This window comes from Micromonospora sp. PLK6-60, assembly GCF_019890675.1.
Lineage (GTDB): Bacteria > Actinomycetota > Actinomycetes > Mycobacteriales > Micromonosporaceae > Micromonospora.
In genome coordinates this window covers 283,325-326,430 of record NZ_JAIOAA010000007.1, presented here as the reverse complement: position 1 = coordinate 326,430, position 43,106 = coordinate 283,325, and the positions used below count along the sequence as shown (strand labels likewise).

Below are 43,106 nucleotides of genomic sequence, written 5' to 3'. Positions count from 1 at the left end.
CGGGGCCCCCGGGCCGCAGCGGGTGGCGGGGGGGCGGGCCCCCGCCCCCGCCGGGCACCTCGACGAGGCGTGGCTGGCGGTGCTCGCCGAGCTGCGCGGGCGGCACCCGGGGCTGCCGCTGGTGGTGGGCGGGCGGTCCAGCGGCGCCCGGGTGGCCTGCCGCACCGCCGTCGCGACGGGCGCGGCCGGGATCGTGGCGCTGGCCTTCCCGCTGCACCCGCCGGGCCGCCCGGAGCGCTCCCGCGCCGACGAGCTGCGCACCGGGCTGCCCACCCTCGTGGTCAACGGCGACCGGGATCCGTTCGGGGTGCCGGCGGCGGGCGGTCCGGTGCGGGTGGTGGTGCGCCCGGGGGAGGCCCACGACCTGCGTAAGGATCCGCCCGGCACGGCCACCGTGGTGCGCGACTGGCTGCGCGCCCAGGGCTGGACGACGAGCTGACCGCGCACGGCCGTGGCCTTCATGATCGTGACCGCTGCGGCCCTCATGATCGTGCTCGAACCGGGAAACAGGGGCCTCGTCGTCGTGGCGAGGCCACTGCTTCGAGGAAACAGTGTGATCTTGCTCCGGGCGTGACCGGGCACGGCGGCGGGTCGTTGCATCGGATGGCGCCGGACGCCCCGCCAGGGGCGGGCCGGGGCCGGTCCTCCCAGGCCCTTCCTGGTCCCGACGTCGGTCGCCACCGGTGCCGGGACCGGGAACGGGGATGGTCGGCGGAATGCCCGGACCACGATCGGGCGTTGCACCCCCCGGACGACACATCTTGCGAGGGGGGTGACCGGTGCCGACCGAGACACGGAGTCGGGAGCGGGACGAACGGGGAGCACGGCAGCTCCGGCAGCTGCTGGGTGGACCGGAGTGGCCCGCCGCCGTGGGCGGCCCGGGGGTGGTGAGCGCCAGCACACCCGGCGGAAGTGAATCTGTGGGCAGGTCCGTGCGCGTATCCTCGGCGGGAAAGCATCCGACGCGAGGGGATGTGCGGTTGACCACCGAGAAGACGGACGAGCGCAGGGCCCGCTTCGAGCGGGACGCGATGCCCTTCGTCGACCAGCTCTACGCCGCCGGGCTGCGGATGACGCGGAACCCGGCGGACGCCGAGGACCTGGTCCAGGAGACGTACCTGAAGGCGTACGCGGCGTTCCACCAGTTCGAAGAGGGCACGAACCTCAAGGCCTGGCTGTACCGCATCCTGACCAACACCTACATCAACTCGTACCGGAAGCGGCAGCGCCAGCCCATCCAGGCGCCCACCGAGGAGATCACCGACTGGCAGCTCGCCGAGGCCGAGTCGCACACCTCCAGCGGGCTGCGGTCGGCGGAGACCGAGGCGCTGGACCGGCTGCCGGACAGCGACATCAAGGAAGCCCTCCAGCAGTTGCCGGAGGAGTTCCGCCTCGCGGTCTACCTGACCGACGTCGAGGGCTTCTCGTACAAGGAGGTCGCCGACATCATGGGCACGCCGATCGGCACCGTGATGTCGCGGTTGCACCGCGGTCGTCGTAATCTGCGCAAGCTGCTGGAGCGCTACGCCGCCGAGCGCGGGTTCAGCGCCGCGCAGTCCGCGAAGGGCTCGACCGCCGCCGCCGGCCGGGAGGTGTGACGTGAGCTGTGGAGAGCCGCACGAGACGGACTGCCGTGAGGTGCTCGCCGAGGTCTACCTCTACCTGGACCTGGAGTGCGCCGAGGAGCGCCGGACGCTGATCCGGCACCACCTCGACGAGTGCGGGCCGTGCCTGCGCGAGTACGGCATCGAGCAGGAGGTGAAGGCGCTGGTCGCCCGCTGCTGCGGCAACGAGACCGCGCCGGAGGAGCTGCGCCAGCGGCTCAAGGTGCGCCTCACCGAGCTGGTGGTCTTCGAGTCCACCGAGTCGCGTGAGCTGACGGACTGACTCTCGGCCGAGTGCCGACGACGACGGCCCGGGTCCGCTGGACCCGGGCCGTCGTCGTGTCCCGACCGTCCGGCCGGGCGAGCGGTCGGCGGGGCGGACCCCGCCGGCCGGCTCAGGAGTTGGGGCGCTTGCCGTGGTTCGCGCCGCTCTTCTTCCGGGCCTTCTTCTTGCGGGCCTTCTTCGCCATTGCCGACCTCCTCGTGCTGGTCATCCCCGGCCGCGCTGCGCGCGGCGGCGATCTCGTACCGGAATCTCCGCCGGGCGTGCCCCGCCGGTCCGACCCGCTGATGCTAGTGCGACAGGCGACCGCCCGTCGGGCCGGGCCGCGACCCGGGGTCCGCCGTCGGCGCGTCGCCACGCCGGGGGCCGGGTGCCGGCACCGGCCGCTCCCCGCCCGGGGCGGGCCCGCGCATGATTGGATACCGACGCAGCAACCGGTGAAGAGGGAGGGCCGTGAGATGGCCGAGGAGATCCGCGCCGAGATGGTGGCGAACGTCTGGAAGGTCGTCGCGACGGCCGGGGACACCGTGTCCGAGGGGGACACCCTGGTGATCCTGGAGTCGATGAAGATGGAGATCCCGGTGGTGGCCGAGTCCGACGGCGTGCTCAAGGAGCTCGCCGTCAACGAGGGCGACGTGGTCCAGGACGGCGACCTGATCGCGGTGATCGATTGAGCGGCCTCACCGTCCGTCCGGCCGGCCCGGCCGACTTCCCGGCGGTGGCCCGGCTGACGGTCGCCGCGTACGAGGCGGATGGCCAGCTCAAGGACGAGAACAGCTACGCCACCGTGCTCGCCGACGTGGCCACCCGGGCGGCCGCCGGCGAGGTGCTGGTCGCGGTGGACGACGCCACCGGGGCGGTGCTCGGCTCGGTGCTGTTCGTGCTGCCCGGTACCCCGTACGCGGAGCTTTCCGGGCCCGGTGAGGCGGAGTTCCGGATGCTGGCGGTCGATCCGGCGGCCCAGGGCCGGGGCGCCGGGGTGGCGCTGGCCCGGGCCTGCCTGGACCGGGCCGCCGAGCTGGGCGCCACGGCGGTGGCGATCTGCGTACGCGAGGGCATGGCCGCCCGGGCGCACCGCCTCTACGAGCGGCTGGGCTTCGTGCGGACCCCGGAGAAGGACTGGGAGCCGGTGCCGGGGATCCGGCTGCTGGGGCTGCGGTGCGAACTCGTCGCCGGGCGGTCTCAGGCCGCGTCCGGCTCCGTCTGACGTCGGCTCAGGCCGCGTCCGGCTCCGTCCTGACCTCGGCTCAGGCCGCGTCCGGCTCCGCCCGACGGCCGGCGTCGGGTCGCTCGCCGGGCGTGGCGGGCGGCCCGCTCGAGGCCGAGCGGCCCGCCGGCTCCTCCGGCTCCTCCGGCTCGGCGGCGGTCTCCGCGGGCAGCTCGTCGGCGGCTTCGGAGGCGATCTTGGCGAGCAGCTCGTCGGCGACCTCCAGCGCGACCGCCCGGCGCTCGACGTCGGTGATGTGCGGCGCGCGGACGGCGAACCAGCTGCTGTGCACGGCGAACAGGGTCAGCGCGGCGCGCAGCTGGGCGGCCGGTGATTCGTCGCCCCGGCACAGCTCGTTGGCCAGGCTCATCATCCGGTCGCGCATCTGCATGCCGGCGGACAGCTTCTTCAGCACCGTCTGGTTCTGCTCGAAGAACCGCATCACCGAGGGCAGCTCGCCGGCGAACATGGCGTCGGCGTAGCGGGAGAGCAGCTCCCGCCGGGTGGCCAGGGTGGCCGGCCGGGCCCGCGCCCACTCGATCAGCTCGTCCATCCGGTGCAACCGGTCCTCGACGAAGCTGTTGACGATCTCGTCCTTGCTCTTGAAGTGGTAGTACAGGGCCGCCTTGGTGACGTTCAGCCGCTCGGCGATCTCCCGGAGCGAGGTGTTCTCGTACCCCTGCTCGGTGAAGAGCTCCAGCGCGACGGCCTGGATGCGCCCCCGCGTGCCGCCTGTGCTCTCCCTCACCTACACCACCCAATTCGCTTGACGGTCCCTGCCGACAAACTTACCGTGCGGCTAGTAAGGTAACTAGCCGGGCGGCAAGTAAGTTGGTCACACCTCGGGGGGAGCTTACCCATGACTCAGCCAGGCCAGGCGACGGCGAGACCCAACGTCCGGGTCGTGCTGTTCGGTCTGATGATCGCGATGATGCTCGCGATGCTCGACAACATGATCGTCAGCACCGCGCTGCCGCGCATCGTGTTCGAGTTCGGCGGTGCCGACCACTTCACCTGGGTGGTCACCGCGTACGTGCTCGGCACCACCGTCTCGACCCCGATCTGGGGCAAGCTCGGTGACCTCTACGGCCGCAAGGCCGTCTTCCTGACCTCCGTGGTCGTCTTCCTGATCGGCTCGGCGCTCTGCGGCATGTCCGGCTCCGGCCTGCTCGGCGGCGTGGACCAGGGCATGATCGAGCTGATCGCCTTCCGGGCCGTGCAGGGCCTCGGCGCGGGCGGCCTGATGGTCGGCGTGATGGCGATCATCGGCGACCTGGTGCCGCCCCGGGAGCGGGGCCGCTACCAGGGCATGATCGCCGGCATCATGGCCATCGCCATGGTCGCCGGCCCGCTGGTCGGCGGCTTCATCACCGACCACCTCTCCTGGCGCTGGGCGTTCTACGTCAACCTGCCGCTCGGTGGGCTCGCGCTGCTGGTGCTGGCCACCACCATGCACCTGCCGAAGTACCGCACCGAGCACCGGATCGACTGGCTGGGCGCCGGCCTGCTCTCCGTCGGCATCACCGCGATCGTGCTGGTCACCACCTGGGGCGGCAACCAGTACGCCTGGCGTTCCCTGCCGATCCTCGGCCTGGCCGCCCTCGCGCTGGTCGCCCTGGTGGCCTTCGCCCTGGTCGAGCGCCGGGTGCCTGAGCCGATCCTGCCGCTGGGGCTGTTCGCCAACCGGAACTTCGCGCTGATCTCGGTGATCGGCTTCCTGCTCGGCTTCGCGATGTTCGGCGCGATGAACTTCCTGCCGCTGTACCAGCAGACCGTGCAGGGCGCCTCGGCGACCAACAGCGGCCTGCTGCTGCTCCCGCTGATGTTCGGCATGCTGGTGGTGTCGCTGGTGGTCGGCCGGACGATCACCAAGACCGGCCGGTACCGGGCGTTCCCCATCGTCGGCGGCGTCGTGATGGCGGTCGGCATGGGGCTGCTGGCCCTGCTCGACGTGGACACCAGCAAGACCCAGTCCTCGCTCTACATGATCGTGCTCGGCGTCGGCATGGGCTTCCTCATGCAGACCTCGATGCTGATCGCGCAGAACAGCGTCGAGCAGCGGGACCTTGGCGCGGCCAGCGGCGCGGCCACCTTCTTCCGCTCCATCGGCGGCTCGTTCGGCATCTCGCTGTTCGGCGCGATCTTCGCCAACCGGCTGGCCGGCTCGCCGGCCGGGGCCGCGTTCAGCGGTGGTGGCGGCGAGGGCGGCCGGATGGACCTGGAGCAGCTCAAGGCCCTGCCGCCGCAGCTGCGCGAGCAGGTCCTCGGTGGCCTCTCCGACGCCATCTCGCACGTTTTCCTGTGGGCGGTGCTCTTCACGGTCGCCGTGCCGGTGCTCGCCTGGTTCATCAAGGAGGTGCCGCTGCGCTCGACCAACGCGGCGCCCCCGCCGGACGCCAGCGGCGAGGAGCAGGCCGAGGCCGCCCTCGGCAAGGCCCCGGTCTGACGCCCCTTCCACTCCACGACCTGCCGCACGCCGGTCCGTCCCCAGTCGGGTGACGGCCCGGCGTGCGGCATGTCGGGCTGTCCCGGCGGGGTGTTGGCCAATGTGCGGCATGTCGGGCCGGCCCGGGCGGCCCGGGGGCCCGGGGGAGTGGTGGCCGTGGGGTGGGGCCGGTCAGTGGCGGCGGAAGAGGGCGGCCAGCCGTCGCCGGAGCCCGCCCAGCCAGCCCGGCCGGCGGGCCGACGTGGCCGCCTCGACGATCAGCCGCCGGGCCAGGGCCGTGGTCGCCGGGTCGAGCGCCGGCGCGGCCAGCGCCAGGTGGGCCAGTGAGACGGCGATCGGCACCGGCCGCTCCCGGGACACCGCGGCCACGTCGGCCAGCCGCTCGGCGACCACCGAGGCCACCTCGGGGCGTACGGCGGGGTCGACCCAGGCGGCGGTGACCAGGGCGAAGAGCGCCGCCTCGGTGGTCCAGTCCTCGACGCCCCAGACCAGTTCCAGCAGCACCCGGCGCCGGGTCGAGTCGGCCCACGGCTCGTCGGTGCGGTGGTGCAGCAGGCCCAGGCAGGCCCAGACCTGCACGCAGCGGACCCAGAGCGACGGGTCCTGGCCGGCGAGCACCCGGCCCAGCGAGGTGCCCGGCGCGTCGGGCGGGTGCACCAGCAGGCCGAGCAGGTCGCCCAGTTCGAGGGTGGCCAACACGACCGCCGAGTCGTACGCCGCCGGGGGATGCGGCCACGCCGGATGCGCGAGCTGGCGGATCCGGTCCGCGGCGGCGGCCGACGGCGCGGGCAGCGCGGGGGCGGCCGTCGCGCCGTCGTAGCGCCAGAGCCGGTAGGTGCTGGCCCGCCGGGGCTCGCGCGGGTCCGGGCCGGCCACGTCGGCCACCTCGACGCGCAGGCCGGGCACGGCCGCGGTGACCGTACGCATCGCGCTGGGCGGTTCCCACCCGTCGAGGCGTACGGCGGCGAAGGCCGTGCCGCCGGTGGCCAGCAGCCCGCGCAGCGCGTCGACCATCGCCCCGCCGGCCGGGGTGACCTGACCCAGCCAGGGCCGGCCCCGGCAGCACTCGGCCAGGTCACCGTGCTCGTGGCTGTCGTCCGGGTGGTCCCGGCTGAAGTCCGCCAGGGCGACCAGGTGCGCGACGTCGCCGTCGCGCTGCCAGCGCAGCCGGTGCGCGGTGTGCACGGCACAGTCGAAGGTCGGGTCCCGGTCCAGCGCCCGGTCGATCCAGTCCAGCGCCTCGTCCAGCCGGCCGTGGTCGGCCAGTGTGCCGGCGATGTCGGCGTACACGGCGAGGTCGTCGGGGTCGTGTTCGACGGCCCGGCCCAGCGCCGCGAGCGCCTCCCGGAGCCGGCCGGCGCTGCGGTACGCGTACCCGAGCCACACCTCGCCGAGTTTCGACGGCTCCGCCCGTACTCCCCGGGCGGCCCAGGTGACGGCCAGCGCGACCTCGCCGAGCCGCCGGGCCAGCGCGGACGCCGCCCCCAGCAGCAGGCCGTGGGCCGGGTGCGCGGCGGTCACGTGCCGGGCCAGGGTGAGGTACGGCCGCAGCGGCCCCCGCCCGGCCCGGGGCACCGGGTCGGCGACGGCGGCGCAGATCTGCATCAGCAGCCGGGCCACCCGGTCCGGGTCCAGCCGGGCGGCCAGCTCGGGCGCGGTCACCCAGGGCACCCCGGCCCAGTCCGCCTGCGGCGCGTGCGCGGTGGCGGCGGCCAGCAGGTCGAGCCCGTCGGCCGGGTGCCCGGCGGCGGCGAGCAGGTGCGCCCGGGCGACCACGGCGCCGACGAAGGCGTGCGGGCCGAGCGGGAAGAGGTCGAGCGCGCCCGGGCCGGCGGCGGCGGCCAACCGGGCCAGCGTCTCGTGCGCCTCGGGCAGCGTGGGCGAGCGCAGCAGCGCCCCGGCGACGTGGTCCGCCGCGTGGGTCAGGTCACCGGAGTCCAGGGCCAGTCGGGCCAGGGCCAGTTCCTCCGCCGCGGACAGCTCGGGTTCGTCCCTTGCCTCGGACACGTCGACCTTCCGCTCGCCGGTGCTTTCTGGGCCGGGCCAGCCTAGGGGATGGCGGCACCGGCTGTGATCCACGCCCCCGGGCCGGCGCGGCGGTCCGCGGCGGCGGCGGCCGTCCCGCCGTGGCAGGCTGTGAGCGTGTCCACGCTGCGCGACCTCGCCGAGGAGCACACCCGGCTCCGCCCCTCCGACATCGACCACCTGCACCGGATCGCGGGGGACTGGCAACTGCTGTCCGACCTCTCCTTCGCGGACCTGCTGCTCTGGGTGCCGGTGGACGGCGAGGGCACCTTCCTCTGCGTGGCCCAGGTGCGCCCCACCACCGCGCCGACCGCGTACCTGGACGACCAGGTGGGGCGGATCGTCGGCGGGCCGGAGGTGGCCCACCTGGAGGTGGCCCACCGGCAGGGCCGGATCTGGCGGGAGGGGGACCCGGTCTGGTACGGCGACGTGCCGGCCCGGCACGAGGCGATCCCGGTCCGGCTGCGCACCGCCGCGGGGGAGGCCGGCGAGGTGATCGCGGTCGTCGGCCGGGACACCAACCTCTCCACCGCCCGCACCCCCAGCCAGCTCGAACTCAACTACCTGACCACCGCCGACGACCTGGCCCAGATGATCGCCGACGGGACCTTCCCGCCGCCCCGGCACCCGGGCGAGACCACCTCGGCGCCCCGGGTCGGCGACGGGCTGGTCCGGCTGGACGCCAACGGCAAGGTCACCTACGCCAGCCCGAACGCGCAGTCCGCGTACCGGCGCCTGGGACACGCCTCCCACCTGGTGGGCGAGGATCTGGCCGGCCTGCACCGGCGGCTGGCCAGCGACCCGCTGGAGGGCACCGACGCGGCGAACAGCGTGCTGGCGGCGCTGCGCGGGGACGCCCCGCCGCGCCGGGAGATCGACGCCCGGGGCGCCACCATGCTGACCCGGTCGCTGCCGCTGATGCCGGCGGGCGTGCCGATCGGCGCGCTGGTGCTGGTCCGCGACGTCACCGAGGTGCGCCGCCGGGACCGCGCGCTGATCACCAAGGACGCCACCATCCGCGAGATCCACCACCGGGTGAAGAACAACCTGCAGACGGTCGCCGCGCTGCTGCGCCTCCAGGCCCGCCGGGTCACCATGCCCGAGGCCCGGGTCGCCCTGGAGGAGTCGGTACGCCGGGTCGCCTCGATCGCCCTGGTGCACGAGACGCTCTCCATGTCCAGCGACGAGGCGGTCGAGTTCGACGGCATCGTCGACCGGGTGGCCAGCGCGGCGACCGAGGTGGCGGCCACCGAGGTGTCGGTCGGCATGCGCCGCCGGGGCAGCTTCGGGGTGCTCCCCGCCGAGATCGCCACCTCGCTGGTGATGGTGCTCAACGAGTTGCTGCTCAACGCCGTCGAGCACGGCTTCCCGCCGCCCGGCGAGGACGGCGCCGCCGCCGTCCGGGACGAGGGGGGCCGGCCCGAGGTGGTGGTCACCGCGCAGCGGCTGCGCAAGCAGTTGCACGTGTCGGTGGCCGACAACGGGCGCGGCCTGCCGGCCGAATTCGACGCGGAACGCGGCGCCAACCTCGGCCTGCAGATCGTCCGGGCCCTGATCACCGGCGAGCTGCGGGGGAGCATCGAGCTGCGCAACAGCGCCGCGGGTGGCACCGAGGCGGTCCTGGTGGTCCCGCTCGGCAAGGGCTAGAAACGTCCACCCGTGGGGCCGCTGACCAGCCGATCGGGTCTTTTGTCAGGCCGACTCGCACCCTATAGCCGCAGATGTCCGGTTGTGGGGACTCCTCACATTGACGCCGGCAGAGGCGACCGAATAGTTTTCCCACGTCAACCAATCGAGCGGCAGCTCCGCCGCGCCGTGCCCGAGGTCGGGCCGGTGCCGGTGGTCCCCTCGCCGCTCCGGCGGGGAAACTGCCGTTCGACGAACACGGGGAGTTCGGGGCAATGACCTCACCGCCTGCGGTGGAACCGGTACCGACGCCGGGCGTGACCGCCGAGTTCCGGGTGCCGCGCCAGCTGTCCAGGTGGACGCCGCAGCGCGCCTCGGAGCGGCCGAACCGTCCGGCGTACGCGCCGGTGCCGCTGCCGCCCACCGACGAGGAGCTGGTCTCCTACCGCAAGCGGCGGCTGGCGTCGCTGATGGTGCCGTCCCTGGTGAGCTTCGCCTGCCTGATCACCAGCCAGCTGCTCTTCGTCCGGCTCACCCCGTGGCTGTGGCTGCTGGCCCCGCTGCTCGCGTTCACCGTCGTCTACTACGTCATCTCGCTGGCGGTGAACCTGTTCACCCCCGGCTTCGACATGGCCCGCCACCAGCAGCTGGTCCGCAGCTGGAAGCCGGCCCGGTATCCGTCGGTCGACGTCTTCCTGCCGGTCTGCGGCGAGCCGCCGCACGTGCTGCGCAACACCTGGGACCACGTGCGCGCGATGGGCCGGCACTACCGGGGCAGCGTGACCGTGTACGTGCTGGACGACTCGCCGAACGAGGAGATGGAGCGGATGGCGCTCGCGTTCGGCTTCGTCTACCAGCGGCGACCGAACCGGGGCTGGTTCAAGAAGGCCGGCAACATGCGGTACGCGTTCGAGCGCACGATGAGCGAGTTCATCCTCGTGCTGGACGCCGACTTCGTGCCCCGCCGGGACATGCTCGACCAGATGCTGCCGTGGTTCGACGCGGAGCCGAGGGCGGGCATCGTGCAGTCGCCGCAATATTTCCGGGTGCACCTGGGGCAGACCTGGGTGGAGCGGGGCGCGGGCGCGGTGCAGGAGTTGTTCTACCGCTCGGTGCAGGTCTCCCGGCAGGCGCACGACTCGGCGATCTGCGTGGGCAGCTGCGCCATCTACCGGCGCGACGCCCTCTTCTCCATCGGCGGCTCCACGCTGATCGAGCACTCGGAGGACGTGCACACCGGGTTCGACCTGCGGATGCAGGGGTGGAACCTGCGGTACATCCCGGTGGTGCTCGCCGCCGGTCTCTGCCCGTCCGACGTGGACTCCTTCTTCACCCAGCAGTACCGCTGGTGCGCCGGCTCGATGAGCCTGCTCGGTTCGAAGAAGTTCTGGCAGACCAAGCTGAAGCTGCGCGCCCGGCTGAGCTACGTCTCCGGCTTCTGCTACTACCTGCACACCGGCCTGTTCACCTTCGTCGCGCCGATCATCCCGGTGCTGATGCTCACCGCGTTCGCGCACGAGATCGCGCTGGCCAACTACCTGCTCATCGTGCCGAGCATCATCTACAACCTGGTCATCTTCCCGGTCTGGCACCGGAACCGGTACCACCTGGAGAGCTGGACGGTCAAGATGATCTATGGCTGGGCGCACGCCTTCGCCATCATCGACATCCTCCGCGGCCGGCGGATGGGCTGGCAGCCGACCGGTGGCACCGCCAAGAAGAGCAAGACCAAGCGGCTCTGGACCGGGATGCGCTACTGGACCGCCGGCAGCGGCCTGGTCTGGGTCGGCGTCGCGGCCTGGCGGATGCTGGTCGACCCCGACCCGATGATCTTCGTGCCGGCCTTCCTCAGCGGGGTCTTCTATCTCGCCGTCGTGGGCCAGGCGCTGCTGGTCAAGCCCGAGAAGGACGTCGAGGTCGTGCGGTGAGGACCAAATACCTGATCACCTTCCTGGCGGTGCTGGCGTTGGCCTTCACCGAGGTCGCCGTGCTGCGCAAGGCGGACATCTCGGTCGACGCCGGGGCGAGCGGCCGGCCGGGCGCCACCGCCGCCCCGGTGGTCGAGGAGGTGCCGCCGTACGACGTCACGCCGTTGAAGTCGCCCGCCGGCAAGTACCTCGGGGTGACCGTGCAGGGTGGCGCCGAGATGGGCCGGATCCGAAACTTCGCCGACGAGATCGGCAAGGACCCGAACCTGGTGGCGGTCTTCGAGAGCTTCGACGACGAGTTCGCCGCCAGCGAGGTCCGCGAGCTGCACCAGTACGGCGCGCTGGCGGTGATCCGGTGGGAGCCGTACGACGTGCCGCTGAAAGACATCGCCGCCGGCAAGCACGACGCGTACGTGAAGGAGTTCGCCGCCGCGGTGCGGACGCTGAACCTGCCGATCGCGCTCACCTTCGCGCACGAGATGAACGGCCACTGGTACTCGTGGGGCACCCGGAAGACCAAGGCCGCCGAGTACGTGGCCGCCTGGCGGCACCTGCACGAGATCTTCGAGCAGCAGGGCGCCACCAACGTGATCTGGACCTGGACCCCGAACGTCATCAACTACCTGCGCAAGGTGAGCATCAAGGCGCTCTACCCGGGTGACGCGTACGTGGACTGGGTCGGCATGGACGGCTACTACACCGTTCGCGGCCAGAAGACGTTCAAGGACCTCTTCGGCCCGACCATCAAGGAGATCCGCACCTTCACCCGCCGACCGCTGCTGATCGTGGAGACCGGGTGCGAGCCGGCCGCCGGCCGGCCGGACCAGATCGCCGACCTGTTCAGCAACGTGGCGCGGCGCAAGGACATGGTCGGGGTGGCCTACTTCAACATCAACGGCTCGGGCAAGTGGAACATCGACCGGGACTCCCAGGCACTGTCGTCGTTCAAGCGCGCCGCCGGCCGGGACGTCTTCGGCTTCGACATCAGGACCGTGAAGTGACCGCGCAGGCCGTCCGGTGGACGGGGCAGCCGACCCCGGCCGAGATCCGGGCGACGGTCGACGCCGGCGCCGGCCCGTCGGCCCGGGGCGGCTGGTGGGCCCTGCTGCCGACCCTGGTCGCGCTCGGCCTCGGCTGGTGGGGGCTGGACGCCCGGGACCTGTGGAACGACGAGCTGGTCACCTGGCACGCCACCTCGCTCTCCGTCGACCAGTTCCGGATGTTGATCGGCAACATCGACCTGGTGCACGCCGCCTACTACCTGCTCATGTCGGCGGTGACCGCGGTCGGCGGCGACTCGCTGATCGCCCTGCGGCTGCCCTCGGTGCTGGCCATCGGGGCCAGCGCCGGGCTGCTCACCCTGATCGGCCGGCGCCTCTTCGACACCCCGGTCGGGGTGCTCGCCGGCCTGTTCTTCGCCCTGCTGCCGGCCGTCTCCCGGTACGCCCAGGAGGCCCGGTCGTACGCGCTGGTAACGCTGGCCGCGGTCGCCGCCACCTGGCTCTTCCTCCGCGCCGTCGACCGGCCCTCCCGGGCCCGCTGGTGGGCGTACGGGGTGGTGCTGGTGCTGGTCGGCTGGCTGCACTTCGTCGCGCTGCTGGTGGGGGTGGCGCACCTGCTCTACCTGTGGCGGGCCGTGCCGGGGGAGGAGCCGCGGTGGCGGTGGTCGGCCACGGTCGGCATCGCCGGCCTCTTCGTCCTGCCGCTGCTGCTGCTCGCCAGCCGGCAGTCCGGCCAGATCTCCTGGGTGAGCAACGACTCGGACGCGGTGCTGCGCTTCCTGGAGAACCTGACCGGCACGCTGCCCAGCCTGGTGGCCGCCGGCCTGCTCGCCCTGCTCGCGGTGGCGGTGGCCGGGGCGCGCTGGCGGCCGGCCGTGCTGATGCTGCTGGCCTGGGCCCTGCTGCCGCCGCTGGCCGGCTACCTGACCTTCGCCTGGCTGCACCTGTTCCTGGCCCGCTACTTCCTGTTCAGCGTGCCCGCCTGGGCGCTGTTGGCGGCGTTCGGGGTGTGCCGGGCGCTCCAGCTGCTCACCCGGGAGCGGATGCCGGCGGTCTGGCTGGTTCCGGCGCTGGTCCTGGTGCCCGCGCTGGCCTGGCAGGGCCTGCCGGCGCAGGAGCGGGTGCGGTCCAACGAGGCCGACGGCCAGCCGCGCTACCTGGACGCGGTCCGCTACCTCGGGCAGCAGGTGAAGCCGGGCGACGGGGTCGCCTTCAACGACGGCTTCGGCGGCCCCAGCGACATCGCGCGCAAGGCCACCAGCTACGGGCTACGGGACCAGCTCCGGCCCCGGGACGTCTTCGTCGACGCCCCGGCCGCGGAGACCGGCTGGCTGACCGCCCGGGAGTGCAAGAACCCGGCGCTGTGCCTCGGCGACACCAAGCGGGTCTGGCTGGTCGAGACCGGGCACCTGAACGACCCGCTGGCCGGCCTGCCGCCGGCACGGGAGGCGCTGCTGCGGCAGAAGTTCCTGGTCAAGAGCGTCCAGCGGTTCGACCGGGTACGGGTGGTCCGGCTCGAACGCAAGCCGGCCTGACCGGAGCGTGTCCGGGCGCTCGGCCGTCCGTGATGTGGGATCGCACACTGGAAGATTGGCTGGCCATCCAGGGCTGTGCGAGCATTGGCGCATGACCGCCGCTGTCGTCCGCCGCTTCGTGGCTCGCCGCCACGTCGACTACGGCCGCGTGCGCAGCGCGATCTGTCCGGCCCACTGACGACGCCCGACCCATCCGTCTCGGGCGCCTGCGCGCCGGCCGTCCAAGACATCGCCGTCCTCGGCCCTCCCCGGGCCCGCCGTCGCGTCAGCGCAACCGGGCAACCGTAGCCAACGGAGGACGCCGCGATGGCGGTCAGCAGCACCCCGACCCGCACCCAGGACCCGTCCGCCCCCGCCGCCCGGGCGTCCCGCCCCCGGCGTGGGGAGGGCCAGTGGGCGTTGGGCCACCGTGAGCCGCTCAACCCCAACGAGCGGATCAAGAAGGACGACGACCCGCTGAACGTGCGGGCCCGGATCGAGAACATCTACGCTCACGGCGGCTTCGCCTCGATCGACCCGCAGGACCTGCGTGGCCGGTTCCGCTGGTGGGGGCTCTACACCCAGCGCAAGGCCGGCATCGACGGCGGGCGCACCGCCGTGCTGGAGCCGCACGAGCTGGAGGACGAGTTCTTCATGCTCCGGGTCCGGGTGGACGGCGGCCAGCTCAGCCTCGCCCAGCTCCGGGTCGTCGCGGAGATCTCCCGGGAGTTCGCCCGGGACACCGCCGACATCACCGACCGGCAGAACATCCAGTACCACTGGATCCGGGTCGAGGACATGCCGGAGATCTGGCGTCGGCTGGAGGCGGTCGGCCTGCAGACCACCGAGGCGTGCGGCGACTGCCCGCGCATCGTGCTCGGCAGCCCGGTCGCCGGGGTGGCCAGGGGCGAGCTGGTCGACCCCACCCCGGCGATCGACGAGATCGTCCGCCGGTACGTCGGCGACAAGCAGTTCTCCAACCTGCCCCGCAAGTTCAAGTCCTCGATCTCCTGGCTGGTCGACACCCCGTACGAGGCGAACGACATCGCCTTCCTCGGGGTCGAGCACCCGGAGCACGGTCCCGGCTTCGACGTCTGGGTCGGCGGCGGCCTCTCCACCAACCCGATGCTGGCCAAGCGGCTCGGCGTCTGGGTGCCGCTGCACGAGGTGCCGGACGTGTGGGCCGGCGTGGTGGGCATCTTCCGCGACTACGGCTACCGCCGGCTGCGCAACCGGGCCCGGCTGAAGTTCCTGGTCGCCGACTGGGGCGTGGAGAAGTTCCGCGAGGTGCTGGAGAAGGAATACCTGGGCCGGGCGCTGCTCGACGGCCCGGCCGCGGAGCTGCCGGCGAAGCCGGTCGACCACATCGGCGTGCACCCGCAGCGCGACGGGCGCCACTACGTCGGCGCCGCCCCCGTGGTGGGGCGGGTCTCCGGCGGCCAGCTCGCCCGGCTGGCCGACGTGGTCGAGGCGCACGGCAGCGACCGGGTGCGGCTCACCCCGTACCAGAAGCTGCTGGTGCTGGACGTGCCGCCGGAGCGGACCGAGTCGCTGGTGACCGCGTTGCGCGGGATCGGCCTGGAGGCCCGGCCGTCGGCCTGGCGGCGCGGCACCATGGCCTGCACCGGCATCGAGTTCTGCAAGCTGGCCATCGTGGAGACCAAGCAGCGCGGCGAGGAGCTGGTGGCCCGGTTGGAGGAGCGGCTGCGCGACTTCGACGCGGACATCTCCATCCACCTCAACGGCTGCCCGAACGCCTGCGCCCGTACCCAGGTCGCCGACATCGGGCTGAAGGGTCAGCTGGTGGTCGGCCCGGACGGCCGCCAGGTGGAGGGCTTCCAGGTGCACCTGGGCGGCGGTCTCGGCATGGCGCAGGGGCGGACCGCCGGCTTCGGCCGCAAGCTGCGCGGCCTGAAGACCACCGCCGAGGAACTGCCGGAGTACGTGGAGCGACTGGCCCGCCGCTACCTGGCCGGCCGGACCGAGGGCGAGACGTTCGCCAACTGGGTGATCCGGGTCGACGAGGAGGAACTCCGATGAGCGAAACGCGATCTGTGCCGCTGTACTGCCCCTACTGCGGGGAGGAGGACCTGCGGCCGAGCGAGACCGGGCACGGCGCCTGGGAGTGCCACGCCTGCGCCCGGGTCTTCACCGTGAAGTTCACCGGCCTGCTCTCCCGGGCGGTGGACCGGTGAGCCCCGTCTCCGCCGCCGGTCTCGGCCTGGTGGGGCCCGGCGGGCCCACCCCCGCCGACCCGGCCCGGCGTGACCCGGAGGAGCTGCGGGAGCTGGCCGGGCGGGCCGGCCGGGAGCTGGAGGGCGCGCCGGCGCTGGAGATCGCCCGGTGGGCCGCGGAGACCTTCGGCGAGCGGTTCTGCGTGACCAGCTCGATGGCCGACGGGGTGGTCGCCCACCTGGTCTCCCGGGTGGCGCCCGGGGTAGACGTGGTCTTCCTCGACACCGGCCTGCACTTCCCGGAGACGCTGCGGGTCCGCGACGAGGTGGCCCGCCGGCTGCCGGTGAACGTCCGCTCCATCCGGCCCCGGCGCACCGTCGGCCAGCAGGACGGCGAGTACGGCCCCCGGCTGTTCGAACGTTCCCCGGACGACTGCTGCCAGCTGCGCAAGGTGGAGCCCCTGGAACGGGCGCTGACCGGGTACGACGCCTGGGCGGCCGGGCTGCGCCGGGACGAGTCGCCGACCCGGGCGAACACGCCGGTGGTGGCGTTCGACGCGCGGCGCGGCCGGGTCAAGGTGAACCCGATCGCCGCCTGGACGCAGGCCGACGTGGACGCCTACATCGCCCGGTACGACATCCCGGTCAACGAGCTGTTCGCCCGTGGCTACGGCTCGATCGGCTGCTGGCCCTGCACTCGGCGGACCAAGGCGGGGGAGGATCCGCGGGCCGGCCGTTGGGCGATGTTCGAGAAGACCGAGTGCGGGCTGCACGTCTGAGCGCGCCGGACGGCGCGGGCGGGCCGGCGGCGGCCCCGCCGGTGGTGCTGGTGGCGCACGGCAGCCGGGACCCGCGGGCGGCCGAGGCGACCCGGGCGCTGGCCCGGGCGGTCGGCGCGGCCCGGCCCGGGCTGTCGGTCGTGCCGAGCTGGCTGGATCACACCGAGCCCGGCCCGGCCGCCGTGCTGCGGGAGCTGGCCGCCGCCGGGCACCGCGCGGCGGTGGTGGTGCCGTTGCTGCTCACCGCCGCGTACCACCGGCGGGTCGACCTGCCGGCGGCGGTGGCGGCGGCCCGGGCGGACGCCCCGGGGCTCGCGGTACGGGTCGCCGACGTGCTCGGCCCGCTGGACGGCCCGGTCGACGGTGCGCTGCTGGCCGGGCTGCGGCGCCGGCTGGCCGAGGCCGACCCGGGGGAGTACGACGCGGTGGTGCTGGCCGCGGCGGGCACCCGGGACGCGCGGGCGCGCGGGTCGGTGGGTCGGGTGGCGGCGGCCCTCGGCGCGGCGCTGCGGGTGCCCGTCCGCGTGTCGTACGCCTCGGCGGCGCCACCGGAGGCCGGGGTGGCGGTGGCCCGGTTGCACGGGCGCGGCGCCCGCCGGGTGGCCGTGGTCGCCTACTTCCTCGCCCCCGGCCTCTTCCACGACGCGGTGACGGTGGCCGCCCGGGGCGCCGGGGCGGTGGCGGTGGCCGACCCGCTGACCGACGTGCCGGAGCTCGCCGAGCTGGTGTTGCGCCGGGTCGGGGCAACCGGTCGGCAGGGCCGGCACGGCGGCGGTCCGGGGGAGCCGTGACTCGTCCGAGCGTGATACCTGAGAGGTATTTTTATGACTCTCAGGTATCACGCTCATTCGCGTCATGGCCGGCACCGCGCGAGCGGAGAGTGGCCGGCGCGTCGCAACAGCTTCCGCACAGCAAGACGCCCCGGGAGGGCGGACCCTGCCGGGGCGTACAGCTGTGGTGCGGTCGGTCAGGCGGAGTGAGCGCGCAGCACCCGGAGCCCGCCGCGGCGCTTCACCGCGCGGCGCTCCTCCTCGCTCATCCCGCCCCAGACGCCGGCGTCCTGACCGGACTCCAGCGCCCACTGAAGGCAACTGTCCGTCACCGGGCAACGCCGGCAGACGGCCTTGGCCTGCTCCACCTGCAGCAGAGCCGGCCCGGACGTCCCGATCGGGAAGAACAGCTCCGGGTCCTCGTCGCGGCAGACGGCATCGTGGCGCCAGTCCATGGCGGCAACACTCCTCATTCTGGATGGGTGGCAGATGTCGCTCGTTGCTTTTTCTATATGCATCCGCATTGCCGGCGGTGACGGTTCGCGTACACCTATTCGGCAGTGCGTGAGCAGGCTGTGGGCCCCGTGGACCTGCTGGAACAGCTCAACCGAGCGAGCATATCCAGGCAATGTCCCGGTAACACAAGTGCGCTTGTGAATACTTTCACGAACACACGCAATGTCAAGGGTGACGCTCGGAAAAACTCCGCACGGTGAGCAAGCTCACGACCCTTTTGTCCGGGTTTCCAACCGCTCTGGTTACCCGCCGTACCACAGTCGAGGATCAATATAGTACAGTCCGCGTGACGTAGCTGACATTTCCGGCACCAGCCCCTTCCGGTGTCGCGGACCCGCAACGCGCGGGTTGCGCGCCGCCCGCTCGACCAAGGGCTGTACCCGAGACCTAGCAGATTACTCTCAGTGCGCCGGGAACGGAGGTGAATCTGACTTTCTGCCGGTCGCCAAGGTAGTCGCCGTCGAGTTGGAACGCCTGCGGACGCGCCGAGACCAGCGTGAACTCCGCTACGTCATGAAGCCGTAGCACCTGGGAACCGTGCGGATCGGGGCGCCGGGACAGCGACTGGGTGACCGTGCGTGCGGTGCTGGCGACACGCAGTCGGCGGATCGCCATCAGGTCCAGGCCGAGGTCGAACGAGGCGTCCGGGTTCGGATTGATCTCCCGCTCGCCCAGGTACGTCCACGGCGCGGTGTTCTGGATTATCACCGTGGACAGCTCGTCCTCGGTCTGCTCGCCGGGCCGCTCCACGCTGATCGCCGGATGCCGCCGGTCCGAGCTGAAGAAGTACTGGTTGAAGGTGGCCCGCATGTAGAGCGCGGGGGTGGAGACCCGCCCGCGCCGCCGGGCCTGCTCCACCCGGTGGATCACCGCGGCGTCCACCCCGAAGCCGGCGCAGAAGGTGAAGTACCGGTCGTCGGCCCGGCCCAGCCCGATGGTGCGGGACCGGCCCAGCCGCAGCCCCTCCAGGATCATGGAGGTGCCCTCCGGCCACTCCCGGGGCAGCCCCAGGGCGCGGGCGAAGACGTTCGTCGAGCCGCCCGGCACGGTGGCCAGGGCCGGCAGGCGCTGGGCCGGCGGCACCCCGGTGACCGTCGGCGGCTGCGCGGCCATCAGGCCGTTGACCACCTCGTTGACCGTGCCGTCACCACCCAGCGTGACCACCACGTCGACGCCCTCCTCGGCCGCCTCCCGGGCCAGGTCGGTCGCGTGACCTCGCCGTCGGGTGTACCGCACGGAGAGGTCGACCTCGCTGCGCAGCGCCCGGACCAACACGTCCCGGCTGCGTTCACTGGTGGTGGTGGCCTTCGGATTGACCACCAGGACGGCCCGCATGGGCGGCACTGTACCGCGATCCGGCCCGGTATCGTGTCGGCCGTGACCCTCGACTCCGACCAGATTCCCGTCACTCTGCGCTGGGCAGTCCGGCTGCTACGGGCGGAGGCGGTCGCCGTCGGATTGATCGCCGCTTGGCTGGCCTGGGCCGACCTCACCGCCGACACCCTCGACCCGACCTCGGCGCTGCTGGTCACCGGGTTCGCCGTGGTGGGCGCCATCGCGCTCTGGATGTTCGGCAGCGCCCTCGCCGCGCGCCGCCCCGGCGGCCGGGCGCCGGCCATCGTGCTCCAGCTCATGCTGCTGCCGATCGGCTGGTACATGATCCAGGGCGGCCTGGGCTGGCTCGGCGTGCCGGTGATGGCCCTCGGGCTCGGGGTGAGCGCGCTGCTGGTCAGTCCACCCACGACCCGCGCGCTGGGCCTGGGCTGAACCGTCCACGGGCCGGGCCTCGGTGGGGCCGGCCCGGGCGGCTCACCAACCCGACGAGCGCCGGGTCAGCAGCGAGATGGTCGCCCGGCCGTCGGTGACGTCCGCCGCCGCGCCGGTGGTCAGGGCGGTCAACACCTTCCAGGCGAACGAGGACTCCGCGGGCAGGGTGGCACCCGGCACCATCGGCACCGTCACCTCCACGGTGAGCGCGTCCTCGGTGACCGCGAACCGGCAGTCCAGCTCGGCGTCCCGGGTGGCGATGGCGAGCAGCATGGCGCAGGCCTCGTCGACCGCGATGCGCAGATCCTCGATCTCGTCGAGGGCGAACTGGAGCCGGGCCGCCAGCCCGGCCGTGGCGGTGCGCAGCACGCCGAGATAGCCGCCGTCGGCGGGCACGGTGAGGTGCACCACGTCGTCGGTGGTCGCCGGTCCGGTCAGTTGAGTCACGCCGCATCCCCCCGGTCGGGGACTCTACCCGTACCCGGCGCGGGGCGGGCGGTGAGCGTCGCTCCGGCGGCGGGCGACCCGGTCAGCTCGGCCGCCAGCCCGTGCAACGCCGGGCCGGTGAGCCGGAACGGCTGCCACTCGTCCATCCGTACCGCCCCGATCGAGGCGTAGAACCGGGCCGCCGGATTCCAGTGGATCATCCACCAGTCCAGCCGCTGGTAGCCGCGTTCCACGCAGACCGCGGCCAGCGCCGCCATCAGCAGCCGGCCCGCGCCGCTGCCCCGGAACGCCGGCCGGACGTAGAGATCCTCCAGGTAGACCCCGTGCACGCCGGCCCAGGTGGAGAAGTTCAGGAACCACAGCGCGAAGCCGACCGGCTCGCCGCCGGCGTCCACCGCGACGTGACCGAACAGCGCCGGCGACGGCCCGAACAGGGCGGCCCGCAGCTGCTCTTCGGTGAGGTGGCACTGCTCCGGGGCGCGCTCGTACTCGGCTAGCTCGTGCACCATCGCGACCACGGCCGGCACGTCCTCGGGACGTGCCGGCCGGACGGTCGGTGCCGCAGGGGGGCGGCTCACGCCTTCTTGGTCTCCCAGAAGATCTTCGAGATCTCGTCGATCTTCTGCAGCAGCTCGTCGGCCTTGGCCGGGTCGGTGGCGCCCTTGGCGCCGGCCGCGCCGGCGGCCTTGGTGGCCTCGTTGAAGAGCTGGTGCAGGTGCGGGTACTTCTCGAAGTGGGCCGGCTTGAAGTAGTCGGTCCAGAGCACCCACAGGTGGTGCTTGACCAGGTCGGCCCGCTGCTCCTTGATCAGGATCGCCCGGGTACGGAACTCCGGGTCGGTGTTGGCCTGGTACTTCTCGCAGATCATTTTGACCGACTCGGCCTCGATCCGGGCCTGGGCCGGGTCGTAGACGCCGCACGGCAGGTCGCAGTGGGCGCTGGCGGTCACGCGGGGCGTAAGGATGCGAGGAAGGCGCATCAGGATCCTCCATGGGATGTTTGCGATGATCCAAGCTGACATTACTCCTGGAGACTGCTGCCCGACGGCGTGGAGGTGAAACCGCCGATGCGCGCCGACGAGGGCCCCGCGCCACCCCGGCTCCGGGGAATCCTGGTGCCCGTGCTGGTGACCGGCCCGTCGATGGCGCCGACCCTGCGGCACGGCGACGCCGTACTGGTCCGCCCCGGCGGGCGCCCGATCCGGCCCGGGGACGTGGTGGTCGCGGTGTTCCGCACCCGGCCGGAGCTGCTGGTCGTCAAGCGGGCGGTACGGCCCGAGGACGGCGGCTGGTGGCTGATCGGCGACAACACCCTCGTCGCCGACGACTCCCGGGCGTACGGGGTGGCCGACGTGCGCGGCCGGGTGGTGGCCCGCTGGTGGCCGCGCCCCGGGCGGCTCGGGGATCCACCGTTATGACCCTACTCACATCCGAGTGGTGAGCTCGGGACTATGCTCGGCACGTGCCCGGGTGACCCCCGCACCGCCCGCCACCGTTCGCCGCAGACTCGCGGGCGAGCCGGCCGGTCCATCTGCTCGACAGATCCTGGAGTCACCATGCCCACGCCTTCCGTGGATCCCGCCGATCCCGTCTTTCGGCTGCACGCCGGCGGCAAAATGGCCGTCGCCGCCACCGTTCCACTGACCAGCCGGGAGGACCTCTCCCTCGCGTACACCCCGGGGGTGGCCCGGGTGTGCGAGGCGATCGCCGCCGATCCCGGCCTCGCCGACGACTACACCTGGGTGTCGCACACCGTCGCCGTGGTCACCGACGGGTCGGCCGTGCTCGGCCTGGGCAACATCGGCCCGCGCGCCGCGCTGCCCGTGATGGAGGGCAAGGCGGTGCTGTTCAAGCAGTTCGCCGGCGTGGACGCCGTGCCGATCTGCCTGGACACCCAGGACGTGGACGAGATCGTGGCGACGGTGCGGGCGCTGGCCCCCTCCTTCGGCGGGATCAACCTGGAGGACATCAGCGCGCCGCGCTGCTTCGAGGTGGAACGCCGGCTGGACGAGGCGCTGCCGATCCCGGTCTTCCACGACGACCAGCACGGCACCGCGATCGTCGTGCTGGCCGCGCTGCGCAACGCGGCGACCCTGCTCAACCGCAAGCTCGGTGACCTGCGGGTGGCGGTCAGCGGGGCCGGCGCGGCCGGGGTGGCGGTGACCCGGATGCTGATCGCCGGGGGCGTGGACCCGGACCAGGTGGTGGTCTGCGACTCCCGGGGGATCCTCGGCCCGCACCGCGAGCTGACCGGCTCCAAGGCGGAGCTGGCCGCGCTCACCAACGCCGACGGCCGGCACGGCGACATCACCGAGGCGCTGCGCGGGGCGGACGTCCTGATCGGGGTCTCCGGTGGCCAGATCCCGGAGGCGGCGGTCGCCGGGATGGCCCCCGACGGCGTCGTGTTCGCGCTGGCCAACCCGACCCCCGAGGTGCATCCCGAGGTCGCCGGCCGGCACGTGGCGGTGGTCGCCACCGGGCGCAGCGACTACCCCAACCAGATCAACAACGTGCTCGCCTTCCCCGGGGTGTTCCGTGGCGCGCTGGACGCCCGGGCCACCCGGATCACCGACGGGATGAAGGTGGCGGCGGCCGACGCCATCGCCGGCGTGGTGGACGGCGCGCTGAGCGCCGACGCGATCGTGCCGTCGCCGCTGGACCCGCGGGTCGCCCCGGCGGTGGCCGAGGCGGTGGCCGAGGCCGCGCGGCGCGACGGGGTCGCCCGCGCCTGAGGTGTAAGGAGGGTGCCCTTCTTAACGCATTCTGTATAGGAAGGGCCCCTTCTTAACGCCGGCTCAGCTTGTTACGGTGCGGATCATGCGTGCCGCCTTTGCGTCCAGCTTCGACGCCGACAACCCGCTCGCCGCGCTCACCGTCGGCGACCGCCCCGAGCCGACGCTCCCGCAGGACGACTGGGTCACCGTCCAGGTCCGGGCCAGCTCGCTCAACCACCACGACCTGTGGTCGCTGCGCGGGGTCGGGCTCACCGGCGACCAGCTTCCGATGATCCTCGGCTGCGACGCGGTGGGGGAGGACCCGGACGGCAACCAGGTGGTCATCTATCCGGTGATCCCCACCCCGGGTGACCCGCGCGGGATGTCCATCCTCTCCGAGCACTTCCCGGGCACCCTCGCCGAGCGGGTCGCCGTACCCCGGATGAACCTGCTGCCGCTGCCGGCGGGCCTGTCGCCGACGGACGCGGCGTGCCTGCCCACGGCCTGGCTGACCGCGTGGCGGATGCTCACCACCCGGGGCCGGGCCGAGGAGGCCGAGTCCGTGCTGGTGCAGGGCGCGGGCGGCGGGGTGGCGACCGCGGCCGTCGCGCTCGGGCTGGCGCTGGGCAAGCGGGTGTACGCCACCAGCCGGGACGCCGGGAAGCGGGAGCGGATCACCGAGCTGGGCGCGACCGCCCTGGAGCCCGGGGCGCGGCTGCCCGAGCGGGTGGACGTGGTGATCGAGACGGTCGGGGCGGCCACCTTCGACCACTCGCTGAAGTCGGCCGCGCCGGGCGCGCGGATCGTGGTCTCCGGGGCCACCGCCGGGCACGAGCCCAAGGTCAACCTGCGCCGGGTCTTCGCCATGCAGCTGGAGATCCTGGGCACCTCGATGGGCACCCCGGGGGAGCTGACCGAGCTGCTGGCGTTCTGCGCCGAGCACGAGGTGCGCCCGGTGGTGGACAGCGTGCTGCCGTTCAGCCGGGTCGAGGAGGCGTTCGCCCGGCTGCACTCCGGCGAGGTGTTCGGCAAGGTGGTCGTCGACCACACCGCCTGAGGCGTTAAGAAGGGGCCCTTCCTATACAGAATGCGTTAAGAAGGGCACCCTCCTTACAGGTTGTCGTCGAGGGTGGCGAGGTTGCCGCGGCGGGCCTCGGCGGGGAGGCGGTCCTTGGCCGCCCGGTCGCCGTACAGCGTCCAGCGGAGGAACTCGACGGTGGTGTCCGCGACGACCCGCAGCGCCGCGCCGTCGGTGAGCAGCGCCCGGCCGTGGTCACCCTTGGTCAGGCTGAGCATCGCCTTGGGCCAGGGCACCGCGTCGTAGACCGCCTTGCCGGCCGCGTAGTCCACCACCTCGTCGGCCTCACCGTGCACGAACAGCTGCGGGGCGGCCGCGCCGGCGAAGGCGGTGCCGACCCCCAGCCCGGTGCCCGCGAACACCACGCCCGCGTCCAGCCGGTCGTCCCGGCTCGCGGTGAACAGGCCGATGGTGGTCACCCCGCCGGCCGAGTGCCCGGTCGCGGCCACCCGGTCGGTGGCCAGCCGGCCGCGCAGCGGGTCGCCGGCGGCGCCGTCGAGGGCGAGCACCCGGGTCAGCGCGTACGACACGTCGGCCGGCTGGTTGAGCACGTCGAGGACGTTGCCGTCGGCACCCCGGCGGGTGTGCGGGAAGGCCGGCGCGGCCACCACGAACCCGGCCGCCGCCCAGCGGGTGAGCAGCGTGGCGTAGTCGGCCGGCCGGCCGCCCAGCCCGTGGCTGAACATCACCACCGGGAACCGGCCGGCCGCCGCCGGGACGGACCGCTCCGGGTCGCCGCCGGCCTCGCCCCGCGCCGGGTACCAGAGGGTCACCGGCAGCGGCCGGTCGCCGTCGCGGTTCAGCTTCAACTCGCGTACGCCGACGGCGAAGGCCCGGTCCGGCGCGTGGCCCTCGGGCACCCGCGGCGCCGGTGTGGTGGGTTTCCCGGTGGCCGGCGGCGGGGCGTCGCGCCCGGCCGGCGTCGGCTGCCCCGAGCAGCCCGCCAGCCCCACGCTGAGCAGGGCGGCGGTGAGCAGGACGGGGATACGACGAGGGCACATGAAACCGATTGTGCCTCGCGCTCGCGGCCGGCCCGCCCGGTTCAGCCGGTCGCCGGGTGGCCCAGGCTCGCCCGCAGCCGGGCCAGGTCGGCGGCGTCCTTCGCCCGGCGGGGCCGCTCCGGCATCCAGACCGGGTACATCTCCTTGAACTCGATCTGCGCGGCCGGGGCGATGATCGGCGCGGTGAGCGACCCGATCCGGCCGGGCGGCGCGTCCAGCAGTCCCGCCGGCAGCGGCGTGCCCGCCCACGGGCCGGCCCCGACCACCACCCGCCCGGCGCCGTCACGCCCGAGGTACGCGAAGCTCAGCTCGACGTCGTCGCGGAGCAGGTCGAGCTGGGTGGCCGCCGGCATCGCCGGGTCCGGGCGCCAGCCCGCGCCGGTCAGCAGCGCGGCCAGCCGGTCCGCGTCGGCGTGCCAGCAGTACCAGTCGACGTCCCGGTGCGGTCGGGTGATCTCGCCGAGGTGGAAGTCCATCGCCCAGCCGCCGCGCAGCCACACCGGTATCCCCGCGCCCGCCGCCAGCCGGAGCACCGCACCGATCGCGGCGAGCTGGCGCCCGGGGAGCCGGCTTCCGTCCACGTCGCTGCCGTTTCCGTTCACGTCGCTGCCGTTCACGTCGCTGCCGTCCACCCCGCTGCCGTCCACGCCGGCGACGCTACCGCGCCCGTTCTCCCCACGGGGGCGCCCCAGCACGGCCTCCCTCGGGGCGCGTTCGGCCCGGTTGCGGCAGGTCGGGCCATGCGCGGGCCGCGTTCGGCCCGGGTGCGGCAGGTCGGGCGGTCGGCGGGATGGGGTCGGTCGGGTGCGATATGTGGGGCGGCTGGCGTCGGGCTCGGCCGGAGGTGCGGCGTGTAGGTGGGCGGGCCGCTCTCCTCGCCGGGTGTGCCCGGAACGGGTTCCGCCCATGCCGCACGCTCTCCAAGTGGTCGGTGGACAAGCTACGAACTTGATGTCGTAGACGAATCACCGTGGCCGCGAAATTCCGCGATCGGGGTCCTCCTCGTGGCCGGATGATTCGTTTACGACATCAAGTTCGTAGGCTGCGGGGAACACCCCTGTCGCTGGCGAGGCACCCGGGTGAGCTGGCTTCGCCATGTCAACCCGGGCCATGCAGTGCCATGACATGCCAGGCGGCCGCCGTGCGACGTCGCACTATGCCATGCCATGCCCCTCGCGCCATCAGCGCTGCGCCCAGCGTGCCGAACAGACGCAGTTCGTAGCCGTAGCCGTTCGTGGAGCGCCGCGCCAGGCGGTGCCGCGCCGGCTCGACCCGCGCTGGGCTGGCTCGCGCGGGGCTGGGCTGGCTCGCGCGGGGGCTGGGCTGGGTTGGCTCGTGCCGCGCTGGGCTGCCTCGCGCGGGGCTGGTGCCCGCTGCGCCATGCCATCCCGCGCCCGCGCCCATCCACGCCCGCGTCCATCCACGCCCGCGATGGTCGTCCTCGCGGCGCGTTCGGTCCGGATGCGGCAGGTCGGGCTATCCGCGTGTTCGGGCTATCCGCGTGTTCGGGTCGTCCGCGTGTCCGGCGGTCGGCGGGGCGTGTTCGGGTCGTCCGCGTGACGCCGTCGGTCTGGAGGCGGTATTCGGGCCAGGGTCAGCGGCGCAGCCGGCTGTCGAAACGGGTGACGCCGGCCAGGACGGCGTCGGCGGACAGCCGGCGGCCGGCCGCCGGGTCGTCGTAGAGCGTCCAGCGGAGGAAGTCGAGGGTGGTGGCGAGAACCTGGGCGAAGCCGGGCCGGCCGGGGTTCAGGTATTCGCCGTGTCCCTGCCCGGTGAGGCTCAGGAACGCGGCGGGCCCGGTCGTACGGTCGTAGGCGGCCCGGCCGACCGACTCGGCCACGATCGGGTCGGCGCTGCCGTGCACGAACAGCAGCGGCGCGGTCGGCCCGGCGAAGCTACCGGCCAGCCCACCACCGGCGATCACGATGCCGCACCGCAGCCGGGCCGAGTGGCCGGAGGTGAGCATGCCGGCCGTGGTGAAGCCGCCCGCGGAGTGCCCGGCGGCGGCGAACCGGTTGACGTCGAGGTGGCCGGCGAGCGGGTCGCCCCGGGCGGCGTCCAGGCGTACCAGGTGGCGGATCACCCGCCACCCGTCGGCGGGCTGGTTGCGCACGTCGGCCCGGGTGAAGTGCGCGGCCCGCAGGTTCGTACGCGGATAGGTGGGCGCGGCGACGACGAAGCCGGCGGCGGCCCACCGGGTGGTCAGCGCGGCGTGGAGCTCGGGCAGGCTGCGCAGGCCGTGGCTGTAGACCACCACCGGGAACCGCCCGGCGGCCACCCGCCCCGCCGTCGCCGGGTACCAGACGGTGAGCGGCAGCGGCCGGCGGCTGCCCGGGTCGACGGTCAGCTGCCGGACCGCCACCTCGTACGTCCCGCCGGGGGCGTGCCGGGCCGGGGCGGGCGTCCCGCCACCGGAGGCGGCGGTGGCCGTCCCGCAGCCAGCCAGCAGTGCCGTCAACAGCACGGCCACCAGCCGCTGTGCCCCCATGCCCTCACGGTAGGGCGCGTGCCGCCCCGGTCGGCCCCACCGTCCGGACCGGGTACGACCACCACCCGGACGGACCATTTCCTCCGGCCGGACGGACCTGCCGGCCCCGGCCCGGCGCATGCCATGGAGGTCGACGTTCTTCGCTATCGTCACCCCATGCCTGAGAACTACACCGACCCGAGCGGCAACACCGAGCAGTTCCGTGCCTTCGTCCACGCCCCGGACGCCGCCGCCGCGCCGGCGCCGTCGCGCCTCCCGCTGGTCATCGGTGGCGTCGCCACCGCCGTGGTACTGCTCGCGGTGGCCGTCTGGCTCGCCCTGGCCTGAGCCGCCCGGCCGGTGCCCGACGCCGCGCCGGTGGCGGTGCGCCGGCCCGCGCGCGGCGGGGCCACCGCCCGGCCGGTGCCCGTCGCCCGGCTTGTGCCCGACGCCCGGGCGGTCAGTCCCGGGCGGCGAGGACCGCCCGGGTCTGCCGGGCGATCTCCCGCTCCTCGTCGGTGCCGATCACGCAGACCGTCACCTCGGCGCCGTCCGGGGAGATGACCCGGTCACCGTCGCCGTAGTTGCGCGCCGGGTCGACGCTGATCCCGAGTCGCTCCAGCCCCGCCAGGGACGCGGCGCGGACCGGGGCGGCGTGCTCGCCCACCCCGGCGGTGAAGGTGACCGCGTCGACCCGCCCCAGCAGCGCGTAGTACGCGCCCAGATAGCCCTTGATCCGCCGGCAGTAGACGTCGAAGGCGAGGGCCGCCGCAACGTCCCCGCCGGCGCGGCGGTCCAGCACCTCGCGCATGTCGTTCACGCCGGTCAGCCCGAGCAGGCCGCTGCGGTGGTTGAGCAGGTCGTCGATCTCGTCCACCCTCATGCCGGCCTCGCGGCGCAGGTGGAACACGACGGTCGGGTCCAGGTCGCCGCTGCGGGTGCCCATCACCAGGCCCTCCAGCGGCGACATCCCCATCGAGGTGGCCACGCTGCGCCCGCCGGCCACCGCGCAGGCGCTCGCCCCGTTGCCCAGGTGCAGGGTGATGACGTTCAGCTCCGCGTACGGGCGGTCCAGCAGCTCGGCGGTGCGCCGGGAGACGTACGCGTGCGAGGTGCCGTGGAAGCCGTACCGGCGGATGCCGTACCGGTGGGCGACGTCCCGGTCGACGGCGTAGGTGGCGGCGGCCTCGGGCAGCGTGTGGTGGAACGCGGTGTCGAAGACCGCCACCTGCGGCACCTGCGGCAACGCCTCCCGGGCCGCCACGATGCCGGCCAGGTTGGCCGGGTTGTGCAGCGGGGCCAGCGGCACCAGTTCCTCGATCGCGGCGAACACCCGGTCGTCGATCAGCACCGGCTCGGTGAAGGTCCGGCCGCCGTGCACCACCCGGTGCCCCACCCCGCGCAGCCCGGCCAGGTCGAGCCGGTCCAGCACCTCGCGCACCGCCGCCGCGTGGTCCGCCGGCCCGCCGCCCGGCTCGCCGATCCGCTCGACGGTGCCCTTGGCGCGGATCTCCTCGCCGTCGTACAGCCGGTATTTCACGGACGACGAACCGGAGTTGAGCACCAGCACCCGGTCGGTCACGAGCCCTCCTCCGGCGTCCCGGCCGCCTGGATGGCCGTGATCGCCACGGTGTTGACGATGTCGGGGACGGTGGCGCCGCGGGACAGGTCGTTCACCGGCCGCCGCAGGCCCTGCATCACCGGCCCGACGGCCACCGCGCCCGCCGAGCGCTGCACCGCCTTGTACGTGTTGTTGCCGGTGTTCAGGTCCGGGAAGATGAAGACCGTCGCCCGCCCGGCCACCGGGCTCTCCGGCAGCTTGGTGGCCGCCACCTGGGGGTCGATCGCCGCGTCGTACTGGATCGGGCCCTCGACCAGCAGGTCGGGCCGGCGTTGCCGGACCAGCCCGGTGGCCGCCGCGACCTTCTCCACGTCGGCGCCGGAGCCGGAGTCCCCGGTCGAGTACGACAGCATCGCCACCCGGGGCTCGATGCCGAAGCGGGCGGCGGTGTCCGCCGAGGAGATGGCGATGTCGGCGAGCTGGGCGGCGTCCGGGTCCGGGTTGACCGCGCAGTCGCCGTAGACCAGCACCCGGTCGGCGAGCAGCATGAAGAAGACGCTGGAGGCCACCGACACGCCCGGCACCGTACGGATGATCTCGAAGGCCGGCCGGATGGTGGCCGCCGTGGTGTGGGTGGCCCCGGAGACCATGCCGTCGGCGCGTCCGGTGGCCACCATCATGGTGCCGAAGTAGTTGGGCTGGGCCACCACGTCGTGGGCCAGCTCGACGGTCATGCCCCGGTGCTCGCGGAGCTTCGCGTACGCCTCGGCGAACTCGTCGCGCCACTCGCTGGTCACCGGGTCGACGACCTCGGCGCCGGAGATGTCGACGCTCAGCTCCCGGGTGCGCCGGGCGATGTCGTCGGGGCGGCCGAGCAGGGTCAGGTCGGCCACGCCCCGCCGGAGCAGCACCTCCGCGGCGCGCAGGATGCGTTCCTCGCCGCCCTCGGGCAGCACCAGCCGGCGCCGGCCGGCCCGGGCCCGGTCGATGAGGTCGTACTCGAACATCAGCGGGGTGACCCGTTCCGAGCGGCTGACCCGCAGCCGCCGGGCCAGGTCCACGGTGTCCACGTTCGCCTCGAAGGCGCCGAGCGCCGCCTCCACCTTGCGCGGGTTGGCCGCGCCGGGCCGCCCCTCGATCCGGCTCGACGCCTCGACGGTGTCGTAGCTGTCGCTGGGCACGGAGAGCACCGCGAGCCCGGTGTTGAGCCCCTCCACCAGGCGCATCGCCCGCGGGTCGGGCTGCTCGCCGAGGGTGAGCACCAGCCCGGCCACCGACACCTGCCCGGCCACGTGCGCGGCGCTCGCCGCGACCAGCAGGTCGGCCCGGTCCCCGGGGGTGATCACCAGGGCGCCGTCGGTCAGGTGGTCGAGCAGCGTGGGCACGTGCGCCGCGCCCACGACGTAGTCGAGCACGTCCCGGCCCAGCGCGGTGTCGTCGCCGGCCAGCAGGGTGGCGCCGAGCGCCGCCGCCACCTCGGCCACCGTCGGCGCCGACACGGCCGGCACCTCCGGGATGGCGTACGCGGGCACCGGCAGCTCGGGCAGCGCCATCGGCTCCGGCACCCGGTTGGCGATCACCGCCAGCACCGTCGCGCCCAGGTCCGCGAGGTCGTGGTACGCCCCGCGCAGCGCCGCCGCGATGGCCTCCGGGCGCTGCCCGAAGCCGTCCACCACCGGCACCACCACGCTGCCGAACTCGGTGGCCAGCCGGGCGTTGAAGGCCAGCTCGCGGGGGCCCGCGCCGTCCCCGCCGTCGGCGAAGTCGCTGCCGACCACCACCACGGCCGGGCAGCGCCGCTCGACCTCCCGGTAGCGCTCGACGATCCGGGAGATCAGCTCCTCCCGCCGCCCCTCGGCGACCAGCGCGGTGGCCTCGGCGTAGCTGGTCCCGGCGAGTTGGTCGGCGGGCAGCTCGACCCGGTAGCGGTCGGTGAGCAGGGCGAGGATCTGGTCGGGGGCGTGGTCGGAGACCAGCGGGCGGAACACGCCGATCCGCTCGACCTGGCGGGAGAGCAGCTCGGCCAGGCCGAGCGCGATTGTCGACTTTCCCCCGCCGGAACCGACGCTGGTCAGGTACACGCTGCGCGCCACGACCTCACGCTACAAGATCGCACTACCCCCCGCTCGGGTCCTTCGACCCGGGGTCTCGGCCCCCGCCGGCCGATCGGCGGGACCAGATCAGGCCGTCACTCGTCGTCCTCGTCGTCCAGCCGGGCGAGCCAGGTGGCGAAACGCTCGATCGGCGTCTCGAACTCCGGGTTCAGGTCGACGAAGTCGCGCAGCCGCTCGCCGAGCCACTCCACGCTGACCTGCTCCTCTCCCCGGCGCTCGACCAGCTCCTCAATGCCACGGTCGGTGAAGTACACGGTGTTCCTCTCGGGCTCGATGCGGACCGGCCCGCCCCTTCGACAGGGACGGGCCGGCAGGTGATCGTCAGGTCACGGGCGGGGGAGGGCCGCCTCGATCAGCGCGGTCTGCTCGACCTCGTGCATCTTGGCCGAGCCGACGGCCGGGGCGGCCGCGGCGGGGCGGGAGATGCGGCGCAGCCGGACCTCGCTCAGGTGCTCCAGCAGGTTGAGCGCGACGAACGACCAGGCGCCCTGGTTGGCCGGCTCCTCCTGCACCCAGGCGAAGTCCTCGGCGTTCGGGTACTGCGCCAGGGCGGCCCGGATCTCCTCGACGGGCAGCGGGTAGAGCTGCTCCATCCGGATGATCGCGGTGTCGGTGACGCCCCGCTCCTGCCGGGCCTGGAACAGGTCGTAGTAGACCTTGCCCGAGCAGAGCAGCACCCGCTTCACCTGCTCCGGCGCCGGGGCGCCGGAGTCGGCCAGCACCGGCTGGAAGGTGCCGGTGGTGAAGTCCTCGACTGGCGACACGCAGAGCTTGTGCCGCAGCAGGGACTTCGGCGTGAACACCACGAGCGGCTTGCGCTTGGGCGACAGCGCCTGGCGGCGCAGCAGGTGGAAGTAGTTCGCCGGGGTGGTCGGGATGGCCACCCGCATGTTGTCCTCGGCGCAGAGCTGGAGGAACCGCTCCGGGCGGCCGGAGGTGTGGTCCGGGCCCTGGCCCTCGTGGCCGTGCGGCAGCAGCAGGGTGACCGCGGAGCGCTGACCCCACTTCACCTCGCCGGAGGAGATGAACTCGTCGATCACCGACTGGGCGCCGTTGACGAAGTCGCCGAACTGGGCCTCCCAGGCCACCAGCGCGTTGACGTTCTCCACCGAGTAGCCGTACTCGAAGCCCATCGCCGCGTACTCGGACAGCAGCGAGTCGTGCACGAAGAAGCGGGACCGCTCGCCGTCGGCGGTGAGCGACTTCAGCGGCAGGTAGTCGTCGCCGGTCTTGGCGTCGACCACCGAGGCGTGCCGCTGGACGAAGGTGCCCCGGCGCGAGTCCTGCCCGGCGAGCCGGACGGTGACCCCGTCGTGCAGCAGCGCGCCGAACGCGATGATCTCGCCGAAGCCCCAGTCGATGTTGCCCTCGACGGACATCTTCCGGCGCCGCTCCAGCAACTGCTGGATCCGCTTGTGCGGGGTGAAGCCCTCCGGCAGGTTGACGTGCGCCTCACCGATCGCCTTGACCACCGCCGCGTCGGTGGCGGTCTCGACCTGCGGCTCCGGCTCGGCCTCGCGCCGCTGGCGGGCCGGTTGCTTCGGCGACGAGGCGGCGTCCCGGGTGGCCTTGAAGACCCGCTCGAGCTGCGCCTGGTAGTCGCGCAGCAGCTCCTCCGCGTCCTCCACGGTGATGTCCCCGCGGCCGATCAGCTCCTCGGTGTAGAGCTTGCGGACCGAGCGCTTCGAGTCAATGATCTTGTACATCTGGGGGTTGGACATCGACGGGTCGTCGCCCTCGTTGTGCCCGCGCCGGCGGTAGCAGACCAGGTCGATCACGACGTCCTTGTTGAACGCCTGCCGGTATTCGAAGGCCAGCCGGGCCACCCGGACCACGGCCTCCGGGTCGTCGCCGTTGACGTGGAAGATCGGCGCCTGGATCATCCGGGCCACGTCGGTGCTGTAGAGGCTGGACCGGCTGTATTCCGGGGCGGTGGTGAAGCCGACCTGGTTGTTGACCACCACGTGCACGGTGCCGCCGGTGCGGTAGCCGCGCAGCTGCGACAGGTTGAGCGTCTCGGCGACCACGCCCTGCCCGGCGAAGGCGGCGTCACCGTGCACCGCCAGCGGCAGCACGGTGTAGCCCTCCAGCTTGAGGTCGATCCGGTCCTGCTTGGCCCGGACGATGCCCTCCAGCACCGGGTCGACGGCCTCCAGGTGCGACGGGTTCGCCACCACCGACACCTTGACCGCGTGCTCGCCGTCCGGGGTGGTGAACTTGCCGTTCTGGCCGAGGTGGTATTTCACGTCGCCCGAACCCTGGGTGGAGCGCGGGTCGAGGTGCCCCTCGAACTCCGAGAAGATCTTCTCGTACGGCTTGCCGACGATGTTGGCCAGCACGTTGAGCCGGCCCCGGTGGGCCATGCCGATGACGACCTCGTCCAGCCCGGCCTCGGCGGAGGATTCCAGCACCTCACCCAGCAGCGGGATCAGCGACTCGCCGCCCTCCAGCGAGAAGCGCTTCTGCCCGACGTACTTGGTCTGCAGGAAGGTCTCGAACGCCTCGGCCGCGTTGAGCCGGTTGAGCACGTGCTTCTGCTCGTCCGCGGCGGGCTTCTCGTACTTGCGCTCGACCCGCTCCTGGATCCAGCGCCGCTCCTCCGGGTCCTGGATGTGCATGTACTCGATGCCGACCCGGCGGCAGTACGAGTCGCGCAGCACGCCGAGGATCGAGCGCAGCTTCATCCGCTGCCGGCCGGCGAAGCCGTTCACCGGGAAGGTGCGGTCCAGGTCCCACAGGGTCAGCCCGTGCTGGAGGACGTCCAGGTCCGGGTGCTTGCGGATCTTGAACTCGAGCGGGTCGGTGTCGGCCATCAGGTGGCCGCGCACCCGGTAGGCGTGGATCAGCTCGTGCACCCGGGCGGTCTTGTTGATCTGGCCCTCGGAGTCGACCGCCACGTCCCGCATCCAGCGCACCGGCTCGTACGGGATGCGCAGCGAGGTGAAGATCTCGTCGTAGAAGCCCCGCTCGCCGAGCAGCAGCTCGTGCATCACCTTCAGGAACTCGCCGGACTGCGCGCCCTGGATGATCCGGTGGTCGTACGTGCTGGTCAGCGTGATGATCTTGCTGACCGCGAGCTCGGCCAGCGTCGCCTCGCTCATGCCCTGGTAGGGCGCCGGGTATTCCATGGCGCCGACGCCGATGATGGCGCTCTGCCCCTGCATCAGGCGCGGGATCGAGTGCACCGTGCCGATGCCGCCGGGGTTGGTCAGCGAGATGGTGGTGCCGCCGTAGTCCTCCATGGTCAGCTCATTGCGGCGGGCGCGCCGGACCACGTCCTCGTACGCCTGCCAGAACTGCCGGAAGTCCATCTGCTCGCAGGCCTTGATGGAGGGCACCACCAGGTTGCGGGTGCCGTCCGGCTTGACCAGGTCGATGGCGATGCCCAGGTTGACGTGCTCCGGGCGGACCATCGCCGGCTTGCCGTCGACCTCGGCGAAGGAGTTGTTCATCTCCGGGTGCTCGACCACGGCCCGGACCAGCGCGTACCCGATCAGGTGGGTGAAGCTGACCTTGCCGCCGCGGCCGCGGGCGAGGTGGTTGTTGACCACGATGCGGTTGTCGACCAGCAGCTTCGCCGGGACGGAGCGCACGCTGGTGGCGGTCGGCACGGCCAGCGAGGCGTCCATGTTCTGGACGATCTTGGCAGCCACGCCGCGCAGCGGGGTGGTGCCGGCGCCGCTGGCCGTCGGCGCCTTGGCGGCCGGCTTGGCCGGGGCGGCCTTGGCCGCCGGGGCCGGCTTGGCGGCCGGCTTCTCGGGCGCGGCCTTCTTCTCCGGCTCGGCCTTCGCCGCCGGGGCGGCCGGCTTCGGCTGGGCGGCCGGGGCCTGGGCGACCGAGGCGACCGCCTCCTGCTGCTCGGCCGGCTCCGGCTTGGCGGCGGCCTGCCCGTCGGCGGGGCGCGGTGTGCCGGCGCCCGGCGCCGGCCGGTAGTCGGCGAAGAAGTCGTGCCAGGCCGAATCGACGCTCGTGGGGTCGCTGAGGTAGCGCTGGTACATCTCCTCGACGATCCACTCGTTCGGGCCGAAACCCGCCAGTGGGTTCTCCTGCGAAGTCTGCTGGGTCGACACGGCCGGTAATCGCCTCTTTCACGCGGGTTTGTGTGTCACGCGGTGTCCGCCCTCGCCGTCAACGGGCGATGGGTAACGATCCCAGGCTACGCCGTGCCACCGGCGCAGGCATTCTCGCCTCCGGGCCGTGGCCCGTTTCACAGAAGATGCCAGAAATTCGCAAACCAGCGCACCGGTCGTGGCGGGCTGCTAGACCCGCGGCCGGCCGGCGGCGACGCAGCGCCACCGGCCGGCCGAATCGAGGACGGCTCAGGCGATGTCCCGCCGCCGCATGATCAGCGTGCCGATGGCCCCGGTCACCACCGCGTACGTGATCAGGACGACCGCGCCCACCCACTGCGGCGGGTTGCCCGGCAGTTCGGTGCCGCTGATCATCAGCTGCGACGCGGTGGACGGCACGATCACCGACAGCCTGCTGATCCAGTCCCAGCCGAACTGCTGCTGGAGCAGGAAGAAGACCACGTTCGCCGCGGTGGTGCCGACCAGGTAGAGCACCACCGCGGTGATGGTCGCCCCGATCTGGCTGCGGATCAGCACGCCGAAGCCGACCCCGAAGATGCCCCACAGCACGTACGCGAGCAGGTTGAGCAGGAGGGCCCGGGTGATGTCCCAGTCGCCGAAGTGCGCGTCCCAGCCCTTGGCGCTGAAGAAGATCAGCGTGGCCGGCACGGTCAGCACCGTGGTCACCAGCCAGAACAGCGCGCCGAACAGGGCCGCGGTGGCCAGCTTCGCCGCCACCACCACCGACCGGTGCGGCGTGGTGAGGAAGGTGGTGGTCGCGGTCTGGTGGTAGAACTCGTTGGTCACCACGATGATGCCGAGCAGCAGCACGAAGAGCAGGCCGAAATACTGCCCCGAGGTGAACAGGTTCGCCGCCTGGTAGAGCTCGCTCGCGCTGGCCTCGATCTGGGCGGCCTGGCTCTCCGACAGCCCGTCGGTGGGCGGCGCCTCGGTCAGCGAGAAGTTCGCGTTGACCGCGTTGACCAGGAAGGCCAGCGCCAGGGTCACCAGCGTGCCCAGGCCGAACAGCCACCACGTGTTGGTCGTACGGATCTTGAGGATTTCGGACCGGACGAGGTTCATCGGATGCCCGCCTTTCCGGCCGTCAGTTCCAGGAAGACCCGCTCCAGGTCGGGCCGTTCCGAGGTCAGTTCGTGCAGCTCCACCTTGGCGGCGAGGGCGGCCCGGCCGACCGCCGGGGCGTCCACCCCGTCGACCAGCAGCTCACCCTGCGCGTCCGGGGTGACCGTGGCGCCCAGCTCGCGCAGCGCCGCGGTCAGCTCCTCGGCCTGCGGGGTACGCACCCGGACCCGGCCGCCCTGGGTCATCGAGCTCATCACCTGCTCGACCGGTCCCTGCCGGACCAGCTTGCCGGCCGCGATGATCACCACGTCGTCGGCGAGCAGCTGCATCTCGGAGAGCAGGTGGCTGGAGACCAGCACCGTACGGCCCTGTCCGGCCAGCCCCTTGAGGAAGCCGCGCATCCACCGGATGCCCTCCGGGTCGAGGCCGTTCGCCGGCTCGTCGAGGATCAGCACCCGCGGGTCGCCGAGCATCGCCGCGGCGATCCCGAGCCGCTGCTTCATGCCCAGCGAGTAGCCCTTGAACTTCCGCTTCGCGGCCGGGGTCAGCCCGACCATGTCCAGCACCTCGTCGGCCCGCCGCTTCGGCAGCCCGGCCGCCGCGCAGACCACCCGCAGGTGGTTGACGCCGGTCCGGCCCTTGTGCGCGCTGGACGCCTCGAGCACCGCGCCGACGTGCCGCAACGGCTCGGTCAGGTCCGCGTACCGCTGGCCGTCGACGGTGGCCGTGCCGCTGGTCGGCGTGACCAGGTTCAGCAGCATGCGCAGCGTGGTGGTCTTGCCGGCGCCGTTCGGCCCGAGGAAGCCGGTGACCCGCCCGGGCTGAACGGTGAAGGACAGGTCGTCCACCGCCCGGAGGTTCTTGTACTGCTTGGTCAGGCCGGTCACCACGATCTGGCCGTCGCCGGTGGTGGGGCTTCGCTGCCCGTCAGACATCCTTCTCCCATCGTGGGCGGCGCGGAGGCGCGCCGGTGTACGACGCCGTTGCGGTGGCGCCGCAGCACAGCCTGGCAAGCCCGCGCAACCAGGTCAATCAGGCGCGATCCCTACCGCCGTCTCCGCCGTGGGCCGGAGGGGATCATCCCTGAGGATGAACCGGGATCACGGGGTCACGCCGGGGGCAGGGCGATCCAGGTGGCGCGCGCGTGCCCGAGCAGGGCGCCGTCCGGGCCGTACAGGGCGGAGCGGACCTGCGCCTTGCGGCCCTCCCCACCGACCGCCGCGCCCACCACGACGCACTCGTCGCCCGGCTCGGGCAGCCGGTCGACGACCACCGTGATCCGGCCCAGCACGTACGGCCGGCCGGGGGCGATCACCGCCCAGCCGCCGGGGCAGTCCAGGGCCGCCCAGACCGTCGCCGGCGCGACGTCCGCCGGGGCCCGCAACGGGGCCGCCGTCCGGCCGTCCGGCAGCCGCCCGGGAAAGATCCGCAACCCCGTCGGGTGCGCCGGGCCGCACACGTAGCAGCCGGGAAAGGGGTGGTCCACCAGCCCGGGGTACGCCGCCGCGGCGGCCTCGGCCGTCGCCCGGTCCACCGGCGGCACCTCGACCGGGAAGGCGGGCACCGGGGCGACCTGGGCGACCACCGTGCCGTCCGGGTCGTGCGCCGTACCGTCGGCCAGGGTGAGCGGGGTGTCCAGCGGCGGCGGCCGGCGCAGGGTGACCTCGGCGGGCCCGTGCGCCAGGCCCGCCCCGGCGGCGATGATCCCGGCGCTCCAGCCGCCGTTGCCCGAGCCGGGCGGTCCGTTGAAACGGGCCTCGATCAGCATCAGTTACCTCCCGGTGCCGGCCCGGCGTCGCTGCCGGCCCGTCCCGGCAGCCTCGCACCCCGGGCCGGAGTGTTAAGCGGGGGCCCCTGCTCTACCGCAGGCGTTAACAGGGGGCCCTTCCTTGCGCAAGCAGCCGGCAACCCGCGGGGCTTACACAGAGTTCATGGCTGTTCTGCGTGTCGCTGGCGCACCCCTGACGACCAGCGGTTACACCCTCCTGATCGCCGACGACCCGACCCTGGTCGCGGCCGCGCAACGGCTGCGCCACGAGGTGTTCGCCACCGAGCTCGGCGCCCGGCTCGGCGACGGCCCCGCCGGGCTGGACCGGGACGAGTTCGACACCCACTGCGACCACCTGATCGTGCGCGAGGAGCGCACCGGGGCGGTGGTCGGCACGTACCGGCTGCTGCCGCCGGGGCGGACCGACCGCCGGTACGCCGACGGCGAGTTCGACCTCGCCGCGCTCGACCCGCTCCGCGACGACCTGGTGGAGACCGGCCGGTCCTGCGTGCACCCCGACCACCGTTCCGGCGCGGTGATCAACCTGATGTGGGCCGGTCTCACCCGCTACCTGCACCTGCGGGGTTCCCGCTGGCTGGGCGGCTGCGCCTCGGTGCCGGTGGCCGACGGCGGCCGGGCGGTCGAGGCGGTCTGGGCCCGGGCGCGGGAGAAGCACCTGGCCCCGCCGCCGCTGCGGGTCCGCCCCCGCCGGCCGTGGTTCGCCGAGGCGCCCGCCGGGGGCGGGGAGCCGGTCGACGCCGCCGGGGCCCGCGAGCTGATCCCGCCGCTGCTCCGCGGCTACCTGCGGCTGGGCGCCTGGGTCTGCGGGGAGCCGGCGTACGACCCGGACTTCGGCGTGGCCGACTTCTACGTGCTGTTCTCACTGGACCGGATGAACCCCCGCTACCTGCGGCACTTCCTGGGCGGGGAGCAGCGGTGAGCACGCCGACCGATCCGTGGCGGCCCGCGTCGGGCTGCGGTCCGGACTGCCTGCCGGCGCCGGGCCGGGCGCCGTCGGTCCCGATCGTCCGGCGGGCCGGCCGGCTGCTGGCCGTACTCGGGATGCTGCTGGCCGGGACGGTGCTGGCCGTCCTGCTGCCGGTGCTGCCCGGCCCGGAGCGGTCGGCCGCGGTGCGGGCCTGGGCGCGCGGCACCCTGCGCGCCTTCGGCGTGCGGCTGGTCCGCGCGGGGCGGCTGCCCCGGCGGCCGGCCCTGCTGGTGGCCAACCACGTCTCCTGGCTGGACATCCTGGCGCTGCTGGCGGTGGGGCCGGCGCGGATGGTGGCGAAGCGCGAGGTGCGGGACTGGCCGCTGGTGGGTGCGCTGGCGTCGGCGGCGGGCACGGTCTGGGTGGACCGGTCCCGGCCCCGCTCGCTGCCCGACACCGTGGCCCAGGTCGCCGCCGCGCTGCGCGCCGGTCGCCCGGTCGCGGTCTTCCCGGAGGGTACGACCTGGTGCGGCGGCCCGGCCGAGTGCCGTCCGGGCGGCGGCTTCCGGCCGGCGATGTTCCAGGCGGCGATCGACGCCGGTGCGCCGGTGGTGCCGGTGCGGATCGGCTACCGGCACCCGGTCGACGGCGCTCCCTCGGCGCTTGCCGCCTCCGCCGGTGCTCCCTCGGCGTTGGCCGCCTTCGTGGGCGAGGAGACCCTCTGGCGCTCGGTGCGCCGGGTGCTGGCTGCGGCGGACCTGACCGTGTCGGTCTCCGTCGCGGGGGCGCTGCATCCGGTCGCCGGGGCCGACCGCCGGGTGCTCGCCCGCGCGGCGGAGTCCGCGGTCCACCTGGTCGGCGCGCGGCCGGCCCGGGCGGCGCGGCGGGGGCCGGCGGCGGGCGCGCAGGTCACGGTGCCGGGGGTCCGCACGTCGACCGGGGAGCTGGACCTGGCCGCCTGACCGACCGGCAGGCGGTCCGCCACTCGCGACAGTCTTGTTGAGTCGCGATGTATCGCGTTATGCTCGGCTCCGTCGGACGCGCCGTCGGGGCGCGTCGCCGAGGGAGGCGCGCCATGCCCAACTGGACGGTCGACGGGCCCCAGCGGATCACGCTGGACGAGCCGGTCACCTCGCTGAACGTGAGCCTGATCAGCGGGCAGCTCAACGTGGTCGGCACGGACGGGCCGGCCCGGGTGGACCTGACCCGGGTCAGCAGCCGGCCGATCCTGGTGGAGCTGCGCGACGGCCGGCTGACGGTCCGCCACCCCCGCCGCCCGAAGTGGCCGGGACTGCTCTGGTGGCTGGGCCAGCTCGGCCGGCGGTTCCGCGCCGACGTCTCCATCGCCGTCCCCGCCGACGTCCTGGCCGACCTGGAACTGGTCGACGGCGCGCTGGTCGCCTCCGGGCTGCGCGGCCAGACCCGGGTGGACGTCACCTCCGGCCGGATCGCCCTGATGGGGCTGCGCGGCAGCACCTCGGCCCGGATCGTCTCCGGGCCGGTCGAGGCGCTCGGTGTCGGCGGCGACCTCAGCCTGGACACCGTCTCCGGCGAGGTGATCCTCGCCGACAGCACGGCCGAGCGGGTGAACGCCAGCACCGTCTCCGGCGCCATCACCTGCGATCTGGACAACCCGCGGGGCAGCGACATCCGGCTGACCGCGATCTCCGGCAGCATCACCGTGCGGGTCCGGGAGGACAGCGACCTCGCGGTCCGGCTGATGACCACCTCCGGCCGGATCACCAGCGGCTTCCCGCAGATCGGTGGCTCGGGCATCCCCGGCGTCCGGGACAGCCGGGGGGTGCTCGGCGCGGGCACGGGTAAGCTCTGGGCCTCCGCCACCTCCGGCAGCGTCGCCCTGCTGTCCCGACCGGTGGCGGCCGCCGAGGACCTCGAGGAGCTGCCGTGACGGCCGTGTTCAGTCACGGGCGGCTCCGGCTCTACCTGCTCAAGCTGCTCGATGACGGGCCCAAGCACGGCTACGAGCTGATCCGCCGGCTGGAGGACCGCTTCCTCGGCCTGTACGCCCCGAGCGCCGGCACCATTTATCCCCGGCTGGCCCGGCTGGAGGCCGAGGGGCTGGTCGAGCACACCGCCGCCGGTGGGCGCAAGGTCTACCGGATCACCGACGCCGGGCGGGCCGAGCTGCACCAGCGGTCCGGCGAGGTGACCGCCCTGGAGTCGGACATCACCGCCTCGATCGAGGACCTCTCCGGGCTGGCCGGCGAGATCCAGAACGAGGTGCGCGGCTCGGTGCGCGACCTCAAGCAGGAGCTGCGGGAGGCGACCCGGCAGACCCGGCGGGCCGGCTGGACGCCGCCGAGCCACCCGGCCGCACCCCGTCCGCAGCCGGCGGCCGACGCGCCGTTGCTGGGTGAGTTCGACCAGAAGCTGGCCGCCTTCACCGTCGAGGTGAGCGCGCTGGTGCGCGCCCGCGGCCTCACCGACAGCCAACTGCGGACGGCCATCCGGCTGCTCGACGGGGCGCTGGACGGGCTGCGCCGGCTGCTGCGCTGACCTCGGCGGACGGTCGCCGGGCAGCTCACAGGGTCTTTTCAGGAAGCGCCCAGCGCCGGTGCAGCGAGGGCAAGGATGATGGGCCCATGGCCGCTACCCAGACCGAGGCGCGACTGCTCGTCGTCGAGGACGACCCCAACATCCTCGAGCTGCTCTCCGCGAGCCTGCGCTTCGCGGGCTTCGACGTGGCGACCGCCACGAGCGGCAGCGCGGCGCTGAGCACCGCCAAGGACCACCGACCCGACCTCGTCGTGCTCGACGTGATGCTGCCCGACCTCGACGGCTTCGAGGTGATCCGGATGCTTCGCGAGGGCGGCACGCGTACCCCGGTGGTCTTCCTGACCGCCCGGGACGCCACCGACGACAAGATCCGCGGGTTGACCCTGGGCGGCGACGACTACGTCACCAAGCCGTTCAGCCTGGAGGAGCTGACCGCCCGGATCCGCGCCGTGCTGCGCCGCACGGCCAGCGGCGAGCAGGCCCCGTCCCGGCTCACCTTCGCCGACCTGGAGCTGGACGAGGAGACCCACGAGGTGCACCGGGCCGGGCAGCGGGTGCAGCTCTCGCCGACCGAGTTCAAGCTGCTGCGCTACCTGATGCTCAACGCCAACCGGGTGCTGTCCAAGGCGCAGATCCTCGACCACGTGTGGAACTACGACTTCCGCGGTGACGACAACATCGTCGAGTCGTACATCTCGTACCTGCGCCGCAAGGTCGACAACACCCAGCCCCGGCTGATCCACACGCTCCGTGGCGTGGGGTACGTGCTGCGCAAGCCGGCGGCGTGAGCGTCGTCGCGGAGGCCAAGGGGCGACTGCGGGGCGTACCGCTGCGGGTCAAGCTGGTCGCCGCGGTGCTGGCCCTGGTCGCCGCGGCGCTGGTGGTGATCAGCTCACTCACCACGTACTTCCTGCGGGAGTACCTGGTCGGTCAGGTGGACGGGGAACTGCGGGGCACCAGCCAGTCGGTCGAGACCCTGCTGCCCGCGCTGCGGGCAGGGCGGGTCAACGCCACCCTGCCCAGCGACTACCTCGTGGTGCTCGCCGAGCCGGGCCAGGTACGCGGCCCGGAGTACGACCAGGCCAACCTCAGCGCCGACGACCTGCCCCGGCTGCCGACCGAGATGCGGGACTTCGCCCGGCTGGAGGGGGATCCCTTCACCGTCCGGTCCGTCGACGGGCGGTCCCGCTGGCGGATGCTGTACGCCCCGCTGCCCGACGGCAGCGTGCTGGCGGTGGGGCAGCACCTGAGCGTCATCGACCTGGCCGTCAAGCGGCTGGTCTGGATAGACCTTCTGGTCGGCGGCGCGGTGCTCATCCTGCTCGCCTCGATCGGCGCGGCGATCGTCCGGACCAGCCTCAAGCCACTGGTGGAGATCGAACGCACCGCCGCCGCCATCGCCGGCGGCGACCTCAGCCGCCGGGTGCCCGACCCGGAGGAGGGGCAGGCGTGCGCCACCTCCGAACTGGGCCGGCTGTCGCGGGCGTTGAACGCGATGCTGACCCAGATCGAGGCGGCCTTCACCGCCCGGGCCGCGTCGGAGGCCGCCGCGCGGTCGGCCGAGGCAGGCGCCCGGGAGGCGGCGGTGGCGGCGCAGGCGTCCGAGGCCCGCTCCCGCCGGTCGGAGGAGCGGATGCGGCAGTTCATCGCGGACGCGTCACACGAGCTGCGGACGCCGCTGACCACGATCCGCGGCTTCGCCGAGCTGTACCGCCAGGG

43 protein-coding genes (1 of these 43 cut by a window edge) are annotated in these 43,106 nt (G+C 73.4%); 25 read left to right on the top strand and 18 right to left on the bottom strand.

All coding sequences use genetic code 11. From position 1 onward, the window contains the following. The 3 genes from K7640_RS16840 to rsrA all read left to right on the top strand — a co-directional run. A partial coding sequence (locus tag K7640_RS16840; protein WP_222955780.1) for an alpha/beta family hydrolase occupies positions 1-439 on the top strand: 439 nt, incomplete at its 5' end. Between the two features lie 340 nt (positions 440-779). Continuing rightward, complete coding sequence (locus K7640_RS16835) at positions 780-1,598, top strand: sigma-70 family RNA polymerase sigma factor (RefSeq protein ID WP_222955779.1); 819 nt, start codon at positions 780-782, stop codon at positions 1,596-1,598. Position 1,599: 1 nt separating this feature from the next. Further along, on the top strand, positions 1,600-1,887 hold the full coding sequence (gene rsrA / locus K7640_RS16830; protein WP_222955778.1) for a mycothiol system anti-sigma-R factor: 288 nt from the start codon (positions 1,600-1,602) through the stop codon (positions 1,885-1,887). Positions 1,888-1,999: 112 nt separating this feature from the next. Here the strand turns inward: rsrA and K7640_RS31000 are convergent, their stop codons facing one another. Further along, positions 2,000-2,074, bottom strand: coding sequence for a 50S ribosomal protein bL37 (locus K7640_RS31000; protein WP_369700219.1), 75 nt, complete (start codon positions 2,072-2,074; stop codon positions 2,000-2,002). Positions 2,075-2,345: 271 nt separating this feature from the next. Between K7640_RS31000 and K7640_RS16825 the strand changes: the two genes are divergently transcribed. Both K7640_RS16825 and K7640_RS16820 read left to right on the top strand, forming a co-directional pair. Beyond that, positions 2,346-2,561, top strand: a complete 216-nt coding sequence (locus K7640_RS16825; protein ID WP_222955777.1) for a biotin/lipoyl-binding carrier protein — start codon at positions 2,346-2,348, stop codon at positions 2,559-2,561. Beyond that, complete coding sequence (locus tag K7640_RS16820) at positions 2,558-3,094, top strand: GNAT family N-acetyltransferase (RefSeq protein ID WP_222955776.1); 537 nt, start codon at positions 2,558-2,560, stop codon at positions 3,092-3,094. The genes K7640_RS16825 and K7640_RS16820 overlap by 4 nt, the downstream gene beginning before the upstream one ends. 40 nt (positions 3,095-3,134) lie before the next feature. Here the strand turns inward: K7640_RS16820 and K7640_RS16815 are convergent, their stop codons facing one another. Then, positions 3,135-3,842, bottom strand: coding sequence for a TetR/AcrR family transcriptional regulator (locus tag K7640_RS16815; RefSeq protein ID WP_222955775.1), 708 nt, complete (start codon positions 3,840-3,842; stop codon positions 3,135-3,137). 111 nt (positions 3,843-3,953) lie between these two features. Here K7640_RS16815 and K7640_RS16810 point away from each other — a divergent pair, with 111 nt between their 5' ends. Beyond that, positions 3,954-5,540 (top strand): MDR family MFS transporter, encoded by a 1,587-nt coding sequence (locus K7640_RS16810; protein WP_222955774.1) that lies wholly within the window; start codon positions 3,954-3,956, stop codon positions 5,538-5,540. A 171-nt stretch (positions 5,541-5,711) separates the two neighbouring features. On the opposite strand, the gene K7640_RS16805 is transcribed toward K7640_RS16810, so the two are convergent. Then, positions 5,712-7,547 carry a tetratricopeptide repeat protein gene (locus K7640_RS16805; protein ID WP_222955773.1) on the bottom strand — a complete coding sequence of 612 codons (1,836 nt, stop codon included), beginning with the start codon at positions 7,545-7,547 and terminating at the stop codon, positions 5,712-5,714. Between the two features lie 135 nt (positions 7,548-7,682). Between K7640_RS16805 and K7640_RS16800 the strand changes: the two genes are divergently transcribed. The 8 genes from K7640_RS16800 to K7640_RS16765 all read left to right on the top strand — a co-directional run bounded on the left by K7640_RS16800 (position 7,683) and on the right by K7640_RS16765 (position 17,378). After that, positions 7,683-9,212: a PAS domain-containing sensor histidine kinase gene (locus tag K7640_RS16800; protein ID WP_222955772.1), complete on the top strand. Its 1,530-nt coding sequence runs from the start codon at positions 7,683-7,685 to the stop codon at positions 9,210-9,212. Positions 9,213-9,508: 296 nt separating this feature from the next. Beyond that, the gene (locus K7640_RS16795; RefSeq protein WP_222955771.1) at positions 9,509-11,119 is read left to right on the top strand and encodes a glycosyltransferase family 2 protein; all 1,611 of its coding nucleotides are present in this window, start codon (positions 9,509-9,511) and stop codon (positions 11,117-11,119) included. Further along, positions 11,116-12,120 carry a glycosyl hydrolase gene (locus K7640_RS16790; protein ID WP_222955770.1) on the top strand — a complete coding sequence of 335 codons (1,005 nt, stop codon included), beginning with the start codon at positions 11,116-11,118 and terminating at the stop codon, positions 12,118-12,120. Before K7640_RS16795 ends, K7640_RS16790 begins: the two co-directional genes overlap by 4 nt. Next, positions 12,117-13,655 carry a glycosyltransferase family 39 protein gene (locus tag K7640_RS16785; RefSeq protein ID WP_222955769.1) on the top strand — a complete coding sequence of 513 codons (1,539 nt, stop codon included), beginning with the start codon at positions 12,117-12,119 and terminating at the stop codon, positions 13,653-13,655. Before K7640_RS16790 ends, K7640_RS16785 begins: the two co-directional genes overlap by 4 nt. A gap of 306 nt (positions 13,656-13,961) precedes the next feature. Further along, positions 13,962-15,674: a nitrite/sulfite reductase gene (locus tag K7640_RS16780; RefSeq protein ID WP_222955768.1), complete on the top strand. Its 1,713-nt coding sequence runs from the start codon at positions 13,962-13,964 to the stop codon at positions 15,672-15,674. Continuing rightward, the gene (locus tag K7640_RS16775) at positions 15,671-15,829 is read left to right on the top strand and encodes a hypothetical protein (protein WP_222955767.1); all 159 of its coding nucleotides are present in this window, start codon (positions 15,671-15,673) and stop codon (positions 15,827-15,829) included. The genes K7640_RS16780 and K7640_RS16775 overlap by 4 nt, the downstream gene beginning before the upstream one ends. Beyond that, positions 15,826-16,587, top strand: a complete 762-nt coding sequence (locus K7640_RS16770) for a phosphoadenylyl-sulfate reductase (protein WP_222955766.1) — start codon at positions 15,826-15,828, stop codon at positions 16,585-16,587. Before K7640_RS16775 ends, K7640_RS16770 begins: the two co-directional genes overlap by 4 nt. After that, entirely contained in the window at positions 16,569-17,378 is an 810-nt protein-coding gene (locus tag K7640_RS16765; protein WP_222955765.1) for a sirohydrochlorin chelatase, read from the top strand. Before K7640_RS16770 ends, K7640_RS16765 begins: the two co-directional genes overlap by 19 nt. A gap of 176 nt (positions 17,379-17,554) precedes the next feature. On the opposite strand, the gene K7640_RS16760 is transcribed toward K7640_RS16765, so the two are convergent. Both K7640_RS16760 and K7640_RS16755 read right to left on the bottom strand, forming a co-directional pair. Further along, positions 17,555-17,812, bottom strand: a complete 258-nt coding sequence (locus K7640_RS16760; protein ID WP_088974007.1) for a WhiB family transcriptional regulator — start codon at positions 17,810-17,812, stop codon at positions 17,555-17,557. Between the two features lie 448 nt (positions 17,813-18,260). Next, on the bottom strand, positions 18,261-19,208 hold the full coding sequence (locus tag K7640_RS16755; protein WP_222955764.1) for a diacylglycerol kinase family protein: 948 nt from the start codon (positions 19,206-19,208) through the stop codon (positions 18,261-18,263). A gap of 42 nt (positions 19,209-19,250) precedes the next feature. Between K7640_RS16755 and K7640_RS16750 the strand changes: the two genes are divergently transcribed. Continuing rightward, positions 19,251-19,640, top strand: coding sequence for a hypothetical protein (locus K7640_RS16750; RefSeq protein WP_222955763.1), 390 nt, complete (start codon positions 19,251-19,253; stop codon positions 19,638-19,640). A 42-nt stretch (positions 19,641-19,682) separates the two neighbouring features. On the opposite strand, the gene K7640_RS16745 is transcribed toward K7640_RS16750, so the two are convergent. The 3 genes from K7640_RS16745 to sodN all read right to left on the bottom strand — a co-directional run bounded on the left by K7640_RS16745 (position 19,683) and on the right by sodN (position 21,066). Beyond that, positions 19,683-20,087 carry an ATP-binding protein gene (locus tag K7640_RS16745; protein ID WP_222955762.1) on the bottom strand — a complete coding sequence of 135 codons (405 nt, stop codon included), beginning with the start codon at positions 20,085-20,087 and terminating at the stop codon, positions 19,683-19,685. Further along, positions 20,084-20,596 (bottom strand): GNAT family N-acetyltransferase, encoded by a 513-nt coding sequence (locus K7640_RS16740; protein WP_222955804.1) that lies wholly within the window; start codon positions 20,594-20,596, stop codon positions 20,084-20,086. The genes K7640_RS16745 and K7640_RS16740 overlap by 4 nt, the downstream gene beginning before the upstream one ends. A gap of 65 nt (positions 20,597-20,661) precedes the next feature. After that, complete coding sequence (sodN, locus tag K7640_RS16735) at positions 20,662-21,066, bottom strand: superoxide dismutase, Ni (protein WP_222955761.1); 405 nt, start codon at positions 21,064-21,066, stop codon at positions 20,662-20,664. A gap of 87 nt (positions 21,067-21,153) precedes the next feature. On the opposite strand from sodN, the gene K7640_RS16730 reads away from it, so the two are divergent. The 3 genes from K7640_RS16730 to K7640_RS16720 all read left to right on the top strand — a co-directional run bounded on the left by K7640_RS16730 (position 21,154) and on the right by K7640_RS16720 (position 23,857). Next, positions 21,154-21,504 carry a S26 family signal peptidase gene (locus K7640_RS16730; protein ID WP_222955760.1) on the top strand — a complete coding sequence of 117 codons (351 nt, stop codon included), beginning with the start codon at positions 21,154-21,156 and terminating at the stop codon, positions 21,502-21,504. 138 nt (positions 21,505-21,642) lie between these two features. Further along, positions 21,643-22,818 carry an NADP-dependent malic enzyme gene (locus tag K7640_RS16725; RefSeq protein ID WP_222955759.1) on the top strand — a complete coding sequence of 392 codons (1,176 nt, stop codon included), beginning with the start codon at positions 21,643-21,645 and terminating at the stop codon, positions 22,816-22,818. Between the two features lie 76 nt (positions 22,819-22,894). Beyond that, positions 22,895-23,857, top strand: a complete 963-nt coding sequence (locus tag K7640_RS16720) for a zinc-binding dehydrogenase (RefSeq protein ID WP_222955758.1) — start codon at positions 22,895-22,897, stop codon at positions 23,855-23,857. 53 nt (positions 23,858-23,910) lie between these two features. Here K7640_RS16720 and K7640_RS16715 read toward each other — a convergent pair whose 3' ends face one another. The 3 genes from K7640_RS16715 to K7640_RS16705 form a co-directional block, all read right to left on the bottom strand. Then, entirely contained in the window at positions 23,911-24,879 is a 969-nt protein-coding gene (locus K7640_RS16715) for a dienelactone hydrolase family protein (protein WP_222955757.1), read from the bottom strand. A gap of 41 nt (positions 24,880-24,920) precedes the next feature. Further along, positions 24,921-25,526 (bottom strand): nucleotidyltransferase domain-containing protein, encoded by a 606-nt coding sequence (locus K7640_RS16710; RefSeq protein ID WP_308042573.1) that lies wholly within the window; start codon positions 25,524-25,526, stop codon positions 24,921-24,923. A 947-nt stretch (positions 25,527-26,473) separates the two neighbouring features. Next, positions 26,474-27,367 (bottom strand): alpha/beta hydrolase, encoded by an 894-nt coding sequence (locus K7640_RS16705; protein ID WP_222955755.1) that lies wholly within the window; start codon positions 27,365-27,367, stop codon positions 26,474-26,476. A gap of 156 nt (positions 27,368-27,523) precedes the next feature. On the opposite strand from K7640_RS16705, the gene K7640_RS16700 reads away from it, so the two are divergent. Then, a complete protein-coding gene (locus K7640_RS16700; RefSeq protein WP_222955754.1) occupies positions 27,524-27,694 on the top strand; it encodes a hypothetical protein in 171 nt (56 codons plus the stop codon). A gap of 112 nt (positions 27,695-27,806) precedes the next feature. On the opposite strand, the gene K7640_RS16695 is transcribed toward K7640_RS16700, so the two are convergent. The 7 genes from K7640_RS16695 to K7640_RS16665 form a co-directional block, all read right to left on the bottom strand. Continuing rightward, positions 27,807-28,928, bottom strand: coding sequence for an acetate/propionate family kinase (locus K7640_RS16695; protein ID WP_222955753.1), 1,122 nt, complete (start codon positions 28,926-28,928; stop codon positions 27,807-27,809). Beyond that, on the bottom strand, positions 28,925-31,000 hold the full coding sequence (pta, locus tag K7640_RS16690) for a phosphate acetyltransferase (RefSeq protein WP_222955752.1): 2,076 nt from the start codon (positions 30,998-31,000) through the stop codon (positions 28,925-28,927). Before pta ends, K7640_RS16695 begins: the two co-directional genes overlap by 4 nt. 95 nt (positions 31,001-31,095) lie before the next feature. Then, positions 31,096-31,275 (bottom strand): DUF6104 family protein, encoded by a 180-nt coding sequence (locus tag K7640_RS16685; protein WP_222955751.1) that lies wholly within the window; start codon positions 31,273-31,275, stop codon positions 31,096-31,098. A 72-nt stretch (positions 31,276-31,347) separates the two neighbouring features. Further along, positions 31,348-35,091 carry a multifunctional oxoglutarate decarboxylase/oxoglutarate dehydrogenase thiamine pyrophosphate-binding subunit/dihydrolipoyllysine-residue succinyltransferase subunit gene (locus K7640_RS16680; RefSeq protein ID WP_222955750.1) on the bottom strand — a complete coding sequence of 1,248 codons (3,744 nt, stop codon included), beginning with the start codon at positions 35,089-35,091 and terminating at the stop codon, positions 31,348-31,350. 249 nt (positions 35,092-35,340) lie between these two features. Further along, positions 35,341-36,174 carry an ABC transporter permease subunit gene (locus tag K7640_RS16675; RefSeq protein WP_222955749.1) on the bottom strand — a complete coding sequence of 278 codons (834 nt, stop codon included), beginning with the start codon at positions 36,172-36,174 and terminating at the stop codon, positions 35,341-35,343. Next, positions 36,171-37,109 carry an ATP-binding cassette domain-containing protein gene (locus tag K7640_RS16670; RefSeq protein WP_222955748.1) on the bottom strand — a complete coding sequence of 313 codons (939 nt, stop codon included), beginning with the start codon at positions 37,107-37,109 and terminating at the stop codon, positions 36,171-36,173. The genes K7640_RS16675 and K7640_RS16670 overlap by 4 nt, the downstream gene beginning before the upstream one ends. 173 nt (positions 37,110-37,282) lie before the next feature. Continuing rightward, on the bottom strand, positions 37,283-37,942 hold the full coding sequence (locus K7640_RS16665; RefSeq protein ID WP_222955747.1) for a hypothetical protein: 660 nt from the start codon (positions 37,940-37,942) through the stop codon (positions 37,283-37,285). A gap of 163 nt (positions 37,943-38,105) precedes the next feature. On the opposite strand from K7640_RS16665, the gene K7640_RS16660 reads away from it, so the two are divergent. From K7640_RS16660 to K7640_RS16635, 6 genes are all read left to right on the top strand, one after another. Then, positions 38,106-38,882, top strand: a complete 777-nt coding sequence (locus K7640_RS16660) for a GNAT family N-acetyltransferase (RefSeq protein WP_222955746.1) — start codon at positions 38,106-38,108, stop codon at positions 38,880-38,882. Continuing rightward, a complete protein-coding gene (locus tag K7640_RS16655; protein WP_222955745.1) occupies positions 38,879-39,832 on the top strand; it encodes a 1-acyl-sn-glycerol-3-phosphate acyltransferase in 954 nt (317 codons plus the stop codon). The genes K7640_RS16660 and K7640_RS16655 overlap by 4 nt, the downstream gene beginning before the upstream one ends. 113 nt (positions 39,833-39,945) lie before the next feature. Next, positions 39,946-40,779, top strand: a complete 834-nt coding sequence (locus K7640_RS16650) for a DUF4097 family beta strand repeat-containing protein (RefSeq protein WP_222955744.1) — start codon at positions 39,946-39,948, stop codon at positions 40,777-40,779. Continuing rightward, positions 40,776-41,387, top strand: coding sequence for a PadR family transcriptional regulator (locus tag K7640_RS16645; RefSeq protein ID WP_222955743.1), 612 nt, complete (start codon positions 40,776-40,778; stop codon positions 41,385-41,387). Before K7640_RS16650 ends, K7640_RS16645 begins: the two co-directional genes overlap by 4 nt. An 86-nt stretch (positions 41,388-41,473) precedes the next feature. Next, on the top strand, positions 41,474-42,175 hold the full coding sequence (locus K7640_RS16640) for a response regulator transcription factor (protein ID WP_222955742.1): 702 nt from the start codon (positions 41,474-41,476) through the stop codon (positions 42,173-42,175). Continuing rightward, positions 42,172-43,106, top strand: partial view of a HAMP domain-containing sensor histidine kinase gene (locus K7640_RS16635; protein WP_222955741.1) — the 5' portion only. 622 nt of this gene lie beyond the right edge of the window; 935 of the gene's 1,557 nt are visible here — the first part of the coding sequence; its start codon is at positions 42,172-42,174; its stop codon lies beyond the right edge, outside the window. The genes K7640_RS16640 and K7640_RS16635 overlap by 4 nt, the downstream gene beginning before the upstream one ends.

Bases quoted from the DNA above. Each gene is read 5' to 3' on its own strand.
- K7640_RS16670 (WP_222955748.1), bottom strand. From the start codon at position 37,109: ATGTCTGACGGGCAGCGAAGCCCCACCACCGGCGACGGCCAGATCGTG.
- K7640_RS16760 (WP_088974007.1), bottom strand. From the start codon at position 17,812: ATGGACTGGCGCCACGATGCCGTCTGCCGCGACGAGGACCCGGAGCTG.
- K7640_RS16660 (WP_222955746.1), top strand. From the start codon at position 38,106: ATGGCTGTTCTGCGTGTCGCTGGCGCACCCCTGACGACCAGCGGTTAC.
- sodN (WP_222955761.1), bottom strand. From the start codon at position 21,066: ATGCGCCTTCCTCGCATCCTTACGCCCCGCGTGACCGCCAGCGCCCAC.
- K7640_RS16715 (WP_222955757.1), bottom strand. From the start codon at position 24,879: ATGTGCCCTCGTCGTATCCCCGTCCTGCTCACCGCCGCCCTGCTCAGC.
- K7640_RS16640 (WP_222955742.1), top strand. From the start codon at position 41,474: ATGGCCGCTACCCAGACCGAGGCGCGACTGCTCGTCGTCGAGGACGAC.
- K7640_RS16665 (WP_222955747.1), bottom strand. From the start codon at position 37,942: ATGCTGATCGAGGCCCGTTTCAACGGACCGCCCGGCTCGGGCAACGGC.
- K7640_RS16725 (WP_222955759.1), top strand. From the start codon at position 21,643: ATGCCCACGCCTTCCGTGGATCCCGCCGATCCCGTCTTTCGGCTGCAC.
- K7640_RS16700 (WP_222955754.1), top strand. From the start codon at position 27,524: ATGCCTGAGAACTACACCGACCCGAGCGGCAACACCGAGCAGTTCCGT.
- K7640_RS16775 (WP_222955767.1), top strand. From the start codon at position 15,671: ATGAGCGAAACGCGATCTGTGCCGCTGTACTGCCCCTACTGCGGGGAG.
- K7640_RS16650 (WP_222955744.1), top strand. From the start codon at position 39,946: ATGCCCAACTGGACGGTCGACGGGCCCCAGCGGATCACGCTGGACGAG.
- K7640_RS16730 (WP_222955760.1), top strand. From the start codon at position 21,154: ATGCGCGCCGACGAGGGCCCCGCGCCACCCCGGCTCCGGGGAATCCTG.
- K7640_RS16825 (WP_222955777.1), top strand. From the start codon at position 2,346: ATGGCCGAGGAGATCCGCGCCGAGATGGTGGCGAACGTCTGGAAGGTC.
- K7640_RS16755 (WP_222955764.1), bottom strand. From the start codon at position 19,208: ATGCGGGCCGTCCTGGTGGTCAATCCGAAGGCCACCACCACCAGTGAA.
- K7640_RS16675 (WP_222955749.1), bottom strand. From the start codon at position 36,174: ATGAACCTCGTCCGGTCCGAAATCCTCAAGATCCGTACGACCAACACG.
- K7640_RS16810 (WP_222955774.1), top strand. From the start codon at position 3,954: ATGACTCAGCCAGGCCAGGCGACGGCGAGACCCAACGTCCGGGTCGTG.
- K7640_RS16705 (WP_222955755.1), bottom strand. From the start codon at position 27,367: ATGGGGGCACAGCGGCTGGTGGCCGTGCTGTTGACGGCACTGCTGGCT.
- K7640_RS16740 (WP_222955804.1), bottom strand. From the start codon at position 20,596: ATGGTGCACGAGCTAGCCGAGTACGAGCGCGCCCCGGAGCAGTGCCAC.
- K7640_RS16780 (WP_222955768.1), top strand. From the start codon at position 13,962: ATGGCGGTCAGCAGCACCCCGACCCGCACCCAGGACCCGTCCGCCCCC.